Origin of the sequence: Maritimibacter harenae (genome assembly GCF_009882975.1) — a bacterium.
GTDB lineage: Bacteria > Pseudomonadota > Alphaproteobacteria > Rhodobacterales > Rhodobacteraceae > Maritimibacter > Maritimibacter harenae.
This window is the reverse complement of sequence record NZ_WTUX01000011.1, coordinates 109,506-166,332: the sequence shown is the minus strand read 5'-3', so window position 1 is coordinate 166,332 and position 56,827 is coordinate 109,506. Positions and strand designations below refer to the sequence as shown.

Below are 56,827 nucleotides of genomic sequence, written 5' to 3'. Positions count from 1 at the left end.
CGCCACCTGCACCGGGCGGCTTTCGGCGCAGATGGAATTCCAGTGGCTGCTGAGCGACACGGGCTCCGACCGGACGGAGGAAGAACGCGCCGCCATGATCTCGCTCCTCGAAGCGGTGGTCCGGCCCGAGGACCGGCGCAATGCGCTCGCGCTTCGGATCGAGGCGAAACAGGCGCATACCGCCCTGCTCACCCGCGCGCATTTCAACGACGACAAGGCGCAGGCCACCTGGGCCGCCAACCGTGCCGCGGTGGAAATCGGCCGCTGCCGGTCGCTCATCCTGGGCTGAAAGCGCGCACGAAAAAGGCCCGCCACCGGGGCGGGCCTTTCGTCTCTGCGCGAGATACGGGATCAGGCGGCTTTCGCCTGCTCTTCCTCGCGCGCCTGCATCGTGGCCTTCGCCCACCAGGCGAGGTCGTCGAACATCGCGGTGGCCGAGGGGGCGAGGATCGGGTCGACCTCGGACATCGGGCCGTCGCTGCCCATCGGGTGGACCTTCATCAGTTCGCCACCGGCTAGGTGGACGGCGTGACGGATCGGCACCATCTGGAGCTCGACCCCGATGCCGCGCAGGTGCTCGACCGCACGGCCCGCACCCAGGCCACCGTAGCCGAACGCGGCCATCGGCTTGTGCACCCATTCGACGTAAGCCTGGTCGAGCGCGTTCTTGAGCGCGCCGGTGATCGAGTGGTTGTACTCGGCCACGAGGAAGATGTAGCCGTCGTATTCGGCCACCTTGCGCTGCCATTCGATGGCCTTCGGGTCCTGCGACGGCACCCACATGTTCGAGGCGACCTCGTCGAAGAGCGGCAGGTCGAAGTCGCGCAGGTCGACGAGCTCGACCTCCATGTCGGTGCGCTCGGCGGCCTTCTCCATCAGCCAGGCGGCGGGTTTGTCGGCGAAACGCGCCTGGCGCGTGGAGCCGACGATGACGGCGATGCGGGGTTTGGACATATCCTGTCTCCTGTGTGTTCAAGCGTTCGTTGAGCCTTACATGGACGCACAAACCACCCGCATCAACGGCATGATATGTGCACAGCGGCGCAGACTTTGTGCAAGCACGCGGCGCGCTGCCGACGCACCGTGACCGCTTGCCCCTGCCTCGGCCCGGTGATTTAACTCACGCATGGCAAAAAGCTCCGACAACCCCGCCGATCCTTTCAAGAAGGCCCTGGCCGAAGCCACCAAGGTGATGGCCGACGACGGCGACCTGCAGGTCACCTACACGGTCGACCCGGCCGGCACGTCGGGCGACACCATGCGCCTGCCGCAGGTGACCCGGCGCATGAGCCGGGAGGAAGTCCTGCTCGCGCGCGGCACCGCCGATGCGCTCGCCATGCGTCACAAGTTCCACGACGCCAAGACCCATACGCGCTACGCCCCCTCGGGCGACATGGCGCGCGCGATCTACGAGGCGATGGAGACGGCCCGGTGCGAAGCGATGGGGGCGCGCGAGATGCCGGGCACCGCGTCCAACATCGACCACAAGATCGCGGAGGACGCGATGAAGCGCGGCTTCGCGGGGATCACCCAGCAGACCGACGCCCCCCTGCCCGACGCCGCCGGCTACTTCGTGCGCCAGGCCGCCACCGGGCGCGACCTGCCGGCAGGCGCGTCCAACGTGCTCGACCTGTGGCGCGACTTCATCGAGGGCCAGGCGGGCGACACGTTCGAGGATCTGCAGGACAAGCTCTCGGACCAGTCCACCTTCGCCAAGTTCGCCCGCCAGGTGATCGACGACCTGGGCTACGGCGACCAGTTGGGCGAAGACCCCGACGACAACATGGACGACGACAGCGAGGACGAGGCCGAGCAGGACGAAGAGGACCAGCAGCAGGAAGAGGGCCAGGAGGAGAGCGACGAGTCCGAAGACGAAAGCGGCGCCACCCCCGAACAGGACCAGGAACAGCAGCAGGACGAGAGCGAGGCCCAGGTCTCGATGGACGACCTGGCGGACGAGGAGATGGGCGACGAGGCCGAGATGCCCGAGGCCGACGCGCCCCACGAGCCGCCGCCCCCGCCGCCCGCGTCCGAGGCGGACCCGAACTACAAGGTCTACCGCGCCGACAACGATGAAGAGATCAAGGCCGAGGAGCTGGCGGAACCCGCCGAGCTGGAACGCCTGCGCGCCTATCTCGACCAGCAGCTCGAGCCGCTCAAGGGCGCCGTCGGGCGGCTGGCCAACAAGCTGCAGCGCCGCCTGCAGGCGCAGCAGAACCGCAGCTGGGAGTTCGACAAGGAAGAGGGCGTGCTCGATGCCGGGCGCCTGGCCCGCGTGGTGGCCAACCCGACGACCCCGCTGAGCTTCAAGGTCGAGAAGGACATGGAGTTCCGCGACACCGTCGTGACGCTGCTCCTCGACAATTCCGGCTCCATGCGCGGCCGCCCGATCTCGATCGCGGCGATCTGTGCCGACGTGCTCGCCCGCACGCTGGAGCGCTGCGACGTGAAGGTCGAGATCCTTGGCTTCACCACCCGGGCGTGGAAGGGCGGACAGGCGCGCGAGGCGTGGCTGGCCGATGGTCGCCCGCAGAGCCCCGGCCGCCTGAACGACCTGCGCCACATCATCTACAAGTCCGCCGACGCGCCGATGCGCCGGACCCGGTCCAACCTGGGCCTGATGATGAAGGAAGGGTTGCTCAAGGAGAACATCGACGGCGAGGCGCTGGAATGGGCGCACCGGCGGCTGATCGGCCGCCAGGAGGCGCGCAAGATCCTCATGGTGATCTCCGACGGGGCGCCGGTGGATGATTCCACGCTCTCGGTGAACCCGGCGAACTACCTCGAGAAGCACCTGCGCGACGTGATCGCGATGGTCGAGCGGCGCAAGACCGTCGAGCTTCTGGCGATCGGCATCGGCCACGACGTGACGCGGTATTACGACCGCGCCGTCACGATCACGGACGTCGAACAGCTCGCCGGTGCGATGACCGAGCAACTCGCCGCCCTCTTCGACGCGGATCCGCGGGCGCGCGCCCGGGTGATGGGCATACGGAAGGCCTCCTGATGTTCCAGAGCTTCGAGACGACGGCGGACCCGACCCACGGTGCGCCCCGGCTGGCCCGGCTGCGTGCGGCGATGGCCGACGAGGGGCTCGACGGGTTCTTCGTGCCCCGCGCCGACGCCTACCAGGGCGAATACGTGGCCGACGCGGATGCGCGTCTGGGCTGGCTCACCGGCTTCACCGGCTCGGCGGGCTTCTGCATCGCGCTGACGGACGAGGCCGGGGTCTTCGTCGACGGGCGCTACCGCGTGCAGGTGCGCGACCAGGTCGACCTGGACGCCTTCACCCCGGTCGACTGGCCCGAGGTGAAACCCGGCGACTGGCTGGCCGAACGGTTGTCGGCGGGCGCAAAGGTGGGGTTCGATGCCTGGCTGCATACGGCCGGCGAAATCGAGGCGATCGAGAAAGCACTCAAGGGCCGCGGGATCGAGATGGTCGCCTGCGACAACCTCGTGGACGCGGTCTGGACCGACCGCCCGGCCCCGCCGGCCGAGCCGGTCATCGCCCAGCCGCTGGAGTTCGCCGGTCAATCCACCGACGACAAGCTCGACGCGCTGGTCGAGACGCTCGAGGCCGATGAACAGCAGGCGGTGGTGCTCACCGCGCCGGATTCGATCTGCTGGCTTTTCAACATCCGCGGCAGCGATATCCCCCGTGTCCCGGTGATGCAGGGCTTCGCCATCGTGACCCGCGCGGGCAAGTGCCTCGTCTTCACCGAACCGGGCCGCGAGATGGACGAGGGAATCGCGGGCGAGCGGGTGGCTTTCGCTGATATCGCGGATTTCGCCGATGCGCTGGCCGAGCTCGAAGGCCCGGTGCGCGTGGACAAGGCGACCGCGCCGCTCGCCGTTTCGCGCATCCTCGAGGCCGAGGGCAGCACCGTGGCCTGGGGCCAGGACCCCTGCGCCCTGCCCAAGGCGCGCAAGAACGCCGCCGAGCTCGAGGGCGCGCGCAACGCCCATCTGCGCGACGCCGCCGCGATGGTCGAGTTCCTGACCTGGTACGATGCCACCGCCCCCGACGGCGGGCTGACCGAGATCGACCTCGTCACCGAACTGGAAAGCCAGCGCCGCGCGACGAACGACCTGCGCGACATCTCCTTCGACACGATCGCGGGCGCGGGCCCGCACGGCGCGATCATGCACTACCGCGTCACCCGCGACACCAACCGCACGCTGGAGCGCGGCAACCTCGTCGTGCTCGACAGCGGCGGCCAGTACGTGGACGGCACCACCGACATCACCCGCACCCTGCCCGTGGGCGAAGCGGGGGACGAGGAGCGCGCGGCCTTCACCCGCGTGCTCAAGGGCATGATCGCGATCTCGCGCGCCCGCTTCCCGCGTGGCGTCAGCGGCGCACACCTGGACGCGCTGGCGCGTTACCCGCTTTGGCTCGCCCACCAGGATTTCAACCACGGCACGGGGCACGGCGTGGGCTCCTACCTGTCCGTGCACGAGGGGCCGCAGCGCCTGTCGCGCGTGTCCGATGTCCCGCTGGAACCGGGCATGATCCTGTCGAACGAGCCGGGGTATTACCGCAACGGCGCCTTCGGCATCCGGATCGAGAACCTGATCGCCGTGACCGAGGCGGAGCGCCCCGCGATGGGCGACGACCGCGATTTCCTGTGCTTCGAGACGCTCACCTACGTGCCGATCGACCGGCGGCTGATCCTGACGGACATGCTGGATGCGGGCGAGCGGGAATGGCTCGACGCCTATCACCGGACGTGCCTCGAAAAATTGTCGGGCCGCGTCTCGGCCCCCGCGCACCTGTGGCTGACCCACGCCTGTGCGCCACTTTGACACAGAACAGATACGAAAAACCTGCTAGCATCCCCGCGCAGGGAACAGGGAGGGACCCGAATGGCTGACCATATCAAGATCCGCAAGGCGCCGGGCAAATGGGTCGTGCGCGCGGGCGGCGCGGTTCTGGGCGAAACCTCGAACGCGCTCGAACTGTCCGAGGGCGACATGAGCCCGGTGATCTACTTCCCCAAGGCCGATCTCGCCATGTCCTTCCTCGACGGGTCCGACACGACCTCGCACTGCCCGTGGAAGGGGGACGCGACCTATTACTCGATTCAGACGAAATCGACCGTGATCGAGGATGCCGGCTGGTCCTACGACAACCCGATCGACGAGGTGTCCCGCATCAAGGACCACATCGCCTTCTACACCGACAAGGTGACCGTCGAGGAGCTCTGAGCGCTCAGGAATGCTCCTCGCGCGCGGCCTCGGCCAGTTTCCGGTTGAAGGCCTTGAGCGCGTCCACATGGTGCAACGCCCCCCAAAGCTCCGGCCCCTCGCCCTCCCCGGCCAACGTCACGACCGGGATGAAGGGCGTGCCGGATTGTTCGAAGATCGGCATCGCGGCGTCCAGCGTCGCGTTGCCGTCGATGTAGACGCCATCCTGGATCAGCTCCCAGCATTGGTCCTCGCTCGCCGCGCGGGGGTCCTCCTTCTTGCGCATGACGCTTGCCACCCGGAGCGTCGCCAGCACCCAGGCCTGCGGCCCGGCGGCCAGTTTCACGCCGCGCCGGGCGAGCTGGGTGAGGAAGAAGGACATGTTGACGAGCCGGGTGGAGATCGCGGTCGAGATCGACACGCTCACCATCACCGCAAGCCCCGTCTGCCAGTCTCCGGTAAGCTCGAACACGATCATCGTGGTCGAGATCGGCGCGCCCAGCACGGCCGCCGCGACCGCCCCCATGCCCGCCAGCGCGTAGAGCGTTTCGCTGCCCGAGACGTTCGGGAACACCGCCGTGGCGATCAGTCCGAAGGCGAGCCCGGTGAGCGCGCCGACCATGAGCGCGGGTGAGAACACGCCGCCCCCCATGCGCCCGCCCATCGTGATCGACACCGCGATCACCTTCAGCACGGCGAAGACCATCGCCTCGTGCAGGATGAGTTCACCCGTGAGCGCACGGCTGGTGGTCTCGTAGCCGACCCCGATGATGTGCGGGAAATAGATCGCGAGCGCCCCCAGCATCAGCCCGGCCACCGCCGGACGCAGGACGCGCGGCAGGGGCGTCTTGCGCTGGATCCAGTTTCCCATGTCGTCGGCCAGGAAGATCGAGCGCATGAGCACCACCGCCACCACGCCCGCGACGAGCCCGAGGAGCAGGAAGGCCGGCAGCTCCACGTAGAAGGCCAGTCCCCCCTTCTGGGGCAGCACGAACTCGGTCACGCCGCCGAACTCCAGCCGGTTGATGACTGTGCCCGCGACGCTCGCGATGGCGATGGGGGCGAAGGCGCGCACGGCGAAGTGGCGCAGCACCACCTCGAGCGCGAAGAGCGCGCCGGCGATGGGGGCGTTGAAGCTTGCCGATACGGCCGCGGCCACGGCGCATCCCAGCAGGTCGCGCGCGGTCACGCCCGAGGCGTTGATCCGGTTCGACACCCATGTCGCCATGACCGCCGCCAAGTGCACGACCGGCCCCTCTCGCCCCGACGAGCCACCGGTCGACAGCGTGATGAGCGAGGCCAGCGCAGAGCCCAGCCCCGCGCGCCGTTCCACGCGCCCTTCCCACATCGCCGCGCCCTCGATCACGTCGGCCACGGCGCGCACGCGCCCGTCATGCGTCGTCCAGTTGAGGATGATGCCCACGACCAGCCCGCCCGCGACCGGGATGGCCAGGATCAGGTACCACGGCAGGCTGGCCGCGAAGGTGTGAAGATGGGCCACGTCCTCGGTGCCGTAGAGCAGCGACTGCAACGCATCGATGCCCTTGCGAAAGAAAAGCGCCGCGAAACCGGCCGCCACCCCGATCGCCAGCGCCATGAACCAGAACTGCGCCTGCCCCGGCCCCTTCTCGCGAATGACCGCCAGGGTACGGGCCCGGTGCGCGTTCGCGGCGGAAATCCACCTTTTGAGCGCAATTGTTCCTGAACGCGTCATAATCCCGTTGGACCCGGCCTTTTTTTCGCCTTTCCGACTCGATACTCAGTGCCGAACCGCATGGAGGGCAGGCATGCTTACCAAAGCTGCAACGTCAGAGCTTTCAAACCTTCTAGGAGATCGCCTGAGCGTCTCCAAGTCCGATCTGGACGCACATGGCGGCTCCGAGACCCACTTCGCCGCCGCGCCGCCGGACGCCGTCGCCTATCCGGAGACGACCGAAGAGGTGTCGCAGCTGATGAAGATCTGCCACGCCCACGGCGTTCCGGTGATCGGCTACGGTGCCGGCACGTCGCTGGAAGGACACACCAGCGCGATCCACGGCGGGTTGACGGTCGACTTCGCCCGCATGAACCGGGTGCTCGAGGTCAACCAGGGCGACATGGACGCGGTCGTGCAGCCAGGCATCACCCGCGAGGCGCTGAACCGCGACCTGCGGGCAACGGGCCTGTTCTTCTCGGTCGACCCGGGGGCCAACGCGAGTCTTGGCGGCATGGCGGCCACGCGCGCCTCCGGCACCACCACGGTGCGCTATGGCACGATGCGCGAGAACGTCCTGGGGCTCGAGGTCGTGATGGCCGATGGCCGGGTGATCCGCACCGGCACGCGAGCGCGCAAGAACTCGGCCGGCTACGACCTGACCAGCCTTTTCCTGGGGTCCGAGGGCACGCTTGGCCTGATCACCGAACTGTCGCTGCGCCTGCATGGCCAGCCCGAGGCGGTCTCGTCGGGAATCTGCGCCTTCGAACGGATGGAGGATGCGGTCGAGGCGGTCGTCGCGGTGATCCAGATGGGTCTGCCTATGGCGCGGATCGAGTTTCTGGATGCCGACGCCGTGCGCGCGGTGAACGCCTATTCCGGAACCGACGTGGTCGAGCAGCCGCATCTTTTCGTGGAATTCCACGGCTCCGACGCCAGTGTCGCCGAGGATGCCGCCCGTTTCGGCGAGATCGTCGCGGATTTCGGCGCCTCGGGGGTCGAGGTGGCCACGAAGCCCGAAGAGCGCACCGCCCTCTGGACCATGCGCCACCACGCCTACTGGGCCTGCCTGGGGCTCAAGAAGGGCGCCACGGCGGTGGTGACGGATGTCTGCGTCCCGATCTCGGCCCTCGCCCAGGCGGTCGAGGAGACGCGCGCCGACATCGCCGACTCGATCATCGAGGGGCCGATCCTCGGGCACGTGGGCGACGGGAACTTTCATGCTATCCTGCTCGTTGACCCCGGGCAGCCGGCCGAACTCGATGTCGCCAAGTCCCTGGCTGCCCGCATGAATGAACGGGCGTTGCGGCTTGGCGGAACCGTTACGGGCGAGCACGGGATCGGCATCGGCAAGCTCGCCTACATGGACGCACAACATGGACACGCATGGGACGTGATGAGCGACATCAAGATGGCCCTGGATCCGCAGGGGATCCTGAATCCCGGAAAGCTGACAAAGCCCCGGTGAGCGAACGGATTCGTGCCGCCTGGGACCGCACGATGTCTTTCGCCCAGCACAAGCTGCCGCCGGGCCTTCGCCTGGTCGTGGGGCTCTTCCTGATGGTGTTCGGCGTCTTCGGTTTCCTGCCCATCTTCGGCTTCTGGATGTTTCCGCTGGGCGTGGGCATCGCCGCGCTGGACATCAAGCCGATCTGGGAAAAGCTGCGCAACACGCGCCGCCAAGGGCAGTAGGGAAAACCGGCTTTCACGTTCCGAACCCGGCGCCTCCGGAGGGTGTCCGAACCCGGCGAGAGACCTGCCCGGAGCGAAGCGCTACCCCAGAAGACTGCGCGCCGCCGCCCGCGCTTCCTGCGTGATCACGTCGCCGGAGATCATGCGCGCGATCTCGTCGATCCGGTCCTCGTCGTCGAGCGAGGTCACCCGCGACAGCGTCACGTCGTCCTCGACCGCCTTGGCCACCCGCCAGTGATGTGCCCCGAGGGCCGCCACCTGGGGCGAGTGCGTGACGACAAGCACCTGTCCGCCCTCGTCCGCCAGCCGCTTCAGCCGCCGCCCGACCGCGTCGGCGGTCGCCCCGCCCACGCCCCGGTCGATCTCGTCGAAGATCATGGTCAGCCCGCGCGCGTCCTTGGTCAGGCACACCTTGAGCGCCAGCAGGAAACGACTCAGTTCCCCGCCCGAGGCGATCTTGTTCAGGGGGCCGGCCGGCGCGCCCGGGTTGGTCGCCACGGTGAAGGTCACCGCGTCATGCCCCTCGGGCCCCGGATCGGCCGCTTCGATCCCGGTGGTGAACACGGCGCGTTCCATCTTGAGCGGGGCGAGTTCCGCCGACATCGCCGCGTCGAGCCGCCCGGCGGCCTCCGCACGTGCGGCGCTCAACGCGTCGGCCTCGGTGTCGTAGACGCGGCGCGCCTCGGCCTCGGCCTTGCGCAGCGCTTCGATGTCGCCCTCCCCCTTGTCCAGCGCGGCGAGCTTTTCGCGAATGTCGGCAGCAAAAGCGCCCAGGTCGTCGGCCAGCACGCCGTGCTTGCGCGCGAGCCCCCGGATCGCGAAAAGCCGCTCCTCGACCCGCTCAAGCTCGCTCGGATCGAAGGACAGCGCATCGAGCGCGGACTCCACCCCCTGCGTCGCCTCGCCCAGCTCCACCAGCGCACGATTCAGCGCGTCGATCGCCGGGTCGAGCGCCTCGCCCGCCCTGTCGGCCACGCCTTCGAGCCAGCGCAGCGCATCGCCCATGCGCCCCTCTGCGCCCTCGCCGGGGCCGAGCGCCTGGGCGGCGCGGGTCACGTCCTCGCCGATCCGCTGGCCCGCCTGCATCATGCGGCGGCGTTCGTCGAGCTCGGCATCCTCGCCCGGCTGCGGATCGAGCGCTTCCAGCTCGCCGGCCGCGTGGCGCAGGAAGTCCTCTTCCTCGCGCGCGGCTGCCAGCCGTTCCTCGGCCGCGTGGAGCGCGTGGCCCGCCTCCGACAGCCGCCGCCACGCCGCGCGCACGTCGGCCACCTGGCCGTCGAGCCCGCCGAAGGCGTCGAGCAGCTTGCGGTGCGTGCGGGGGTTCAGAAGCCCCTTGTCGTCCTGCTGGCCGTGAAGTTCCACCAGCGTGTCCGACAGGGCGCGCAGCACTTCGCCGGAGGCGCGGCGGTCGTTGATCCACGCGCTCTTGGTGCCGTTGGATCGGTTCACGCGGCGCAGGATCAGTTCGTCCCCGCGCGGGATGCCCGCCTCGTCCAGCACCGCCATCGCCGCGTGGTCGTCGGGCAGCGCGAAGACCGCCGTCACCTCGCCCTCGTCCGCGCCCTGGCGCACGAGGTCCGCGCGGCCGCGCCAGCCCAGCACGAAGCCGAGCGAATCGAGCAGGATGGACTTGCCGGCCCCGGTTTCACCGGTAAGCACGTTCAGACCCGGCCGGAACTCGAGGTCCAGCCGGTCGATGATCAACATGTCCCGGATGTCGAGGCTTAACAGCATGGGCGTGGGGTCAGAGCCACTCGCCCTTGATCATCTGCCGGTAGATCGCGGAGAGCCAGTTGTTGCCCTTGGCCTCGGGCTTCAGCCCGTTCTTGGTCAGGAGCGCGTAGCTGTCCTCGTACCAAGGGGTGGACTGGAAGTTGTGACCAAGAATGGCACCGGCGGTCTGCGCCTCTTCCGTCAGGCCGAGCAGCAGGTAGCTCTCGACCAGGCGATGAAGCGCCTCGGGCGTCTGCGTCGTGGTCTGGAATTCCTCGACGACGACGCGGAAACGGTTGATCCCGGCGGCATAGTGCTGCCGCTTCAGGTAGTACCGCCCGATCTCCATCTCTTTCGCGGCAAGATGGTCGTAGGCCAGGTCGAATTTCAGGATCGCGGAGCGCGCGTATTCCGTTTCCGGGTAGCGTTCGATCACGTCGCGCAGCGCCTGGAGCGCCTGGTAGGTCAGGCCCTGGTCGCGGCCCACGTCCTCGATCTGGTCGTAATAGCTCAGCGCCAGGAGATAGGTCGCGTAAGCCGCGTCTTCGTCGCCCGGGTAGAAATCGATGAACCGCTGGGCCGAGGCGCGCGCCATCTCGTAATCCGCGGCCTTGTGGTAGGCATAGGCCTGCATCACCAGCGCGCGCTTGGCGAGTTCGGTGTAGGGATACACGCGCTCGACCTCGCCGAAATACTCGGCAGCGTCCTCGTAATCCCCGTTCTCGAGATCGTATTCCGCGCGGGTGAAGATCTGTTCGGCCGTGTAATCCTCGATCGGCTTGGATTCGCGACCGTCGCCGTCGAAGAGTCCGCCGAACCAGTCCCCGACACCGCCAAGACCGCCGCCGGAGCAACCGGAAAGGGCTGCCACCAGTGCCAGCGTCGCCGCCCCCTTCAGGGCCCTGGCCCTCATCGTGTCGCGCCGCTGATCAACCATGTCCCGCGCCTACCCCATCGCAAGTGATTCACCGGGTCCGTAATGCACCCGGACTGCGTTGGGATTTTTCCTAGCACATAAATTTTCCGGGCAAAATGGCCTTGGCGCCGAAAAACACCCGATGTGGTCAAAGTTATCCACAGGCCGTCCAGATATTGTGGCCCCTTCACGTGATGCGTGAAGAGGCCCCTGCAAGATGCTGTCGCCCCACGAAAAAGGCCGACCCGAAGGCCGGCCCTTTCGCGAGGTATGTCTGGATCAGTTCGCCTGGCGGCGCAGGAAGGCGGGAATTTCCACGCGCTCCTGGTCCGGGTCGTTCTGCGGCTCTTCCTGGGTCTGCGGGCGCGGCTGCGGCTCACGGCGCGGCTCGGCCTGGGCCTGTTCGGAACCCTGCCCGGTCATCCGGTTGATCAGCGAATTGATCCCGAAACGGGGACGTTCGCCGCCGCCCTGCTGCGGCTCGGCCTGGCGCGGCTGCTCGGCGCGCGAACGGCCGACAGCGGCTTCGAGCCGGGCCATCGCTTCGGGCGAAGGCTGGCCGGGTTGCGGGGCCTTGGGGGCCACGAACTGCGCAACGGGGGCGGCTTCCGGCTGCTGCTGGTGCTGCGGCTGCTGATACTGCGGTTCCTGGCGCGGGGCCGACTGGAACACCGGGGCCGGCACATCGTCACCCGCCTCTTCGGCCGGGAAGCCCTGGTCGTAGGAGCCTTCGGGGCGCTCTTCCTGGTCGAAGAAGGACGCCTGCGGTTCCTGCTGCTCGGGCTGCGCGTAGTGCTGCGGCTCGGCCGGCGGCTCGGTGTCGTAGCTCTGCTGCGCGACCGGCTCGCTCGCCGGCGAGAAGGTCGGCGCGCCGTGCTGGTGGCCGACCGACTGCTCGACCTCTTCCGGCGAATGCAGCGGTTCGGAGAGCTTGCGGCGCGGCAGCGGCACGTCGAGATGCGCCTCGGTCGCGTCGATGCCCGTGGCCACGACGGAGACGCGCATGGAACCGTCGATGTCTGTGTCCAGCGTCGAACCGACGATGATGTTCGCGTCCGGGTCCACCTCTTCGCGGATCCGGTTCGCGGCCTCGTCCAGCTCGAAGAGCGTGAGGTCGTAGCCGCCGGTGATGTTGATGAGAACGCCCCGGGCACCCTTGAGGCTGATCTCGTCCAGAAGCGGGTTCGCTATGGCCTTCTCGGCCGCCTGGATCGCGCGATCGTCGCCCTCGGCCTCGCCGGTGCCCATCATCGCCTTGCCCATCTCGTCCATGACCGAGCGCACGTCGGCGAAGTCGAGGTTGATGAGACCCGGGCGCACCATCAGGTCCGAGATGCCCTTGACGCCCTGGTAGAGCACGTCGTCGGCCATCGAGAACGCCTCGGTGAAGGTCGTCTTCTCGTTGGCGAGACGGAACAGGTTCTGGTTCGGGATGACGATCAGCGTGTCGACCATCTTCTGCAGCGCGTCGACGCCCTCGTCGGCCTGCCGCATGCGCTTGGCGCCCTCGAACTGGAAGGGCTTGGTCACGACGCCCACGGTCAGCACGCCCAGTTCACGGGCGGCCTGCGCGATGATCGGCGCGGCCCCGGTCCCGGTGCCGCCGCCCATCCCGGCGGTGATGAAGCACATGTGCGCCCCGGCCAGGTGATCGACGATCTGTTCGATCGACTCCTCGGCCGCGGCCGCACCGACCGAAGCCCGCGCCCCGGCGCCGAGCCCCTCGGTCACCTTGACGCCCATCTGGATGCGCGCCTGCGACTTGGACTGCGCCAGCGCCTGCGCATCGGTGTTCGCCACGACGAATTCGACGCCCTCGAGCGCCTTGTCGATCATGTTGTTGACCGCATTGCCGCCAGCGCCACCGACGCCAAACACGGTGATGCGGGGTTTGAGGTCATCCTGACCCGGCATGGTGAGGTTCAATGTCATGATCTTTCCGCCTGTCCTTTTGACTTGTCGTCCTTTGACCCGTCTCCGTGGTGCCAGTAATCCCTGGCATTGTCCCGATCTTCGCCGGTTGTCTGCCTATTTCCCCTCAGCTTAACCGTTACACGGGCGCAGGTCACGCAAAAAACACGAAAAAGCCCCTAAATCCGGTGGATTACCGGGCTTTCGACGGCGAGATTTGGCGTAGATGGGCATATCTTGTGTTTTCACACACGAAAGCCATGCCGGTCCGCGTCCCACCGCGATCCGACTGCACCACCTGTGGCCGCCGCTTTCAAGCGCTTTTCGCGCCCCCGGCGGTTCTACGCTTGCGCGGCCCGGCGCGCGCCTACCAGTTGTCGCGGAACCACTTCACCGCGCGGCGCAGGCTGCGCGCCGGGTAGGTCGCGGCGGGGATGTCGAAATCCCACCATTCGTCCTGCGGAGAGGCCGCGAAGAGGCACAGCCCCACGGCGCTGGCGAACGCCGCCCCCGTCGCCGCCTGCGGGAGCCCCTGGACGCGCAGGGGGCGCCCGATGCGCACCTGCTGGCCCAGGATGCGAGGCGCGAGGCTGTCGATGCCCGGGATCTGGCTGGCGCCGCCCGTAAGCACGATCTGCTGGCTCGGCAGGTGGTCGAACCCGGCCGCGTCCAGCACCTTGCGCACCTCCTCGAGGATCTCCTCGACGCGCGGGCGCATGATGCCGATGAGCTCGGACCGGCTCACGGTGCGCCGGTCGTGTTCCCAGTCGCCGGTGTCGCCCCCGATCTCGATCATCTCGCGGTCGTCCATGCCGGTGGCGAGGATGCCGCCGTAGAAGGTCTTGATCCGTTCGGCGGTGGCCATCGGGATCTGGAGCCCCTTGGAGATGTCCGAGGTGACGTGATCGCCGCCCAGCCGCACTGTATCGGCGAAGATCATGTGCTTCTTCATGAAGATCGACACGCCGGTCGCGCCGCCGCCCATGTCGATGCAGGCCGCCCCCAGCTCCTGCTCGTCCTCGACGAGGCTGGCGAGCGCCGCGGTGTAGGAGGACGAAGCGAGCCCCGCGAGCTCGAGGTCGCAGCGCTTGATGCAATAGGCGACGTTGCGGATCGTCGCCGCGTCCACGGTCAGAAGGTGCATGTCCACCGCGAGCCGTTTGCCGGTCTGGCCGCGCGGGTCGGACAGGCCCGAGCGGTGGTCGAGCGCGAAGTTCACCGGCTGGGCGTGCAGCACCTCGCGCCCCTCGCCGTAGTCGGGCACGTCGCACGACGCCATGACGCGCGCGATGTCGTCCTCGGTCACGGCGGAGCCCGCTACCTCGACCTCACCCGCCACGCCGTAGCTGCGCGGAGAGGCGCCGGAGAAGGTGGCGATCACGTGATCCACACGGATGTTCGCCATCTTCTGCGCCGCCTGGATCGCAGTCCGGATCGCACGTTCGGTTTCCTGCATCGCGTCGATCTCGCCGAAGCGCACGCCGCGCGAACGTGTCGTGGCCGCGCCGATCACCCGGAACCCGGACTGCCCCGCAAGCGAGCCGACCCCGTCGTTCGCCATGCTGCGGTCGACCCCGTCGAAGCGCAGCACCAGGCAGCCGATCTTCGACGTGCCGATGTCGAGCACCGCGATCACGCCACGTTGCATGGCCGCCTTCCGCATGGCGCGCATGGCGCGTTGCTGTTCGTAGAGCTCCGTCATTGTGTATCTCCGCTCTCATAGCTCCGGATGCGCCTCAGCTCGGTGACCGCGGGTTCGGTCATGCGCAGCGTGGGGCGCGCGGGGTTGCGCATGTCGATATGGGTGAGGTCGCGCGCCAGAAGGTCCTGCGCCTCGTCGAGCGCGAGCACCTGCTCGAGCGCGGCGACGGGCGCGGTTTCGGGCAGCATGATGCGCTGGTCGCGGTCGAGCACCAGGTCCCAGCGCCGTTCGCCGACGCGCACGAGCCCGCGCAGGCGCGGCGCGACGGGACCGGCCGCATCGATCAGCGCCAGTGCCTGGGTGACGGCGTCGGAGGCGCCCTCGCCCACGATGAGCGGCAGGTCGGCCCGGTCGGCACGCGCCTTGAGCGAGGCGACGCGGTGCCCGGTGTCATCCAGCAGGTCGATGCCCCCGGCCCGGCGCCACAGGACGACCGGCTCGCGCTCGGTGATCGTCACTTCCATCACGCCGCCGGGACGGATGCGCAGCGACACGCTTTCGGTCACGTCGAGCGCCGCGATCTCGGCCTTGATCGCCTCGAGGTCGAGATCGAAGGACGAAGCGGGGAATTCGACCGGCACCATGTCGCGGATCGCGCGGTCGACGACCGGCGAGGCCCCCTCGATCGCCATCAGCTTCACGGTGAACTCGGGGCGCGTCTCGATCGAGCGGCGGATCTCGCCCACCTTCTCGACGATCGCGTAGCGGTTGGTCGGGTTGGAGATGTACCAGCCCGCCACGAACAGGAGCACGAAGACCGGCAGGCCGACGCGCAGCATGGCCCGGTAGAACGGCGTCAGCCACATCCGGTGGACGCGGTAGGCCCAACGTGAGGGGGCCGGATCGCGGCGGGGGGTGCGGCTGGCGTTCAACGATTGCACGAGGCGTCCTCCACCATCCAGCGACACAGCGCGCCGAACTCGATGCCTTGAAGCGCCGCCTGTTCGGGGACGAGCGACGTGGGCGTCATGCCCGGCTGGGTGTTCTGCTCGAGCAGGATCAGGCCATCGAGGCCCTTGCTGTCGTCCCAGCGGAAATCCGACCGCGAAACGCCCCGGCAGCCCAACGCGTCATGCGCCCGGCGCGCGATGTCGAGGCAGGCCTCGGTGATCTCGGCGGGGATGTTCGCGGGCACCTCGTGGCGCGAGCCGCCCTCGGCATACTTCGCGTCGTAGTCGTACCAGCCGTCCGCGATGATCTCGGTCACGCCCAGCGCGCGGTCGCCCATCACGGTCGTGGTGAGCTCGCGGCCGGGCACGTAGGCCTCGACCATCAGCGTGTCGGGCAGGTCGTCGGCAAGCTTCGGCGGCGTGTTGGCGCCTTCGGCGACGATGTAGACGCCGACCGAAGACCCCTCGTTGAAGGGCTTCACCACGTAGGGCGGCGCCATGGCGTGGCGTGCCTCGATCTCTGCCCTGTCGGCCAGCAGGCTCTCGGCGACCGGCAGGCCCGCGACGCGGAACGCTTCTTTCGCGCGCTCCTTGTCCATCGCGAGCGCGGAGGCCAGCACGCCGGAATGGGTGTAGGGCAGACGCATCCATTCCAGGAGCCCCTGCACGCAGCCATCCTCGCCCCAGCGGCCGTGGAGCGCGTTGAAGACGATGTCGGGGGAAATCTCGGTCAGGCGTGCGGCAAGGTCGAGGCCCGCGTCCAGCTCGACCACCTCGTACCCTTCACCCCGCAGTGCGGCGGCACATTCACGCCCTGAGACAAGCGAAACCTCCCGTTCAGCGGAAGGTCCACCCATCAGTACCGCGACCTTGGGGACATGCCTGCTCGCATTGCCCAAAATCTGCCTCTCGTGCCCGGCCGTTTGCGGCCGTGATCGTTGATTTTTCGCGATTGTTTCGCGTGGTTATTCCGGCGCGGGTTCACCCACGCGCATGATTTCCCATTCTAGCGTCAGGCCACTGGTTTCGTAAACCTTTTTCCGAACCTCTTCGCCGAGTGTTTCGAGGTCGCGGGCGGTGGCGCCCCCGGTATTGGTCAGGAAATTCGAGTGCTTGGGATTCATCTGCGCCGCCCCCACCGTGGCCCCGCGCATTCCGGCGTCGTCGATCACCTTCCAGGCCTTGAGCTCGTGGCTGTCGTCGGCCCGCCCGGTCGAGGAGAACCCGGCCGGGTTGCGGAAGGTCGAGCCCGCCGTGCGGTCCTTGGTGGGCTGGGTTTCGTCGCGCTTGGCGAGCTGGGCCTCCATCTGCGCGGCGAGCGCGTCGGGATCGCCGGGCGTGCCCTCGAACACCGCCTCCATCAACACGCAGCCGTCCGGCACGTCGCTCTGGCGGTAGCGGAAGTTCATGTCCTCGGGGCCAAGCGTGATCACCTCCCCTGCCCGCGTCACCGCCCGGGCCTCGCGGAACACGTCGGCCACGTAGCTGCCGTAACATCCCGCGTTCATCCGCAGCGCGCCGCCGATGGCGCCCGGGATCGTGCGCAGGAAGGTCAGGTCGACGCCCTCGGCCGCCGCCTTGCGCGCCACGTGCGCATCGAGCGCGGCAGCGCCCGCCGTGACGGTGGTGCCCTCGATCCGGATGCTGTTGAAGCCGCGTCCCAACCGGATGACCACGCCCCGGATGCCCCCGTCCCGCACGATGAGGTTGGACCCCACGCCCATCGGAAACACGGGCACGGAGGGGTCCAGGTCGCGCAGGAAATCCGCGAGGTCCTCGACATCGGCGGGCAGGAACAGCCAGTCGGCCGGTCCGCCCACGCGCATCCACGTGAGGCCCGACAGCTCCTTGTTCTCGGTCAGGGTGCCGCGCACCGGGGGAAGCGTGATCGTCATGCAGACGGGGTAGACCGGGGGGCCGGTCTTCGCAAGGTGCGCCGCGCGCGGCGGCGGCTCAGTGCTCGGGAATGTCGAGCTTCTCGCCCCGGATCATCATCGGGATCGCGCGGAAGCCGTTGCGAAACAGCGATACGAAGGCAAAGACGCCCACGGCCGTCCAGATCCAGCCGTTCTGGTAGCCGATCCAGCCCAGGAGCGCGAAGGCCGACAGGCCCAGGATCGTACCCGGCACGATCTGCTTGCGGATCGGCAGGAAGGCGATGAGCGAAGCGGCCAGCACCCAGATGCAGCCGACGATCAGAGAAGTAGGCATGGCGAAATTTCCGTCGTTGCGTCCCGAACATGGTCTACCGCCAAAACCGGGCGGAATTTGGGCGCTCAACCATAGAGTGTCACGAGGTTCGCGGCGAGCAGGCCCAGCGACCCGACGATGCCCAGCCAGGGCATGAGCGCAGGCACCCGGAACGGTCCGCCGGGGTGCTTGCGCTTCACCCCGATGAGGGCGGCGTTGACGATGGTGAAGACCACGAGCAGCGCCAGCGTCGTGTATTCGGCCAGCACCACCACCGGCAGGGCGAGAGCGGCGGCGATGGTGAACGCCGCGACGAGGATCGTGGCCAGGACCGGCGTGCCGAAACGCGGATGCGCGTGATGGAAGGGCCCGAGCCAGGGCGAGCGGCGGCCCAGCCCGAAGAGCACGCGGGCCGACATGACCATCTGTGCCAGCACGCCGTTGAGCGCGGCGGCCACGGCGATGGCCGACAGGAACGCCCCTGCCCCGCCGGTGGCGGCCGACCACACGAGCACGAGCGGGCGCTCGGAGACGCCGAGTTCGGCCAACGGCACGGCACGCACGGCAGCGAGCGACACCAGCGCGTAGAGGCCCGCGGTCATCGCCAGCGACCACAGGATCGCGCGCGGCATCTGCCGGGCGGGATGGCGTGCCTCTTCGGCCATGTTCACGAGATCGTCGAACCCGAGGAAGGCGAAAAAGGCGAAGATCGTCGCGCCCACGACCCCGGGGAGGTGAAATTCGGCGGGCTGGACCCAGTCCGGACTGGGCGGCGCGCTGAACCCGGCCCAGACGACCAGCAGCAGCCCGCCCACCTCGATCGCGGTCAAAATCGCCACGAAGGCGAGGCTCTCGACCGCGCCGATCAAGGCGATGCCGGCCAGGACCACGCCGAGCCCGATCATGGCGAGCCCCGGGTCCACGGCCACCAGCGCGCCGAGGTAGCCGACACCCCCGCGCAGAACCGCGGCACCACCGATCACGCCCGCGGCGATGTTGACGAAGCCGACCAGCACCGCCAGGGCGTGGCGGTTCAGCCCGACCTCGACATAGGCGCTGTCGCCCGCGGCCTCGGGGATGCGGGCGCTCAGTTCGGCGAAGGAGAGCGCCGTGGGGAACGCGACAAGCCCGGACAGCAGGAACGCGAGCGGCGCCCAGACCCCTGCCGCACCGGCGGCATAGCCCACGAGCACGTAGATACCCGCGCCCACCATGATGCCAACGCCGTAGGCGGTGAGCAGCCCGGTTCCCAGCCGTTTCGGTAGTGTTTCACCCATAATCGCCCTTTCCCGCGCAGCATGGCGCGCGGGTGGGCGCCGGACAAGGTCAGCCGATGGACAGGTGCAGCCCGATCGTATCGTCCTGAAAGCCCAGCTTGCGGTAGAAGCCTTCCGCGTTCAGCGACTTGGGCGAGAGCAGCGAAATATCCGCGCAGTTCTTCGACTTCGCGCGCTCTATGGCGCTGTGCATCACGGCGGCGGCAAAGCCCCTGCCACGGTATTCGGGCAGGGTCACGACGTTCTCGATCCGCGCAAGCGGCCGGCCGCCCCAGGTCAGGTTGGGCAGGATCGACAGCATCGCGGTCGACACGATCTTGCCCTCGCACTCGGCCCCGAAAAGCGATGTGCCCGGCATGGCGAGGATCTCGTAGAGGATCGCCTCGCCCTCGGCCCCGTCCGGCACGGGATGCTCGCTCAGGTGGCTGAGAAGCGCGTGCAGGTCGGGAAAATCGTAACGAGACAGGTCGCGCACGCGGGGCATGGCCTCGGTTAACATGACATCCTCCCTGATGTGGCGCACAGCGTCCGCCCTTCTCGGCGTGAGGTCAAGGGCGGGGTTCCCCGCTCAATGTCCGAAAGTATCGGCGTCGAGCGCGTCCGGATCTGGGCGATCCAGCGCGTCCAGCGCCCGCATTTCGGCCGCGGTGAGTTCGAAATCGAACACATCGAGGTTCTCGGCCTGCCGGGTCGGGTCGGAGGATTTCGGCACCGGGACATGGCCCGATTGCACGTGCCAGCGCAGCACGACCTGCGCCGGTGTCTTGCCGTGCGCCACGGCGGCGGCCGTGATGGCCGGTTCGGACAGCAGGTCGCCCCCGCGCCCGATCGGGCTCCACGCCTCGGTCAGGATGCCGTGCTCCCGGTGCAGCGCCACTTCTTCAGGGCGCAGGTGGTAAGGATCGAGCTGGATCTGGTTCACCGCCGGGGTGAACCCCGCCTCAAGGAGGTCGGCCATGTGGTGCGGCTTGAAGTTCGACACGCCGGCCGCGCGCACGAGCCCCGCCTCGACCAGCCGGGTGATGCCGTCGAAAGCCTCGACATAGGTGCCCTGGTCCGGGTTCGGCCAGTGGATGAGCAGAAGGTCGATGTAATCGAGCCCCAGCCGCTTCAGGCTGGCTTCGCAGGCTTTGCGCGCCCCGTCCACGCTGTGCCAGTCCTTGTTGAACTTCGTCGTGACGAAAAGCTGGTCGCGCGGCACGCCGGAGGCCTTGATCCCCTCGCCCACGCCGACCTCGTTGCCGTAGTTCTCGGCCGTGTCCACCAGCCGGTAGCCCAGCTTCAGGGCTGAGGCGACGGCACGCGCGGCCTCGTCATCCGTCATCGGCCAGGTGCCGAGACCCAGCCGGGGCATCGCCACGCCGTTGTTGAGCATGGTGGTCGGGACGAGATGGGGGGCGTCGGGCATGGGGGCCTCCGGGTTCACTGGTGACTTTACCATCACCGACCTATGCCCCCTGCCGCCCGGATCAACCCGTGTGCCTATCAGGCGTTGAGTTTTTCCTCGAGCTCGCGCGCCCAGGTCGAGATCGTGCCGGCCCCCAGGCAGACGACGATGTCGCCCTCCCGCGCCTCGGCCTTCACGAGGTCCACGAGGTCGGACTGCGTGCCGATCGCGTGGGCGTGCCGGTGGCCGTGGTTGGTGAGACCGGCGACCAGGTCGTCGCGCGTCGCACCCGGGATCGGGTCCTCGCCTGCGGCATAGACATCGGCGATGCCCACGACGTCGGCCTCGTTGAAACAGGTGCAGAAATCTTCGAACAACGTATGCAGACGCGTGTAGCGGTGCGGCTGGTGCACCGCGATCACCCGGCCCTTAACCGCCTGGCGCGCGGCCTTGAGTACCGCCGCGATCTCGACCGGGTGGTGGCCGTAATCGTCGATGATCGGCACGCCGTTCCACAGCCCCACGCGGGTGAAGCGGCGGTTCACGCCCCCGAAGGCGGCGAGCGCGTCGCGGATCTCGGCCCCCTTCATGCCCAGGTGGCGGGCCACCGCCACGGCGGCCAGCGCGTTGGACACGTTGTGGTCGCCCGGCATGGGCAGCGTGCAGCCCTCGATCCGGGTGTCGGGAAGCACGATGTCGAAATGCGCGACGCCCGCGTCGTAGTGCAGGTTCACCGCGCGCACGTCGGCCTGGGCGTTGAAACCGAAGGTCATCACGCGACGGTCGGTGATCTTGCCCACCAGCGTCTGCACGTCCGGGTCGTCGGTGCAGCAGACCGCGAGGCCGTAGAAGGGGATGTTCGACACGAAGTCGTAGAACCCCTGGTGCAGCGCTTCTTCGGTGCCCCAGTGGTCCATGTGCTCGGGGTCGATGTTGGTCACGATCGCCACGGTCGCGGGCAGGCGGTTGAAGGTGCCGTCGCTTTCGTCGGCTTCGACCACCATCCATTCGCCCTGACCCATGCGGGCGTTCGAGCCGTAGGCGTGGATGATGCCGCCGTTGATCACGGTCGGGTCGATCCCGCCGGAGACGAGAAGCTCGGCGACCAGCGTGGTGGTCGTCGTCTTGCCGTGCGTGCCGGCCACGGCGATGTTCGACTTCAGCCGCATGAGCTCGGCCAGCATCTCGGCGCGGCGCACTACCGGCAGACCGCGGGCGCGCGCGGCGTCGAGCTCGGGGTTGCCGGGCTTGATCGCGGACGAGATCACAACGACCTCCGCGCTCTCGAGGTTCTCGGCCGTCTGGCCGATGAAGATCTCGGCACCCAGCCCCGCAAGCCGCTGGGTGATCGGCGAGGTCTTCAGGTCGGAGCCCTGCACCCGATAGCCGTGGTTGAGAAGCACCTCGGCGATCCCCGACATGCCGATGCCGCCGATCCCCACGAAGTGGATCGCCCCCATTTCGGTGGGGAGTTTCGTCGCCGCTGCGTTCATCGCCTGTCCCTTTGTTCTTGCGTGTCGTCGTCAGGCCAGCGTGTGACCGTAGGCCAGCGCCTCGACCATGTCGGCCAGTGTCTGCGCCGCCTCGGGCTTGCCCGTCGACAGGCTGGCGCGGGCCATCTGCAGGGCGCCGTCCGGATTGTCCAGCACGCTGGCGACGTGTTCGGCCAGCATGGCGGGATTCAGCTGGCGCTCCGGGATGCGGATCGCCCCGCCCGCGTCGACCAGCGCCTGCGCGTTCGCGGCCTGGTGGTCGGCGGTGGCGTAGGGGTACGGGATCAGGATCGCAGGGCGTCCCACGACCGAGAGATCCGCGACCGACGAGGCGCCCGAGCGGCTGATCACCAGCTGCGCCTCGGCCATGCGGCGCGGCACGTCGCTGAAGAACGGCTCCACCTCGGCACGGATACCGTGTTCGTCGTAGAAGGCGCGCACCCGCTCGCCATCCTCGTCGCGCGCCTGGTGCGCGACCGTGATGTGGCGGCGCAGCCCGTCGGGCAGCGCGGCGAGCGCCGGGGGCACGTTGTCGGACAGCGCACGCGCGCCCTGCGACCCGCCGATCACCAGCACGTTCATCGGGTAGTCGCCCGGCGGGATGTATGCCGCCCCGGCCCGTTCGAGTACCGCACCACGCACGGGATTGCCGACGTGAAGCGCCTGCACCCCCTCCGGGATCGGCCGCGTGGGCCAGGTGCCGCAGGCCAGCGCGGTCACGCGCTTGGCGAAGAGCTTGTTCACCGTGCCCAGCACGCCGTTCTGTTCATGGATCATGCGCGGGATGCGCAGGAGCGTGGCCGCCGTGAGCGCCGGGATCGACGGGTAGCCGCCGAAACCAACCACGGCCTTCGGCCGGTCGCCCAGCATCCGAAGCGTCGCACCGATCACGCCGCCAAGCACCCGGAACGGGACCACCGCCCTGGCCAGCGGTCCGCCTCGCGCGAAGGTCGCCGAGGCGCGCTGTTCGATCTCGACGGCGTTCGGGAAGCCGCCCGCGTAGCGCGCGCCGCGCGCATCCGTCGACAGCTTCACGCGCCAGCCGCGTGCCAGAAGGGTTTCGGCAAGCGCCTGCGCCGGGAACATGTGGCCCCCGGTGCCGCCCGCCGCGATCACCGCGAGCGGTGCCTCGTTCGTCATCAATGGCCTCTTGCTCTGAGGAAGTCCTCGATCCGTCCCTGGGGCCGGTAGCGGGTGAACGCGATCAGCATCCCCGCCGCGATGCCGGTCGCGATCAGCGACGAGCCCCCGTAGCTCACGAAAGGTAGCGTCATCCCCTTGGCGGGCAAGAGGCGCACCGCCACGCCCATGTTGATGAGCGCTTGCACGCCGAACATGGCCGCAAGCCCCGTGCCGGCGAGCCGGATGAACGGGTCACGCTCGTTGATGAGGCGGAGGAACGAGCGCACGACGACGGTTGCGTAGAGCGCGATGATCAGGAGGACGAGGATGAGGCCGTATTCCTCGGCCGCGACCGCGATGATGAAATCGGTATGCGCGTCGGGCAGCGACCACTTCACCTGACCCTCGCCCACGCCGACGCCGAAGAACCCGCCCTCGCGGATCGCGTTGGTGGCGAAGCCCAGCTGCGTGTTGGGGTCGACCTGCGGGTTCAGGAAGCCGTCGATGCGGCGCGCGAAGTGCTCGGAGTTCTGGTAGAAGGCGAAACCCGAAGCCACGACCACCGCCGCCGCCCCCACGATCAGGATGTAGGGTGCGCCCGCGAGGAAATACATCACGCCCCAGGCGAAGAGGATCAGCGCGGATTGCCCGAAATCGGGCTGCACGGCGAGAAAGCCCACCAGCACCAGCGTGAGGATCAGCGACATCGACTTGCCCGGCGGGCCTTGGATCTCCTGGCTCGCCGCCATCAGCCAGGCGACCATCACCACGTAGAAGGGCTTCATGAACTCGGAGGGCTGGAACGAGGCGAAGCCGAGCGAATACCACCGCACCGCCCCCTTGCCGAAGTCCGTGCCCAATGCGGGCAGAAGCGCGATCGCCACGAAGGCGCCGATGAAGCCCAGCACCGCAAGGCGACGCACCATCACCGGCGACATCATCGTCGTGGCGAACATGGCGATGAAGGCCACCACCCCGAACATGACCTGCCGCTCCACGTAGTAGAACGGCTCGAGCCCGTTGCGCTGCGCCAGCGGCGGCGAGGCCGCCAGCCCCAGGAGGATGCCGATCGCGAAGAGCAAAAGGATGCAGGAAACCGACCACTTGTCGATCGTGCGCCACCAGCGGGGAAGGATCGGATCCTTCGCCTGCCGCGGCGCCGCGCCATAAACCATTTCGGTCATGAGAAACCGCCCGATACTGCCTCAAAACGCCCGGTTTGTCCGGGTCTGCGCTCACTCTAACGCGAAACGCTCGCCCTGAGAAGGTGCGATCACGTCACGGGCCGACGCGGATTACCGGCAGGTGCGCGGGCGCACCTGACCTGCCTCTTTCAGCTTGCCGATGCCGGCGGGTACATGCGGATAGAGCGCCGTATGGGGCGGATCACGACGCGGCAGGATACCCGGGAGCCTGCACAGGTGGTTCCAGTAGATGTCCTGCACCTTTACGTAATCCGGGTGGTGATCGGGCCGCGCTGGCGTGTATTGCGGCCTCAGGGTGTAGTCCCCGTTCGCGATGTCGCTCAGCTCTTCGAACACGTCGATCACCGGCATGTGGCGCGCCGTCCGTTTCACGAGGGCATGGTAGAGGCGTCCCATCTCCTGGTCGGGAAGCTGGGGCGCATCGGAAAACCGCGACCAGTACGAGGCAGGCAGCTTCGGAAGAGGTCCCACGAAAACCACGTGTATCCGGCGAAACCCCTGCTGTTCCAGAACCCGGCGCGCATTGCGCAATCCGGCCACGGCGGGCCGGATGATGCGTTCGTCGCGCATGAGGCGAAATCCGCGGCGGAAATGGCGCGCGATGAAGTAGGCATCCACGCCGCCGAAGGTGAGAAACACGGTGGCATTGCGCGGCAAGGTCCGCGTGGCCATCGCAAGGTAGCCGTCATGGTCCTCGTGGCGAAGCCCCCGCGCGCTCCACCCTCCAGCCCAGACCGGATGGTAGTCGGGGTTGTCTCCGAAGATGTAGTCGAAGAGCTCGGCCCCGCTCGAGCCGATGGCGATCACGGGGCGTGGCGTGGTGGGAGATGAATCTGAAATCGAAACAATAGGCATGGAAATGCAGGGACTAGATAATCGGCCCAGTATGGCCGCCGTCAGCCGGCTTGGGAAGCGGCTTGACCCGTGAACGATCGGCGTTCGCCGATGCGACGGCGCAGCGCAGTTAGCGGCAGGTGCGCGGCCGCACCTGCCCTGCCTCTTTCAGATTCCGGATCGCGCTTGGCGTGCGAGGGTAAAGCGCCGTATGGGGCGGGTCGCGGCGCGGCAGGATCCCCGGGAGCGTCTTGATGCGGTCCCAGACGATGTCCTGCGTCGCGATGTAGTCCGGGTGGTGGTCCGGCTCAGTACGCGCGTATTCCGGGCGCAACTGGTAATCGCCACTCCGGGCATCGCTCAAGTCATCGAGCAGGTCGATGACCGGCATATGCTCCGCCGCACGTTTCGCGATCCGGTAATACAGATGCGCCCGCTGCTCGTCCGGAAGCTGGGGTGCAGCCGATCGATCAGCCCAATAAGCGGGTGGCAAACGCGGCACCGGACTCGCAAACACGGCGTGGACGTGGCGAAACCCCTTCTTCCGAAGGAAGCGGCGCGCCTGCCGTAGGCCCTCGACCGCCGGACCGATGATGTCTTCTTCACCAATCCAGGGCCTTGCGCGGCGCTGGTGGCGGAAGACGAAATTCGCGTCAACGCTTCCGAAGACCAGGAATACGGTCGATCGTTTCGGCAAATCCCGCGTGATCTTGTCCAGGTATCCGCCCTTTTCCTCGCGCCTCAGCCCCCGCGCGCTCCATCCACCGGCCCACAGCGGGTGATATTCCGGATTGTCCCCGAAGATGTAGTCGAAGAGCTCGGTCTGGCTGGAACCGATGGCGATCACCGGGCGGGGCCGCGTGCGGTGTCCCAGGAGGGACGGCAAATTCGGAAAAAGGGTCATCGTGAAACGAATACAGCGCAATCAGGGAAGACGAGGTCAAAACGGCGTTTGTCGCGCCCGTTTGGATGCGGCGCGGTCCATGCCCAGCCGGCGCTCACGCCAGATGATGAGGATGCCCGCGGCGATCACGATGGCCGCGCCGAGAAGCGTGGTGCGCGTCGGCACCTCGTCGAAGAACGCCATGCCCAGGGCCGTCGCGAAGAAGAGCGAGGCGTAGTCGAAGGGGGCCACCACCGAAGCCGGGGCAAAGCGGTAGGCGGAGGAGAGCATCCCCTGCCCCGCGCCCCCGATCAGCCCGCATGCGACGAGCAGGACCAGGTCCTGGCCGCCCGGGATCACCCAGCCGAAGGGCAACGTGGCGAGCGAGATGAGCGTCGAGGAGAACGAGAAGTAGAGCGCCACCGTCGCGGGCCGCTCCGTCGCCACCAGCCGGCGCACCTGCACCTGGGCAAGTGCTGCGGCCAGCGCGGAGGCGATCATGATCGCCGCCCCCAGCGCCTCGGTCGCCCCGGCATCATTCAGCGACGTGAGCCGAGGGTAGAGCACCACGAGCACGCCGATCAGCCCCAGCACGACCGCCGACAGGCGAAAGAGCCTCAGCCGCTCGCCCAGGATGATCGCCGCGAGGATCGTGATGAAGAGGGGCGTCGCGTATTGCAGCGTCGTCACCTCCGGCAGCGGCAGGAGCGTGAGCGCGGTGAACATCAGCCCCATCGCCGTGGTCCCGATCACGCCGCGCCACAGGTGGCCGAAGGGGCGCGATGTGCGCACGCCTTCGCTGAGCTGACCCACGAAGGCGAGCCAGCCGATCATGATCGGCACGGCGAAGAGCGAGCGGAAAAAGACGATTTCGCCGGTCGGCACGCGCCCGTCCGTGCCCTTGATGAGCGCGCCCATGACGGTGAAGCACAGCACCGCGCCGATCTTGAGCGAGATGCCCAGGCCGATACGGTTGGGACTATGCGCCAAGGGCGGCCCGGACCCGCGCGACGAAATCGTCGCCGCGCTGCTCGAAGTTGTCGTACTGGTCGAAGCTCGCCGCGGCCGGGGCGAGGAGCACCGTGTCGCCCGGCGCGGCCTCGGACATGGCGGCGGCCACGGCGACCTGCATCTCGGTGCAGACCTCGGCCTCGACATCGCCCAGGTCGCGCGCGAACGCCTCGGCCTCGCGCCCGATGACATAGGCTTTCGTCACGTTGGCGAGCCCGGGGGCCAGCGCGGCAAGCCCGCCCTCCTTCTGAAGCCCGCCCACGATCCAGCGGATGTTGTCGAAGGCCATCAGCGCCTTCAGCGCGGCGTCCACGTTGGTGGCCTTGCTGTCGTTCACGTAGCGCACGCCATTGGCCTCGGCCACGATCTGCGAGCGGTGCGGCAGGCCCGCGAAGCTCGCGAAGCCCTGCTCGACCACCTTGGGAGACAGCCCCAGCGTGCGGCAGGCGGCGTAGGCCGCGCAGGCGTTCTGGTGATTGTGGGTGCCCGGAAGCGCCGGGACCGCGCGCAGGTCGATCGCGCCCACCTGCTTGCCCTTGCGCGTCTCGGACAGGAACCCCTTGCGGGCGTGGACCAGCCAGCCGGGGCCTGTGAGCTTTTCGTTGACCGAAACGCGGATCACCCGGTCGTCGCCAGGCCCCATCGCGAGTTGCCCGGCGAGGAACAGCCCCTCGGGCTCATCCACGCCGATCACCGCGCGGTCCGGCCCACCCTCGGCGAAGAGCCTCCGCTTGGCGGCGAAATAGCCCCCCAGCCCGCCGTGCCGGTCGAGATGATCGGGCGTCAGGTTGGTGAAGACGGCCACGTCGGGCGTCAGAGCGCGGGCGAGTTCGGTCTGGTAGCTCGACAACTCCAGCACGATCAGCTCGCCGTCGCGCGGCGGGTCGAGGTCGAGCACCCCGCGCCCGATGTTGCCGGCAAGCTGCGTGGGGCGCCCGGCGGCCTCCAGCACGTGATGGATGAGCGCGGCCGTGGTCGACTTGCCGTTCGAGCCGGTCACGGCGATCACGCGCGGCGGCTGGTCCATCTCGTCCCATTCGCCGGAGCCCAGAGAGCGGAAGAACAGCCCGATGTCGTTGTCGACCGGGATGCCCGCGTGCAGGGCCCGCAGGATGTGGCGGTTGGGCTCGGGGTAGAGGTGCGGGATACCGGGGCTGGTGATCAGCGCTGCGACGCCGTCGAAGGCCTCGCGCCGGGTGAGATCGTGGAGCGTGAGCCCGGCCGCCTCGGCCCGGGCGCGCGCCTCGGCGCCGTCGTCCCAGCACAGGGGCGTCGCCCCGCCGGCCGCCAGCGCATGCGCCGTGGCAAGCCCGGACCGGCCCAGGCCAAGAACGGCGACCCTTTCGCCTTCGTATCCGCGCACCGGGATCATGGCACCCTCATGTTGGTTCGCGAGATTGGTATCTCGCGGTGTCGCGATTGGCCAGAGGCGGCGAGGTCCCACACGGACATCGCGGTGACATCATTCGAAGATTTCCCCGGCCCCCGCCCCGGCGCCGCAAGCCGAATTCGTGGCGCGAATCCGGGGCGATTTCCGCGTCGTTCAGCGCAGTTTCAGCGTGGCGAGCCCGATCAGCGCGAGGATCAGGGAGATGATCCAGAACCGGATCACGATCTGCGGCTCGGCCCAGCCCCGTTTCTCGAAATGGTGGTGGATCGGGGCCATCAGGAACACCCGTTTGCCGGTGCGCCGGAAATAGAGCACCTGGATGATGACCGACAGCGCCTCCACGACGAAAAGCCCGCCGACGATGCCAAGCACCAGTTCGTGCTTCATCGCCACCGCCATGGCGCCCAGCGCGCCGCCCAGGGCGAGAGACCCGGTGTCGCCCATGAAGACCGCGGCCGGCGGCGCGTTGTACCACAGGAAGCCCAGCCCCCCGCCGACGAGCCCGGCGACGAAGATCAGAAGCTCACCGGTGCCCGGGACGTAGTGCACTTCGAGGTATTCCGTGAAGTCGACCCGGCCCACGGCATAGGCGATCACGCCCAGCGTCGCGGCGGCGATCATGACCGGCATGATGGCGAGCCCGTCGAGCCCGTCGGTGAGGTTCACCGCATTGGCCGCGCCCACCATGATGAACATCCCCACCGGGAGGAAGAAGAGCCCGAGATTGAGAAGCAGGTCCTTGAGCACCGGGAAGGCGAGCCGTCCGCTCAGCGGGTCGGGGTGCAGCGACATCAGCACCCAGGACGCGGCGAGCGCGATGATCCCCTCGAGGAGCAGGCGCATCTTGCCGGACAGCCCCGCGTAATTGTCGTTCTTGGCGATCTTGTTGTAATCGTCGGCGAAGCCGATCATCCCGTAGCTCAGCGTCACGCCGAGCACGACCCAGACGAAGCCGTTGTCGAGCCGCGCCCACAGGAGCGTCGACACCGTGATCGCCCCCAGGATCAACGCCCCGCCCATCGTCGGCGTGCCCGCCTTCGACTGAAGGTGCCCTTCGGGGCCGTCGGCACGGATCGGCTGGCCATTTCTTTGCCTGTTTTTCAACAGGTTGATCAGCGGCCGTCCGAACAGGAAGCCGAAGATGAGGGCCGTGAAAAAGGCGCCGCCGGCGCGGAAGGTGATGTAGCGAAACAGGTTGAAGATGTCGCCGCCATCTGACAATTCGGCCAGCCAATAAAGCATCGGATGCGTCCCTCGTAATCAGGTTGCCTGCGGATGGCCCAGTTTTCTGACCGCGTCAACCACGCGCGAAACCCGGCTTCCCTTGGACCCTTTCACCAGCAGCACGTCGCCGGCATCGATCAGGTGATGCGCCTCGGCGCAGAGCGCGTCGGCGGTTTCGGACCAGCGGCCCTGCTTCTGGGCCGGAAGCGAGTCCCAAAGGTGCTTCATCAGCGGGCCCACGCAATGGACCAGGTCGACCTGGGCCATCGCGGACAACCCCGCGAGCTCTTCGTGGAGGGCGACCTCCTTCGGCCCGAGTTCCAGCATGTCACCCAGCACCGCCACCCGCCGGCCACGCGAAATCCGCCCCACGCCGTCGTCGGGCCGCGTGGCGACCAACACCTCGAGCGCGGCGGCGATCGAGGTCGGGTTGGCGTTGAAGGCGTCGTCGATCAGCACCACGTGCTCCTGCTCGACGGGGTCGAGCCAGACCGTCTCGCGCGTGCCGCGACCGGTGGGCGGCTCCCAGGTGGACAGGTCGCGCGCGGCCAGGGTGACGTCCGCGCCGAGCGCGCCCACCGCGCCCAGAACCGCGACGGCGTTCATCGCGAAATGGCGGCCGGGCGAGCCGAGGCGCACCAGGTGCGACATCTCTCCGGCATCGATACGTGCCACGGTCGCCGCGTCGGTGAGCTCGAGATGGGCAAGCCGGATCGCGTCGCCCGGTTCGGTGCCGAAGGTTTCGACCCGTTCGGCACGCGCCTCGGCCTCGGCCATCAGGATCGGGGTCGTGTCGAGCCCGGCGGGCACCAGCGCGATGCCCCCCGGCTCGAGCCCCTGGTAGATCGCGGCCTTCTCCTGCGCGATGCCCGCCACGTTGTCGAACGCTTCCAGGTGGACGGCCGCGACGGTGGTGACCAGCGCCACGTGCGGGCGGGCCAGCCGGGTGAGCGGGGCGATTTCGCCGGGATGGTTCATGCCGATCTCGATCACCGCGAACTCGGTGTCGCGGGGCATCCGCGCCAGCGTGAGCGGCACGCCCCAGTGGTTGTTGTAACTTGCCTCGGCCGCGTGGCAGCGTCCTTGCCGGTCCAGCACGGTGGCGAGCATTTCCTTGGTCGACGTCTTGCCGACGGACCCGGTGACGGCCACCACGCGGGCATCGGTGCGCGCGCGGCCGGCGGCTCCGAGCCGTTCGAGGGCTGTGAGCACGTCGTCGACAACCAGAAGCGGGGCATTTTCGGGAATACCCTCGGGGATGCGCGAGACCATCGCGGCCCCTGCCCCCTTGGCCAGCGCGTCCGCGACGAAATCGTGACCGTCGCGCTCGGCCTTCAGCGCCACGAAGAGGTCGCCGGGGGCCAGCGTGCGCGTGTCGATCGATACGCCGCGGGCCGACCAGTCGCCCCTGGCGTTGCCGCCAGTGGCCTCGGCCGCCTCGGCGGCAGTCCACAAGCTCATGCCAACCGGCCCTCGAGCGCTGCGACCGCGACCGAGGCCTGCTCGGCATCGTCGAAAGGCAGCACGTCCTCGCCCACGATCTGGCCGGTCTCGTGGCCCTTGCCCGCGATCAGGAGCGCGTCGCCCGGCTCGAGCATGTCGACACCGCGCAGGATCGCCTCGGCCCGGTCGCCGTATTCGTTGGCGTCGGGGCAGCCTTCCATCACCATCGCGCGGATGGCGGCGGGGTCCTCGGTGCGCGGGTTGTCGTCGGTGACGATCACCACGTCGGCGTAGTCGGCGGCCGCCTTGCCCATGAGCTTGCGCTTGCCGGTGTCACGGTCGCCGCCGGCGCCGAAGACGACGACGAGCTTGCCCATCGCGTGCGGGCGCAGCGCCTCGAGCGCGGTGGCCAGCGCGTCGGGCGTGTGGGCATAATCCACGAAGACCGCCGCCCCGTTGTCACGGCGCGCGGCCAGTTGCATGCGCCCGCGCACGGTGGTGAGCGACGGGAAGGTGGAGAACACCTCTTCCGGCGTCGACCCCGACGCGATGGCGAGCCCGGCGGCGACCAGCACGTTCTCCGCCTGGAACCCGCCGATGAGGTCGAGCTGCGTGGTCTGCGGTCGACCGTTGTAGAGAAAGCGGATCTGCTGGCCGGTGGTGTGGTAGCGCTGCGAGGTGAGTTGCAGGGTGCAATCCTCGGTGCGCCCGATCGAGATCACCTCCTGCCCGCGGGCGACCGCGATCTCTTCCATCTCGCGCCCGCGCGGATCGTCGACGTTGATCACCGCGACCCCGTCGTCGGGCAGGACGCGGTTGAAGAGCCGCGCCTTGGCGTTGAAGTATTCCTCGAAGCTCGCGTGGTAGTCGAGGTGATCCTGCGAGAAGTTTGTGAAGCCCGCCGCGGCCAGGTGCACACCCTCGAGCCGGCGCTGGTCCAGCCCGTGGGACGAGGCTTCCATCGCCACGTGCGTGACGCCCGCCTCGGCCATGTCGGCCAGCAGGCGGTGCAGCGTGATCGGCTCCGGCGTCGTGTGGGCCGAGGGTGCGGAATAGGCCCCTTCCACCCCGGTGGTGCCGAGGTTCGCGGCCTGCAGGCCGAGCTCGGTCCAGATCTGGCGCGTGAAGGTGGCGACCGAGGTCTTCCCGTTCGTGCCGGTCACCGCGACGATGGTTTCGGGTTGCACGCCGAACCAGAGCGCGGCGGCAAAGGCCAGGGCCGCGCGCGGATCCTGGGTGACCACGAGGGCCGCGTCCGACTCGGCCAGCACATCGGCGGCAATCCGCGCGCCCTCGGGATCGGTGAGGATCGCGGCGGCGTCCATGCGCAGCGCGTACTGGATGAATTCCGCGCCATGCATCTTCGCGCCGGGAAGGGCCGCGAACAGGTGGCCCGGCTCGACGTTGCGGCTGTCGACGGAAAGTCCCGTGATTTCAACATCCCGGCCACCCTGCGCCTGAAGGCCCAGCGCGGTGAGAGAAAGCGTGTTCTGCGTCGGCATGATCCCCCCGGGGACAAGCTCAGTTAGATGTGAGTGTTACACCCATCTGCGCGTCGGGTTCAATCTCCGGGCGGAGCCCGAGAAGGGGGGCGGTGCGGCGGATGATCTCGGCCGCGACGGGAACGGCGGTGTAGCCGGCCGTGCGCCGCGCCTCGTTCAGGATCGAGACGACGGGCTCGTCGAGCGTCACGACGAGGATGTATTTCGGATCATGCGCCGGGAAGACGCTGGCGAAGGTGGCGATCACCTTCTCGTCGTAGTAACCGCCCTGCGGCTTGGGCTTGTCGGCGGTGCCGGTCTTGCCGCCCACCGCGTAGCCCTCGACCTCGGCGAAGGAAGCCGTGCCGTCGTCATCCGACACCACGAGGCGCAGCATCTGGCGCGCGATGTCCGACGTGTCCTTGCGCACCACGCGCGGCCCCGGCTGCACGGGCCCCGTGCGCACCAGCGTCGGCTTGACCATCGTGCCACCGTTGAGGAGCGAGGCATAGGCGGTCGCCAGGTGCAGCGGGCTGGCTGAGATGCCGTGGCCGTAGGAGATCGTCATCGTCGACAGCTCGGACCAGTTCGACGGCAGGAGCGGCTTGATGCCGGAGGCCTCGGACAGCTCGATGTCGGTGGGCCGCGTCAGCCCGAGCCGTTCGAGGAAGGCGCGCTGGCGATCGGCCCCGATCTGCTGGGCGATGCGCGCGGTCCCGATGTTGGAGCTGCGCACGATCACGTCGGTCACCGACAGTTCGGGTCCGTAGTCGTGGAAGTCGCGGATGCGGAACTTGCCCCAACGGATCGGCCCCTGCGTGTCGACCATCGTGTCGGGGGCCACGAGCCCCAGTTCGAGCGCCTGGGCGGCGGCGAAGATCTTGTAGGTCGAGCCCAACTCGTAGACCCCCTGCACCGCGCGGTTGAAGAGCGGGCTGTCGGACGGGTCGCCCTTGACCAACGGGTTGGGCCGGTCATTCGGGTCGAAATCGGGGAGCGAGGCCATCGAGACGATCTCGCCGGTGCGCGCGTCCATCATGATCGCGGTCGCGCCCTTGGCGTTCATCACCTGCATGCCGCCGGCCAGCACCCGCTCGACGGCGGCCTGCACGGAAAGGTCGAGGGTGAGCATCAACGGCTCGCTCGCGCGCGCCGGGTCGCTCAGCCGATCCTCGAAGAAGAGCTCGATGCCCGCGACGCCCTTGAGCTCGGCCGCGCGCACCGCCTGTTCGCCGAAGCGTGCGCCGCCCAGGATATGCGAGGCGACGGGGCCGTTGGGGTAGAGCCGCATCTCGCGCGGCCCGAACAGAAGGCCGGGCTCGCCGATGTCGTGCACGGCCTGCTTCTGCTCCGGGCTGATGCGCGGCTTGATCCACAGGAACGTGCGCTTGCCGGTGAACTGCTTGCGCAGCTTCTCGGCATCGAGATCGGGAAAGATGCGCGCAAGCTCGGTCGCCGCGCGCTCGGGCTCGATCATGTTGCGCGGCTCGGCGTAGAGCGAATGGGTGACCAGGTTGGTGGCCAGCAGCCGCCCCTTGCGGTCGACGATGTCGGCGCGCGTGGCGGTGATCTCCGCGCCCGAAACTTCGGCACGCGGCTCGGTCGGGACCGAGGTGGACAGGGACCCCATCCGGACGCCCACGACGATGAAGGCGCAGAAGAACATCGCGGCCAGCACCACGAGCCGCCCCTCGGCACGAAGGCGCGCGGTGTCGCGCATATCCTCGTGCCGGCGCTGGCGGTTGGCGCGTTCGATCGCGTCCGGGTCGCCCCCCTTCTCGCGGGCCTCGAGGATACGGGCAAGCGGGCGCAGGGGCACACGGGTCATGGCCGGGTCTCCACGTCTTGGATGTCGGACAGTTCGTTGTCGAGCCGGGCCTGCACGTCGATGCCTTCGTCCTCGGGCAGAAGCGGCAGGGTGTCGGGCGGCTCCGGGTAGGCCACCTGGTCGACGCGGCCGAACTGCTCGGGCGCCAGCGGCAGGAGGCCCAGGCGGTCGAAATTCAGCTCGGCCAGGTCGCGCAGGCGGTCGGGGCGGTTGAGATAGGCCCATTCGGCGCGCAGCACGACGAGCCTTTCGCGCATGTGGGCGATGTCGCGTTGCAGGTCCTCGACGTCATCGAGCGCCGCCTGTGTCTTGTAGTTCTCGACGTAGGCCCAATAGCCCAGTGCCATCACCGCCAGCGTCGCAAGGATCTGGAGGGCCGATCTCAGCATCACTCACCCCCTGAATGCCGGGGCCGGAAGGCCCAGTTTGGAACGATCGGTGCGCTCTGCAGGCGCATCGGTGCGGGTCGCGACGCGCAGGCGCGCCGAGCGCGCGCGCGGGTTCTCCTTCAGCTCGTCCTCGTCCGGGCCGATGGCGCGCTTGGGCGTCAGGGTGAAGCGCGGATCGTGCGCCTCGAGCGCGGGCGCATGGCGCGAGCCGCCGCCGCCGGTCGAAGCCGCCAGTTGCAGGAACCGCTTCACCACCCGATCCTCGAGCGAATGGAAGGTCACCACCGCGAGCTTGCCACAGGGCTTCAGCGCGCGCTCGGCGGCCTCCAGCCCCTCGGCCAACTGGGCGAATTCGTCGTTCACGGCGATGCGGATCGCCTGGAAGCTGCGGGTCGCCGGATGGCTTTGCCCCGGCTTCGGGCGCGGCAGGCATTTCTCAATGACTTCAGCAAGTTGCGCGGTTGTCTTGAACGGCTCTGCCGCCCGCGTGCGCACGATCTGGCGCGCGATGCGGCGCGCCGCGCGCTCTTCGCCGTAATGGTAGAGAATGTCGGCCAGCTCTTCCTCGCCGGCCTCGTTCACGAGATCGGCGGCCGACGGCCCCTCCTGGCTCATGCGCATGTCGAGCGGGCCCTCGCGGGTGAAGGAAAACCCGCGTTCGGCCAGGTCGAGCTGCATGGAGGAGACGCCGAGGTCGAGCACCACGCCGTCGACCGGCGCGCCCGCGATCTCGTCCATCTCGGAAAAGGTGCCCAGGCGCAGGTCGATCTTGCCGTCGAAATCGCCGATCCAGCCTGACGCCATTTCGTGTGCGAGCGGGTCGCGGTCGATGCCGATGACCTTGTCCGCCCCCGCCTCGACCAGCCCGCGGGCATAGCCGCCCGCCCCGAAGGTGCCGTCGATCCAGGTGCCCGTGACCGGGGCCACTGCGCTCAGAAGCGGGCGCAGCAGGACCGGGATATGCGGAGCGTTTGCGGCGGCGGCAGCGGCCATCATTCTTCGTCGTCCATATCAAGCAGTTCGGCGATATCCATGTCGGGATCGAGATCCGCGAACATCTCTTCGTGGCTCTTCTCGACTTCGCCGTAGGTGTCGGGGTGCCAGATCTGGAACGTGTCGCCCGCGCCCACGAACTGCGCCTCGCCGTCGAGGCCGATCTTGGCGCGCAGGTCGGCGGGGAGCACGATGCGGCCGGTGTCGTCCACCGACATCGTCTGCGACCCGTCGTAGTAGACCCGCTCCAGCATGCGGCGGCGCGGCGAACCGCGCTTGAGTCTGGAAATCTTCTCGTTCACTTCCGCGATCGCGTCCATCGAGTAGCACTCGAGGAATTCGCGGCGGGGGTCGCCGAAGACGATCACGAAACGGGGGGCTTCACCTGCGGGGCGCTCGGGGTCACGCTGGGCGATCACGGAACGGAAACCGGACGGGATCGAGACCCGCCCTTTCGCGTCAACCTTGTGACGCCCGCCCTTTCTGAACACCTCGGCCACGTCGCGCGGCTCCTATCTGTCCCTTGCCTTCACCGTCATCCCGGCCCCGGAACGAAAACGACGGATCGAGCTGCTGCCACTGCTCAATCCGCCGCCCTCGTCCCATCTCTGGGTTCGTCCGATCACGTGCGCCACCTGGGGGGATGTCTGCTCGCGAACGCGTCGGATCTCTTTATTCCGATGAAGCGGGGTGCCTGTATGAAACCTGACTTGGGAGTTGTTTCTGGGGTTCTTTTCGCCCCGTTTGTTCCCGTCTCATCGTGTGATTAATGATTGCCATGGGAATTCGTGGGAAACAACCCCTTTCTATGGGAATTGCCTACCAGATGTTGTTCCCGACCCCCTTGGAAATCAAGGTTTTGACGGATCAAAACGGGAACGAACCGGCCGATATTGCGCGCCCTATAATTCCCATCACTAGATATAGTGAGATGAATTTTTTCGCGGGTCGGGAAGATTTTTTCCGGGAATATCCGGGAACCGGCGGCCAGATGCCGGAAAATCAGGTGCGATTCAACCGATTTCCAGCGGATTCCCGCGAAAATCGCTGATTTGATTCGTGTGATTTGGCGTGAGTTCCATGAAATCCCATGCGCGAGCCGCGATCAGGCAGCGGTGGGGCGGTTTCCCATGCCGTCCCGGACAAAAGAGAGGCCGGGCGCGGAGTGCACTCCGGCCCGGCCCTGTCCGTATCGTTGTCCCGGGGCAGGCCGCCCTGCCCCGGTCAGCCGATGCCGCGCGCCACCAGGTCGGCCGCAAGTGCACGGTAGCCTTCGCCCACGGCCCCTTCCGTCAGCGCCACGGGGATGCCCTTGTCGCCGGCCATCCGCACATCGAGCGACAGCGGCAGCTGCGCCAGGAGCGGCGCGCCGATCTTCTCGGCCTCGCGGGCCACGCCGCCTTCCCCGAAGAGATGCGCCTCGTGCCCGCAGTTGGGGCAGATGTAGGAGGACATGTTCTCGATCAGGCCCAGCACGGGCACGCTGACCTTGCCGAACATGTCGATCGCCTTGTGCGCGTCGAGCAGCGCCACGTCCTGCGGCGTCGACACCACCAGCGCGCCGGTCATCTCGACCTTCTGGCTGAGCGTCAGCTGCACATCGCCGGTGCCCGGCGGCAGGTCCACGATCAGCACGTCGAGATCACCCCAGTTCACCTGGAACGCAAACTGCTGCACCGTGCCCATGAGCATCGGGCCGCGCCAGACGACCGCCTGGTCCTGGTCGACGATGGCGCCGACCGACATGACCTTGACCCCGTGTGCCTCGAGCGGCTCGAGCGTCTTGCCATCGGCCGAGGCCGGCTTGTCCTTCACGCCCATCATGTGCGCCTGGCTGGGACCCAGGATGTCGGCATCGAGCAGGCCCACCTTGCGCCCCGCGGCGGCCAGCGCCACGGCGAGGTTCGAGGACACGGTGGACTTGCCCACTCCGCCCTTGCCGGAGGCGACCGCGATCACCCGGTCGACGCCCGGGATCGCCTGCGGTCCGGCCTGCGGCTTCGGATGGCCGCCCACGCGAAGGCTGGGGGCCTCCTGCTGTTGCTGCTGCTTGGGCGCGGGCTTGCCGCCGCCGTGGGCGGTGAGGATGGCCGTCACCCGCTCAACCCCGTCCAACGCGCTCACCGCCGCCTCGGCGGCGCGGCGCTGCGGTTCCATCTGCGACGCGATGTCGGGGTCCGGTGCCTCGATCACGAAGCTGACGTGCCCGCCGTCTATGTTGAGCGCGCGCACCACGTCGCGCGAAGCAAGGTCGCCTTTGTCCGGCATGGCCACCTCGGCCAGTACCGACATGATCCGTTCGCGTGTGAGCGCCATCATTCCCTCCTTCACCAGTCGCGCCATAGATGCGCCTTTCCCCCGATTTCTCAAGGGTCTGCGGGCTTTCGGGGCGATATTCCCCAATGTTTACCCTGCGTTAACAAAGTAGGTCAGCCTTACGTATGCATTTTCCGCATAGCGGCATTGACCTTTCTCAGGATTGTGCACCTGCAGCAAATCGACCATTTTCATCTCAACCGGCGGGGCACAGTGCTTCGCACGACAGAGCGCCCACCGACGGGCGACAGAGACGAAAGAGAGAGACGACATGGCATACGCAACCGACATCCGCCACGCCGACCACGGCCTTTTCGACCGCGTGTCCACCCTGCTGAAATCCTTCGGCGAAGCCCGCGCCAAGCGCAAGGTCTACCGCACCACCCGCGACGAGCTGCAATCGCTCGACGCCCGTGACCTGGCCGACCTGGGCATCAGCCGCGCCGAGATCCCGTTCCTCGCCCGCGAGGCGGCCTACGGCAAAAAATAAGAGAGTTTCGGGAACCTCTTCCTCCTCCCTGAGGTTTCTCGATGACCCGGTCAGCGTCTCCCTCCTCCCTGACGCCTACCCGGGTCGACAATACGGGGCCTTCCTCCTCCTCCCTGAAGGTCCCGGTCCTGTCGGCGGCGGCTCACCTCCTCCCGAGCCGCCGCTGACAGCAACAGATCGGAAGCCCCTCTCCTCCTCCCTGGGGTAACCGTAGCCCGAATGCTCCTTCCTCCTCCCTGGAGCGGACGGGCAAACATACCGGGGGCAACCCCGACCGAAGCAATGGCGTCTTCCTCCTCCCTGACGCCGATTGCCGAAAAGAACGGTGGCGCCCACCTCCTCCCGGGCGTCACCGTTTTTTTATGGCCGGAGGCATGCGGATCGCGCCGCAGGCCTGGTCAGAATGGGATATCGTCGCCGGCCCGGTCCGCAGGCACGATGAACTTCGCCACGACCTTCTTGGACCCGGCGTGCTCGAACTCGATATCGAGCTTGTCGCCCTCGATCCCCATTACGTAGCCGTAGCCGAACTTCTGGTGGAACACCCGGTCGCCCTGGGTGAAGGCCGAGACGGCAGTGGAATCGATGGTCAGATTGCGCGACTCGTTGGGGCTGTGCATCGAACGCGCCGTGTTCTGCTGCATCCGGCGCCAGCCCGGCGAGTTGTAGGCATCCGCGCGCGCCGCCTTTTCCTCGAGCGAGGAACCAGAGCCGAAGCTGCCCGCCGCGCCGTAGCCGCCGCCGTAGAGCCCCGGCGGGGTGAGCACGTCGACGTTTTCCTCCGGCAGTTCGTCGATGAAGCGCGAGGGCATCTGGCTCTGCCACTGGCCGTAGACACGCCGGTTGGCGGCGAAGGAGATCGTGCAGAGCTCCTCGGCCCGGGTGATTCCGACATAGGCCAGCCGGCGCTCTTCCTCGAGCCCCTTGAGCCCGCTTTCGTCCATCGAGCGCTGCGACGGGAAAAGCCCGTCCTCCCAGCCCGGCAGGAACACGGCGGGGTATTCGAGCCCCTTGGCGGCGTGAAGCGTCATGATGGTGACCTTCTCTTCCGCCTCGTCGCTTTCATTGTCCATGATCAGCGCGACATGTTCGAGGAAGCCCTGAAGGTTGTCGAATTCCTCGAGCGCCTTGACCAGTTCCTTGAGGTTCTCGAGCCGCCCCGGCGCCTCCGGCGTCTTGTCGTTCTGCCACATCTCCGTGTAGCCGGATTCCTCGAGGATCATCTCGGCAAGCTCGACATGGGTGTCGGCCTCGTCGCGGACCTGGCTATGCCAGCGGAAGATGTTGGTGACGAGCTGGGCCAGGCTCTTGCCGCCCTTGCCCTTGATCTCGGCCTGCTCGACGCATTTGCCGGCGGCGTCCACAAGCGGGATCGCGTGGGCGCGCGCCATGCGCTGGATCGTCTGCACCGCCTTGTCGCCCAGGCCCCGGCGCGGCGTGTTCACGATACGCTCGAAGGCGAGGTCGTCGTCGGGCGACACGGCGAGCCGGAAATAGGCCATCGCGTCGCGGATCTCCATCCGCTCGTAGAAGCGCGGGCCGCCAATCACGCGGTACGGCAGGCCGATGGTCAGGAACCGGTCCTCGAAGGCGCGCATCTGGTGCGAGGCGCGCACGAGAATCGCCATGTCGTCGAGGCTCATGGGGTTCATCCCGCGCGAGCCCGATTGCATCGCCTCGATCTCGTCCCCGATCCAGCGCGCTTCTTCCTCGCCGTCCCAGTGGCCGATGAGGCGGACCCGCTCGCCTTCTTCGGCCTCGGTCCAGAGCTCCTTGCCCAGCCGGTCTTCGTTCCCGCGGATCACCCCGCCGGCCGCGGCGAGGATATGGGGCGTCGAGCGATAGTTCTGCTCAAGCCGCACCACCTTGGCGCCCGGGAAATCCTTCTCGAAGCGCAGGATGTTGCCCACCTCGGCCCCGCGCCAGCCATAGATCGACTGGTCATCGTCGCCCACGCAGCAGATGTTCTTGTGCGCCCCCGCAAGAAGCCGCAGCCACAGGTACTGCGCGACGTTGGTGTCCTGGTACTCGTCCACGAGGATATACCGGAACCATCGCTGGTACTGCGCCAGCACGTCCTCGTGCTCGCGGAAGATCGTGACCATGTGCAAAAGCAGGTCGCCGAAATCCACCGCGTTCAGCGTCTTCAGCCGCTCCTGGTAGGCCGCGTAGAGTTCGGTCCCGCGGTTATTGAATGCCGCCGCCTCAGCCGCCGGCACTTTCTCGGGCGTCCAGGCGCGGTTCTTCCAGCCGTCGATGATCCCGGCAAGCTGGCGCGCGGGCCAGCGCTTCTCGTCGATGTTCTCGGCCACGATGAGCTGCTTCATCAGCCGGATCTGGTCGTCGGTGTCAAGGATGGTGAAATTCGACTTGAGCCCGGCAAGCTCCGCATGGCGGCGCAGGAGCTTGACGCAGATCGCGTGGAAGGTGCCCAGCCACGGCATCCCTTCAGCGGGCTGGCCCAGAAGCTGGCCCACGCGGTTCTTCATCTCCCGCGCGGCCTTGTTGGTGAAGGTGACCGACAGGATCTCGTTCGGGCGCGCCCGGCCGGTGTTCAAGAGGTGGGCGATACGCGCGGTCAGCGCCTTGGTCTTGCCGGTGCCCGCCCCGGCGAGCATCAGGACGGGACCGTCCAGCGCCTCGACCGCCGCGCGCTGCGCGGGGTTCAGATCGTCCAGATACGGCGCGGGCCGGGCCGCCATCGCCATCTGGCTCAGGCTCGGGCGGGTGTCGGCGGACATGGGGGAGTCGTCGAAACTGCTCATGGCGCGAGCCTACACGCCAGCGACTGCGAGGAAAAGGTGTTCGGGTTCTGTTCCGTGCCCGCGCGCGCTCAGAAGCGCATCGAGAACTGCGCGCCGACCCCGCGCGACGACACCACCGGCGTGAAGCTCATGTCGAGCCCCTTGCGCTCGGTGTAGTTGTCCAGGATCGACTGGCCGATCACCGTCCCGATCACCGCGCCCGCCACCATGTCGGAGACCCAGTGGTTGTGGCCGCGGATGTTGGACACGGAGAGGAGCCCGGCCGCGACGTAGGGCAGGATCGCGTTGTCGTACATGCCCGAATAGACCCGCGCGACGGAGAAATAGAGCGTGTAGTGGAAGCTCGGCATCGCGGTGCCGTAGGCGGTCGGGCGCAGGTTGATCCCTGGGAAATTCCCGAATTTGTAAGGGTTCGGCGTGAAACCCTGGGCGTCCACCGTGTCGACCGGCCCGCCGTAGGACGACAGGTCGTTCGCGGGGCGCAGCCGGCCGAACACCGGCTTCAACAGCACGTGCGAGATCACGTAGGAATAGGCCACCGCCTTCGAGGCGAGGATCGCGGTCGCCTGCGCGCGCTCGTCATTCGCCGCGAAGCCGTAGGCATAGGTCAGGCCGATCCCGGCGAGGAGGTATTCGTCCTCGCGGGAGATATAGCGCAGGACCGTGTTTCGCTTCAGGTTCGACGGCACGAAGGACGGCAGCGAAAACCCGTCGAAGGCGCTTTCGATCTTGTCCTGGTAGAACGCCGTGACTTGGTAGTCCGTCGCCACCAGCGCGCCGATCCCGGCCACGGCGACGCCGAAGAGGATCGGCTCGCGCGCCGGGAAGGCCGCGATGTCGAAGAAGTCGTCCGCGATCCCGCGCACGCCGCCGATGGTTTCGCCGAAGACGCGCCCCGCCTTTTCGAACCGGTTCTCTCCGGTGTCGATGAAGGCCGAGGTCGGCACGCCCTTAAGGTAGCTGCCGCCGCTGAAGCTGGGCACGGAATCGCCGAAGCTGAACATCGGCGTGGATTGCGCGCGGACCGGCTGGGCGGCCCAGAGGACCACGACGGCCACGAAAAAAAGCGCCTTCGGCAGGCAGATCCCGGAAAAACGCGCAACGATACCCGACATGTTTGTCCCCGATTGTGTCCGACAACCCCAAACTGTCGAATCCGGGCGGCATTGCAATCAGCGCGATAAATTGCGCGCTCAGGTGTTGTCGATTGGCCGCTTGTTGCCCTCGAAATCGAGCGCCACGAAGGTGAAGACGCCTTCGGTCACCTTCTCGCTTCGCGCTTGCAGGCCCCGCAGCGCCCAGGCATCGAGCCGCACCGCGACCGAGGTCGTGCCGACGCGCTCCACCGTGCCGTAGATGCACAGGATGTCGCCGACCTTCACGGGCCGGATGAATTTCATCGCCTCCACGGCCACCGTGGCGACGCGGCTCTGCGCGCGCTCGGCCGCGACGATGCCGCCGGCGATGTCCATCTGGCTCAGGACCCAGCCGCCGAAGATGTCGCCCGCGCTGTTCACGTCCGCCGGCATCGCGACGGTGCGCAGGACCGCGTGGCCCTCGGGCATGGTTTCGGTCATCGGCGTCTCCTTCCTTGCAGGTCCAGCCTAGCGAGCCCTGCCCGCGCGGCAAGTCGTCCATTTACAACCCCCTGCCCCACCCCTATCGTTTTTTTGATCAAATAGACAAAGTCCAGGAGGTTTGCGTGGACGGCTATACCGACAACGATATCTCGCACGTGGTCGAGGCGGACAAGGCCCATGTCTGGCACCATCTCGTCCAGCACAAACCTTTCGAGACCGGCGAGCCCCGCATCATCGTCGAGGGCAAGGGCATGCGCGTATGGGACCAGAACGGGCGCGAGTTCATCGACGCGGTCTCGGGCGCGGTCTGGACCGTGAACGTGGGCTACGGGCGCGAAAGCATCGCGGACGCGGTGCGTGAGCAGCTCGTGAAGATGAACTACTTCGCCGGTGCAGCGGGCACGATCCCCGGCGCAGTCTTCGCCGAGAAGCTGATCGAGAAGATGCCGGGGATGAGCCGGGTGTACTATTGCAATTCGGGGTCCGAGGCGAACGAGAAGGCCTTCAAGATGGTGCGCCAGATCGCGCACAAGCGCTACGGCGGCAAGAAGACCAAGATCCTCTACCGCGACCGCGACTACCACGGTGGCACCATCGGCACGATGAGCGCGGGCGGGCAGGATGAACGCGTCATGCAGTACGGCCCACTCGCCCCGGATTTCGTGCGCGTGCCCCATTGCATGGAATACCGCGCCCAGTGGGATGCGTCCGGCGCGGAATACGGACGCAAGGCCGCCGACGCGATCGAGGAGGTGATCCTCGCCGAAGGGCCCGAAACGGTGGGCGCGCTCTGCCTCGAACCCATCACCGCCGGCGGCGGCGTCATCACGCCCCCGCCCGGCTACTGGGAGCGTGTGCAGGAGATCTGCCGCAAGTACGACATTCTGCTCCACATCGACGAGGTGGTCTGCGGCATGGGCCGCACCGGCAAGTGGTTCGGCTACCAGCATTACGGGATCGAGCCGGATTTCGTCACGCTCGCCAAGGGCGTGGCCTCGGGTTATGCCGCGATCGCCTGCTGCGTGACGACCGAGAAGGTGTTCGAGCTGTTCAAGTCCGACCCGGGCGATCCGCTCGACCATTTCCGCGACATCTCGACCTTCGGGGGCTGCACAGCCGGCCCCGCCGCCGCGCTCGAGAACATGCGCATCATCGAGGACGAGGGGCTGGTCGAGAACGCCGCGAAGATGGGCGAACGGCTGATGGCCAACCTCGAGGCACTGGAAGAGAAGCACGAGGTGATCGGGGACGTGCGCGGGCTCGGCCTGTTCCAGGGGCTGGAGCTGGTGAAGGACCGCGCCACAAAGGAGCCGGTGGCCGAGAGCGACATCGCCGCGGTCGTCGCGGGCTGCGCCGAGCGCGGCGTCATCATCGGGGCGTCGAACCGCTCCGTGCCGGGGCTCAACAACGTGCTGTGCTTCTCGCCCGCCCTGATCGCGACCGAGGCCGACATCGACGCGATCACCGATGCGGTCGACGGGGCGCTCGGCGCCGTGTTCGGCTAGGTGGAGGCGGCGCGCAATCCGCATCGCGGCCGGGGGCTGGATCACCCGGACCTCGCCGCGATGCCCTACCCCGCGCATGACGCGCAGGCCGCCGTGGCCCGCGTCATCCACTGCCCGCGCCATCATGTGACACCGCTTCTGACGGCCCCCGACCTGGCCGACGCGGCGGGGGTCGGGGGCGTCTTCGTCAAGGACGAGCGGGAACGGATGGGCCTGGGCAGTTTCAAGGCGCTCGGGGCGGCCCATGTCATCGCGGTCGATGCCGCGGAGGGCCGCGCGAAAGGGCGCACCTACGTGGCGGCGAGCGCGGGCAACCACGGGCTTTCCGTCGCCGCGGGCGCGGCCGCCTTCGGCGCCACGGCGCGCATCTACCTTGCCGACACCGTGCCCGAGAGTTTCGCGGAGCGCCTGCAGGCCGAAGGGGCCGACGTGCGGCGCGCCGGCGCGACCTACGAAGAGAGCATGGCCGCCGCCGAGGCGGACGCGGAGGCCGAAGGGCTGACGCTCCTGTCGGATTCCTCCTGGCCCGGCTACGCCACGATCCCGCACGTCCTGATGGAGGGCTACCTCATCCTGATGGAGGAGATCGCCGAACAGATGGAGGCCCCGCCCACCCACATCGTCGTGCAGGCGGGTGTCGGCGGGCTCGCGGGTGCCGTCGCGGCCTACGCGCGCGCCACCTGGGGCGACGACCCCGAGATCATCGTGGTCGAACCGGACGCGGCCCCGGCGCTTGCGGGTTCGATCGCCGCGGGCGCGCCGGCGGAAAGCGCGGGTCCGGTTTCGGCGATGGGGCGGCTCGACTGCAAGATGCCCTCTCTCATCGCGCTCAAGGGCCTTGCGCGCGACGCCGACTGGTTCGTGACGATCACGGAGGACGAGGCGCGCGCCGGCACGGATTTCGCCACCGGCGTCGACCTGGAGACCACGCCCTCGGGCGGGGCCGGCATCGCCGCGCTCCTCGCCGGATTACCGGACGCCATCGGCGCCGGAGCCGATGCCCGCGTGCTTACCTTCCTCACGGAAGCGTCATGAAGCCCGCGCGCGGTTTCCCCGACAGCACCTTCGCCACGCGTGTCGCGCTTGCACAGGAGCGGATGGAGACCGCCGGGATCGAAGCCCTGCTTCTCACGACTCCGGCCGACGTCGCCTATGTCACCGGCTTCCTCACGCGGTTCTGGGAAAGCCCGACGCGGCCCTGGTACGTGGTCGTCCCCGCGACCGGCGCGCCCATCGCCGTCATCCCGGAGATCGGCGTGCCGCTCATGGCCCGCACCTGGATCGAGGATATCCGCAGCTGGCCCTCCCCCGACTACACCGACGACGGGGTCACGCGCCTGGCCGGGACGCTGGCCGAGGTCGTGCGCGCGGGCGGCACGATCGGTGTGCCATCTGGGCACGAGACGCATCTGCGCATGCCGCTGGCCGACTGGCGGATGCTGCGCGACCGGCTCTCGGACCGCGTGTTCTCGGACGACGCGGGCATCCTGCGCGCGCTCCGGATGGTGAAGTCGGACGCCGAGATCGACAAGATCCGCTGGGCCGCAGGCCTGCCCGCCGGGACCTTCGACCGGATGGACGAGATCGCCGCGCCCGGCGTGGCGCTGTCCGAGGTGTTCCGTTCCTTCGAGATCGCCTGCCTGCGCGATGGTGCTGACCGTGTGCCCTACCTCGCGGGCGGCGCGGGGCCGGACGGCTACGAGGACGTGATCTCGCCAGCCACCGACGCGGCTTTGGCGGCGGGCGACGTGCTGATGCTCGACACCGGCGCGGTCTGGGACGGGTATTTCTGCGACTACGACCGCAACTACGTGCTGGGCACGCCGTCACGCCGCGTGGCGGACGCGCACCGGCGCCTGATCGACGCTACCCAGGCCGGGTTCGACGCCGCCCGCCCCGGCGCGACGCCGGCCGAGCTCTTCGCCGCGATGGATTTCGTGCTGACCGGCGGGCACGGCACGGGCGCCGGGCGGCTGGGCCACGGCGTCGGGCTGAGCCTGACCGAGCCGCCCTCGATCCTGCCCGCGGATCACACGCCGCTGGTGCCCGGCATGGTCCTTTCGCTGGAACCCGTGATCGAGACGGTCCCGGGCCGGATCATGGTCCACGAGGAGATGATCGTCATCACCCCGGACGGCGCCGACTGGATCACCGCCCCCATCGGCCACGACCTCCTGCGCCTGGACGGATGAGCGACCGGGGCGCCCCGGATCTGCCGATCTTGTGCCTCTGAAACCCAAAAACACCACATGGTGTGCAACCTCACCGCGTCGTGACGCGTTCCCTCTATGCAGACGCGCAAACATGTTCTATGTTTGTTCCATGCTTGGGAGAACGAACCATGTATGAGACCAATCCCCTACCCCCCACCGACAAGCAGTTGAACTATGCCCGGGTGATCGCGCGCAAGCTGGATACCGCGATCCCGCGCACGAGTTTGGAGAGCCGGCAGGCGCTGTCGAGCTGGATCGACCGGCACAAGCCGCGGCATGCGACGCACGGGGTCGCCACCTCGCGACAGGTCGCCTTCGCCGAGAAGATCGCGCGCATCAAACGCCGGGCGATCCCCGACGAATGTTTCCGGGATGCAGGCCTGATGAGCCGCTGGATCGACGCGAACAAGTGAGCGGGATCAGATCCAGCCCAGGCGGCGAACGATCCCCAGTTCGAACACGGTGGCGAGGATGCGCACCAGGTGATGCAGCGTCACGAATGTGGGGCTGATGGCGAGCGAGAGCGCCACAAGGCTCATCTCGGTCACGCCGCCGGGGGCGAAGCAGATGATGAGCGTCTCGATGTCGAAGCCGGTCAGGCGCGCCACGCCCACCGACAACGCGGCCCCGAGGCCCAGCATCATCGCGCCGGACAGGACGGCGAGCCCCAGGCCCGACATCAGCATGCGCCGGGTGATGCCGGAAAAGCGCAAACCGAGGCTGATGCCCACCACGATCTGCGCCAGGCCAATGAGCCAGGGCGGAATCGCCAGGTCGATCAGGCCGAAGGCGCTGCCCAGCCCCACGACGAAGAGCGGCCCGACGAGCTGCGCCGCGGGCACGCGGGCCAGCGTACCGAGCCGGACGCCGACCACGGAAAAGAGCAGGACGAGCCCCACGTCGAGTATCCCGGCGCTCCCCCCCACGACAGCGAGCCCGGCGGCCGAGCCGACCGGCGTACCTTCGTAGATTGAAATCGCGAAGGGAAGGATCGCCACGACCACGATGATGCGCAGGAACTGCATGATGGTCAGAAGCCGGATGTCGGCTCCCGCCTCTTCCCCGAAGGCGATCGCCTCGAGCAGCCCACCCGGGGAGCCGGCGTAGAACGCCGTGGCCCGGTCGAAGCGGCCGAGGCGGCGAAACAGCAGGAAATTCAGCCCGTGGGCCAGCACGACGAAGAGAAGCACCGCCGGGATGCTGATCCAGAGCGTCGGGATCAGCGACAGAAGCTCCGGCGACACCTGCGCGCCGATCATCACGCCGATCACGCCCACGAAAAGCTGCCGGAACGGGAGCGGATAGGTGTAGCCCGCCGGGAAGTGCCGCGAAAACCCCATCGCCGCGACAGCGGAGACGGCGAGTGCGCCCAGCATGAAGGGCAGCGGCGTGCCGATCCAGCTGAAGAGGAACCCCGCGCCTGCGCCGAGCGCGAGCAGCAAGAGCGTGAACAGGTTGAAGCGGAGCGGTGGGAACTTCATCCCGCCGGTATAGGCCATCGGTCGGCGAGCGCAACGTGGGCCGACCCCGCCCACGCGCTCAGTCCGTGATGAAACGCTTGAGCGAGAACGCCTCCTGGCCCTCCATCATCGGGCCTGCGGTCTGCATGTGCGCGGTCATGATCGCGCGCGCCGCGCCGCTGTCGCCGGCCTCCAGCGCGTCGAGCAGGCGTCGCTGGTAGTCGCGCCCCTTGGCCCAGAGGTCGTGGTTGATGGGTGTGTAGAGCTCCCGGTAGACGGTGATGTCGGTCAGGATCGTCAGCATGAAGCCGATCAGGAAGGACAGGAGCGGGTTGGCGCTCTGGTCGGCGAGCCGCTTGTGGAATCGCAAGGTCGCCACGTGTTGGTCGCGCTCTTCCTCGTCGGTCTGGGCGGGCTCTTCGTAGAGCGCCAGGATCTCGCGCAGCTCGGTCAGCACGCGCGGCGACAGGGAGCCCGCGAGATCGGCCACCAGCTCGGGTTCGAGCACGCGGCGGATCTGGTAGATGTCCGAGATCGTCAGATCCTTGAAGTAGAAGTAGTTGGCCAGCAGCGCCTCGGCACGTTCCTGGCTCACCTCGTGGACGAAGGTGCCCCCGCCCGGCCCCGTGCGCGACTTCACCAGCCCTTGCGCGTCCAGAAGACGAAGCGCCTCGCGGATCGTGCCCTTGGCCATCGCGAAGCGTTCGATCAGCTCGGGTTCGGACGGAAGCCGGTCGCCCGGCTGCAGGCCCTCGCGCACGATGAAATCCTTGATCGCCTCGGCGACCTGCGCGGGACGGCTGAGTTTCGGCGCGTCAGTCTTCAAGCGGGTGGAAACACGCGGCAAACTGATCTCCTCCTACACGTTCGAGCGCCGGGTCGCTCTCGCGGCAGATGTCGGTGGCGCGCGGGCAGCGCGTCGCGAAAGCGCAGCCCGGCGGCGGGTTGAGCGGGTCCGGCAACTCGCTGTCCTTCTGTTCGGGCGCCTTCAGGGGGCGCCCGACAACGGGGGCCGAGTCCGCGAGGAGCTTGGTATACGGGTGTTTCGGGTTCGAGAAAACCTCCTCGGCCTTCCCGATCTCGACCACCGCCCCGAAATAGAGCACCACGATCCGGTCCGACACCGCCTCGACCACCGCCAGGTCGTGGGAAATGAAAAGGTAGGTGAGGTTGAACTCGTCCTTGAGACGCCGGAGCAGGTTCAACACCTGCGCCTGCACCGACACGTCGAGCGCGGAGACGGGTTCGTCGAGGATGATGATGCGCGGCGCGGCGGCCAGTGCGCGGGCCACGCCGATGCGCTGCGCCTGACCGCCGGAGAACTCGTGCGGGTAGCGCTCGAGGAACTCGGAGCGCAGGTTCACGCTGTCGAAGATCTCGGCGATCCGCTTGTCGCGCTCGGCCCGGTTCATGCCGTGGAGGCGCTTGAGCGGCGCTTCCATGATCTGTTTGATCGTCTTGCGCGGGTTGAGCGAGGACACCGGGTCCTGGAACATGTACTGGATCAGCCGGCCGAAGGCCTTGGGGTCGGCGTTGTCGAGCGCCTTGCCCTCGATCTCGATCGTGCCCTCGGTGGGTTCGAGAAGCCCCACCAGCATGCGCGCCAGCGTGGACTTGCCGCAGCCCGACTCCCCGACGATGCCCAGCGTTTCGCCGGTCTCGACCCCGAAGGACATCGGGCGGACCGCGCGTACGCCCGCCTTCTGGCCGCGAAACAGGCCGCCGGAGATGGCGAAGGTCTTGGCGAGGTTTTCGACCTTGAGTGCGACGCTCATGCGACCTCCTCCTCGGGATGAATGCAGCGCACGGCGTGGCGCCCGCCCTCGAGCGCGATCTCGCCTTGCCGGCAGGCTTCGGTGGCCTTGTCGCAGCGTGGCGCGAAGGCGCAGCCGGGCGGCAGGTCGGACACGATGGGCGGCAGGCCGGGGATCGCGGCCAGTTCGCGCTTGCCCGCGCCCAGCTCCGGCACGCAGGCCATGAGCCGCTTGGTGTAGGGATGGGCGGGGTGGTCGAGGATGTCGGTGGTGGTCCCCTCCTCCACGATCTTGCCGCCGTACATCACCGCCACGCGGTCGCACAGCTGCGCCACGACGCCGAAGTCGTGGGTGATGAAGATGATCGCGAGCCCGTGTTCGCGCCGCAGGTCGTCGAGCAGAGACAGGATCTGCGCCTGGACGGTCACGTCGAGCGCCGTGGTGGGTTCGTCCGCGATGATCACGTCGGGGTCGTTGGCCAGCGCCATCGCGATGCCCACGCGCTGACGCATGCCGCCCGACATCTCGTGCGGGTAGTTGCGGATCCGGTCGGCGGCGTTGGGAATGCGCACGGACCTGAGCAGATCGATCGCCCGTTGCTCCAGCTCCTTGTCCGGCACCTTGTGGTGGACGCTGATCGCCTCCTTCAGCTGGTCGCCCACGCGGTAGAGCGGGTGCAGCGTCGAAAGCGGGTCCTGGAAGATGTAGGCCACCTTGTCGCCTCGGCGCTGGCGCAGCTTCTCGAACGGCATGTCGAGCAGGTCGTCGCCCTCGTAGCGCACCGCCCCGCTCGTCACCACGCCCGGCGGAGAAGGCACCAACCCCATGACGGAGAGCGCGGTGACGGATTTGCCCGACCCGGATTCCCCGATCACGCCCAGGCATTCGCCGGGCTTCACGTGGAGCGACACGTCGTTGACCGCCTTGTAGACGCGCCCGCCCACGTGGAACTGCGTCGACAGCGCCTGCAGGTTCAAGAGCCCCTTGCCGTCGTCGGCCGGGACCGGGCCCTCGCGCTCCACCATCGTCTGGGCGCGCGGCCGGGTGAGCGCGCCGGAGCGCAGGCGCGGGTCGAGCGCGTCGCGCACCCCGTCGCCCAGCAGGTTGATCGACATGACGATGAGGAAGATCATGATGCCCGGTATGATCGAGGTGTGCGGATCGGTGATCAGTTGCGCGCGCGCCTCGCCCAGCATGGAGCCGAGGTCGGCCTGCGGCGGCTGGCTGCCGAGGCCGAGGAAGGACAGCCCCGCGGTCTCGAGGATCATCCAGCCCACGGTCGTGGACATGGCGATGACGATGGTCGAGAGCACGTTGGGCAGAAGCTCGGTCAGGATGATCCGGGTATGTCCCATCCCTGACAGGCGTGCGGCGTCGATGAACTCGCGGCCCGCGAGGCTCACGGTCACGCCCCGGATGTTGCGCGCGAAGAACGGGATGTTGACGGCCGCGACCGCGATCAGCGCGTTGAAGAGCCCGGGACCGAGGGCCGCCACGATGGCCAGCGCCAGCAGGATGTAGGGAAAGGCCATCAGCATGTCGACGCCGCGCATGATGACGTTGTCGGTGCGCCCGCCGAAATAGCCCGCCACGATCCCGATCGCGGACCCGATGGTGCCCGCGATCAGCGCGGCGAAGATGCCCACGGCGAGCGACACCCGCGTGCCGTAGAGCAGCCGCGAGAGCAGATCGCGACCCAGGTGATCGGTGCCCAGCAGGTGGCCCTCGGAGAACGGGGTGAGGAAGCGGTTCGACGTGTTCGTCACGTCCGGGTCCTGCAGCGGCAGGAGCGGCGTGATCAGCACGATGAGCAGGATCAGGCCCAGCACCACCGCGCCCAGCGCGGCCAGCCGGTTGCGGAACAGGAGTTTTAGAAACTTCATGTCTTGATCCTCGGGTCGAGGAGCGACTGGGCCACGTCCACGCAGATGTTGAAGAAGACGTAACAGGCCGCGACGAAGACCACGCCGCCCTGCACGAGCAGGATGTCACGGGTCAGAATCGCGTCGACCAGCATCCGGCCCACGCCGGGCCACTGGAACACGATCTCGATGAAGACGGAGCCGGAGAGCACGAAGCCCGCCTGGATGCCGAGCACGGGGATGATCGACACCATCGCGGCGCGCAGCGCGTGACCGTAGAGCACGCGCCGCTCGCCCACCCCCTTGGCGCGGGCGGTGCGGATGTAGTCCTGCCGGAGCACCTCGAGCATCGCCGAACGGCTGAGGCGCGCGACCACGCCGGTGGCCACGACGGCGAGCGCGACGGCGGGCATCGCGAGGTGCCGCAGGAGGTCGGGCAGGTCACCGCCCCCGTAGATCGCGAACATGCCGCTCGCGGGAAGCCAGCGCAGGTTCACCGCGAAGAGCAGGATCATCATCATGCCGAGGAAGAAAGAGGGCACCGAGATGCCGATGAGGACCACGAAGGTGATCGCCTTGTCGGCGAAGCCGTACTGGCGCGAGGCCGAGATGACGCCGGCGAGGATGCCGAAGATCGCGCAGAGCAGCCAGGATGTGCCCGCGAGGATCAGAGTGGCGTTGAAGCGTTCCAGGATCTCGTCGATCACCGGGCGGTTCAACGAGAACGAGCGCCCGAAATCGCCGGTGAGCATGTTGCCGAGCCAGATGAAGTAACGCGTGACCAGCGGCTTATCGAGCCCGAGGTCGCGGTTGAGCTTCTCGACGTTCTCGGGCGTCGCGTAACTGCCCAGGATCGCCGTGGCCGGGTCGCCGGGGATCATCGCCATGATCAGGAACACGATGATCGTGATGCCCAGCAGCACCGGGATCGCCGAGATCAGTCGCTTGAGGATGTAGTTGCCCATTGCGGCCTCCGGACGGCCCCGGCGCGGGGGTGAGTGTGAGGAATGGGCCGGGCGGGGCGCGCGAGAGGAGCACGACCCGCCCGGGATCGGGTGAAGATCAGTTCTTCACCACGTCTTCGAGCTGCAGCAGGAAGGAGGGCTCGAGCACCAGGTTCTCGACCCGGTCCGAGGTCACCGCGTTCTGCTTCCAGTTCGCGACGAAGACCCAGGGTGCATCTTCCTGCACGATCTCCTGCATTTCCTTGTAGAGCTTCGCACGCTCTTCCTGGTCGGTTTCCACGCGGGCCTTGTCGAGCAGCGCGTCCACCTCCGGGTTGGAGTAGTAGCCGGAGTTGAAGCCGCCCTCCGAGGGGAAGGCCGCCGTGCGCAGCGCGAGGAAGGGCAGCGTGTCCGGATCGTTGGTCATCCAGGCCATCTCGGCCATGTCGGCCTTGCCCTCGAGCCCCGGGTTCACTTCACCCAGGAACGTGTTCCACTCGTAGGTCTCGATCTTCACGTCGAGCCCGACGGCGTTCAGGTCCGCCTGGATCGCCGTGCCCATCGGGATCGGGTCGAGCATGCCGGAACCGCCCTCGGTCACGTAGAAGGTCAGCTCCGCGCCCTCGGCGCCGGCTTCCTCGATCAGCTCGCGGGCCTTCTCCGGGTCGTAGGGATAGGGATCGAGCTCTTCGTTGTAGGCCCAGGCGAAGGCGGGCGGGATCGGGCCCGCGGCGACTTCGGCGGTGCCCTCGAGCACGTCGTTGACCAGCGCTTCCTTGTTGATCGCGTAGTTCGCCGCCTGGCGCACGCGCTTGTCTGCGAAGGGGCCTTCCTTGGCGTTCAGGATCAGGAACCAGACGTGCGGGCCTGCCTGCTCGACGATGTTGTAGTCTTCGCCCTGGAATTCCGACAGCGCGGTGGGCGGCACTTCGACCATCACGTCGATGCCCCCCGACAGCATCTCGGCCACGCGGGTGTTGGCATCCGTGATCGGGCGGAAGACGACCGCCTCGGCCTCGGCCGGCTCACCCCAATAGTCGGCGTAGCGCTCCACCACCACACGCTCGTTCGAACGCCATTCGGCGAACTGGAACGGGCCTGTGCCGACCGGGTTGCGCCCGTAATCCTCGCCGTATTCGGCCACGGCCGTCGGCGACACGAGAAGACCCGTGGGATAGGCCAGGTTGGACAGGAGCGGCGCGTAGGGCTCGTTCAGGACGAGCTTCACGGTGTACTCGTCGACCACCTGCGTCTCGGTGATGGCCGAGAAGAAGAAGGCCAGCGGGAACGGGCCGGTGTTGTGATACGGGTGCTCTTCGTCGAGCATCCGGTCGAAGTTGAATTTCACGGCTTCCGCGTTGAAGGGCGTGCCGTCATGGAAGGTCACGCCTTCGCGCAGCTTGAAGGTGTACTCGGTGCCGTCCTCGGACACGTCCCAGCTTTCGGCCAGCGAGGGCTCGACCTCGAGCGTGCCGGATTTGTACTGCACGAGCCCTTCGTACATGTTCACAACGATCCGGAAATCGTTCTGCGCGGTGACGGCGGCCGGGTCGAGCGACTTGGGCTCGGCGATCTGGCCGACGATGAGCACGCCCGGCGGCGTCTGGGCCAAAGCGGTGCCCGGTGTCAGCGCAAGCCCCGTGGCCAGCGCCGCGCCCGCGGCAGCCGCGAACAGCCCGCGGCGTGTCCATGAAAGTACGTTCATTGGATGGCTCCCTTGTTGGATCTGTCGAGAATTTTCGTTCGTTATTGCGACTCAAATTATCATGATTAATTGCACCGGTCAATTTTTCATGATAATTGTCGGGTCATGCTGGAGACTTCATGACCTTTTCCATACTCGCACGCGATCCCGCAACGGGGCTCATGGGCGGCGCGGCGGCCACGGGGTCGCTCTGCGTCGGCGGCTGGGTGCTGCGCGGACGCGCTGACGCGGGGCTTTCGGCCAGCCAGGGCGCTTCGCCCTCGACCCTTTGGGGCGAGGCCGCGATCACCGCACTGGCGGAGGGCGAAAGCGCGACGGATGCCGTGACCCGGATCACGGGGGCCGATCGCGGGCGCGACGCGCGCCAGCTCTCGGCGCTCGGACTCTCCGGGCCGGGCGCGGCCTTTTCGGGCTCCGCCAACGGACCCGAGATCGCGGACATGCTCTTCGACGGCGGCGTGGCGGCGGGCAACCTGCTCTCGTCCGTCGACGTAATCCCCGCGCTCGTCGACGGTTTCCTCGGCGCCTCGGGCGACCTGCCCCACCGCCTGCTCGAAGGGTTGATCGCCGCGCAGGCGGCGGGCAGCGATTCCCGGGGGCTCTTCTCGGCCGCGCTCCTGGTCGTCGGGCGCGACCGCGCGCCGCTGACCTTGCGGATCGATTATTCCGAAGACCCGCTCACCGACCTTGCCGACCTGCTGGAGCGCGCCACCTCGGGCGAATACCAGTTCTGGGCGCACCAGGTGCCGACACTGGACAACCCGGAGCGCACCCTTGACTGACTGGGGAACGCGCGCCGCCGACCGACTGACCCGGATCGCCGCCTGTTCCGAGCCGGGACCGGGCGTGACCCGCCTGCCCTTCACCGACGAACACCGCGCGGCCCTTGCCGAGATCAGGGGCTGGATGGAGGCCGCCGGGCTGTCCCCCACCCTCGACGCCGCAGGCACGCTCGTCGGGCGCAAGGAGGGCACCGGGCCCGGCACGTTCTACCTTGGCTCGCACCAGGACAGCGTGCGCGAAGGCGGCGGGTTCGACGGGATCATGGGCGTCGTGCTGGCCTGTCTCGCGGTCGAGAAGCTGTCACAGGACGGCGTCACCCTGCCCTTCGCGGTCGAGGTTCTGGCCTTCGCCGACGAGGAAGGCGTGCGCTTTCCGACGGCGCTCATGGGGCCGCGGGCGCTGGCAGGCACGTTCGATCCGGCCGTGCTGGAGCTGGCCGACCGCGACGGCACCACGCTGCGCGAGGCCATGACCGGCTTCGGTCTGACCCCGGACGACATCCCAGCCCTCGCACGCGACCCGTCCGAGGCGATCGGTTACCTCGAGGCGCATATCGAACAGGGCCCCGTCCTGGAACAGTGCGAGCAGGCGCTTGGCGTCGTGACGGCGATCTGCGGGATCGAGCGTCATTCGGTCACCTTCACCGGCGAGACCGGCCATGCCGGCACCCTTCCGATGCGGGCGCGTGCGGATGCGCTGGTGGGGGCGAGCGAGCTCGTGACCCTCGCCCATCACACCGGGCGCGAAGAAGGCGAACTGCGCGTCACCGTGGGACAGCTCGACATTTCGCCCAACGTCGTCAACGCCGTCCCGCGCGAGGCGCGCCTCACGCTCGAGATCCGGTCTCCCGACGACCGCCAACGCGAAGCGGCGGGCTCGATGCTGGCCAACAAGGCGAAGCGGATCGCGGACCGTTGGGGCTTGTCGCTCGAGATGACGCGCACCTATCACCAGCCCGCCCAGCCCTGCGACGCGGGCCTGCGTGCCGCGCTCGTGGAGGCGGCGACAGGGACCGGAGAGGCGGGCGTCGAACTTGCCTCGGGCGCCACGCACGACGCCTCGGCGATGGCGGACCTCTGCCCCATCGCGATGCTTTTCCTGCGCTGCGACGGCGGGGTGAGCCATGTGCCGGAGGAACATGCGAGCGCGGCGGACATGGGTCGCGCGGTCGACGCGATGGCCCGGTTCCTCGCCGCCCTGCCCGGCCGCTGACCCCGCGCCGGCCACCAAACGTTACAGGATTTCGGAAACACGCATCCGTGCGTAACATTTCCCTTGCGTCGAATCACGGCAGGGCTTATCTCGACCATGCGGTCGGGAATAGACCGTGACGAAACGGGAGGTACCATGTCCGACGCCTTTATCTGTGACGCGCAGCGCACGCCGATCGGCCGCTACGGCGGCGCGCTTTCGTCGGTTCGCACCGACGACCTGGCCGCGATCCCGATTGCTGCGCTGATGGCGCGCAACGCCGGCGTGGACTGGACCAAGGTCGATGACGTGATCTTCGGCGACGCGAACCAGGCGGGCGAGGACAACCGCAACGTGGCGCGCATGGCGTCGCTGCTCGCAGGTCTGCCCACCGAGGTGCCCGGC

The 56,827-nt window shown here is 68.0% G+C and carries 51 protein-coding genes and 1 pseudogene (2 of these 52 only partly in view); 15 read left to right on the top strand and 37 right to left on the bottom strand.

The genetic code is table 11. The features are described 5' to 3' along the window. Window positions 1–289: the 3' portion of a hypothetical protein gene (locus GQE99_RS07475; RefSeq protein ID WP_161350979.1), read on the top strand. The gene continues 95 nt to the left of window position 1, outside the view; only the last 289 of its 384 coding nucleotides appear in the window; its start codon lies beyond the left edge, outside the window; the stop codon is at window positions 287–289. Window positions 290–351: 62 nt separating this feature from the next. Here the strand turns inward: GQE99_RS07475 and GQE99_RS07470 are convergent, their stop codons facing one another. Next, on the bottom strand, window positions 352–954 hold the full coding sequence (locus GQE99_RS07470; protein WP_161350978.1) for an NADPH-dependent FMN reductase: 603 nt from the start codon (window positions 952–954) through the stop codon (window positions 352–354). A 172-nt stretch (window positions 955–1,126) separates the two neighbouring features. Here GQE99_RS07470 and cobT point away from each other — a divergent pair, with 172 nt between their 5' ends. Genes cobT through GQE99_RS07455 form a run of 3 tightly spaced genes read left to right on the top strand, consistent with a single transcriptional unit; the run spans window position 1,127 to window position 5,208 of the window. Then, complete coding sequence (gene cobT, locus GQE99_RS07465) at window positions 1,127–3,007, top strand: cobaltochelatase subunit CobT (RefSeq protein WP_161350977.1); 1,881 nt, start codon at window positions 1,127–1,129, stop codon at window positions 3,005–3,007. Continuing rightward, complete coding sequence (locus tag GQE99_RS07460) at window positions 3,007–4,806, top strand: aminopeptidase P family protein (protein WP_161350976.1); 1,800 nt, start codon at window positions 3,007–3,009, stop codon at window positions 4,804–4,806. The genes cobT and GQE99_RS07460 overlap by 1 nt, the downstream gene beginning before the upstream one ends. A 60-nt stretch (window positions 4,807–4,866) precedes the next feature. Further along, the gene (locus tag GQE99_RS07455) at window positions 4,867–5,208 is read left to right on the top strand and encodes a DUF427 domain-containing protein (RefSeq protein ID WP_161350975.1); all 342 of its coding nucleotides are present in this window, start codon (window positions 4,867–4,869) and stop codon (window positions 5,206–5,208) included. Between the two features lie 4 nt (window positions 5,209–5,212). On the opposite strand, the gene GQE99_RS07450 is transcribed toward GQE99_RS07455, so the two are convergent. After that, window positions 5,213–6,901, bottom strand: coding sequence for a chloride channel protein (locus GQE99_RS07450; RefSeq protein WP_161350974.1), 1,689 nt, complete (start codon window positions 6,899–6,901; stop codon window positions 5,213–5,215). A 73-nt stretch (window positions 6,902–6,974) separates the two neighbouring features. Here GQE99_RS07450 and GQE99_RS07445 point away from each other — a divergent pair, with 73 nt between their 5' ends. After that, complete coding sequence (locus GQE99_RS07445; RefSeq protein WP_161350973.1) at window positions 6,975–8,348, top strand: FAD-binding oxidoreductase; 1,374 nt, start codon at window positions 6,975–6,977, stop codon at window positions 8,346–8,348. Next, window positions 8,345–8,572, top strand: a complete 228-nt coding sequence (locus tag GQE99_RS07440) for a hypothetical protein (RefSeq protein WP_328794071.1) — start codon at window positions 8,345–8,347, stop codon at window positions 8,570–8,572. The genes GQE99_RS07445 and GQE99_RS07440 overlap by 4 nt, the downstream gene beginning before the upstream one ends. Before the next feature lie 81 nt (window positions 8,573–8,653). Here the strand turns inward: GQE99_RS07440 and recN are convergent, their stop codons facing one another. The 25 genes and pseudogenes from recN to mraZ form a co-directional block, all read right to left on the bottom strand. Then, a complete protein-coding gene (gene recN, locus GQE99_RS07435) occupies window positions 8,654–10,306 on the bottom strand; it encodes a DNA repair protein RecN (protein ID WP_161350972.1) in 1,653 nt (550 codons plus the stop codon). Between the two features lie 10 nt (window positions 10,307–10,316). Next, entirely contained in the window at window positions 10,317–11,222 is a 906-nt protein-coding gene (locus GQE99_RS07430; protein WP_202530612.1) for an outer membrane protein assembly factor BamD, read from the bottom strand. A gap of 258 nt (window positions 11,223–11,480) precedes the next feature. Beyond that, window positions 11,481–13,133 (bottom strand): cell division protein FtsZ, encoded by a 1,653-nt coding sequence (gene ftsZ, locus GQE99_RS07425; protein ID WP_161350971.1) that lies wholly within the window; start codon window positions 13,131–13,133, stop codon window positions 11,481–11,483. Window positions 13,134–13,479: 346 nt separating this feature from the next. Further along, on the bottom strand, window positions 13,480–14,814 hold the full coding sequence (ftsA, locus tag GQE99_RS07420) for a cell division protein FtsA (RefSeq protein ID WP_161350970.1): 1,335 nt from the start codon (window positions 14,812–14,814) through the stop codon (window positions 13,480–13,482). After that, a complete protein-coding gene (locus GQE99_RS07415) occupies window positions 14,811–15,695 on the bottom strand; it encodes a cell division protein FtsQ/DivIB (RefSeq protein ID WP_161350969.1) in 885 nt (294 codons plus the stop codon). Before GQE99_RS07415 ends, ftsA begins: the two co-directional genes overlap by 4 nt. Continuing rightward, window positions 15,683–16,561: a D-alanine--D-alanine ligase gene (locus tag GQE99_RS07410; RefSeq protein WP_235917155.1), complete on the bottom strand. Its 879-nt coding sequence runs from the start codon at window positions 16,559–16,561 to the stop codon at window positions 15,683–15,685. Before GQE99_RS07410 ends, GQE99_RS07415 begins: the two co-directional genes overlap by 13 nt. Window positions 16,562–16,669: 108 nt before the next feature. After that, window positions 16,670–17,599, bottom strand: coding sequence for a UDP-N-acetylmuramate dehydrogenase (gene murB, locus GQE99_RS07405; RefSeq protein ID WP_161350967.1), 930 nt, complete (start codon window positions 17,597–17,599; stop codon window positions 16,670–16,672). A gap of 58 nt (window positions 17,600–17,657) precedes the next feature. Beyond that, window positions 17,658–17,915, bottom strand: a complete 258-nt coding sequence (locus GQE99_RS07400) for a DUF2484 family protein (RefSeq protein WP_161350966.1) — start codon at window positions 17,913–17,915, stop codon at window positions 17,658–17,660. A 65-nt stretch (window positions 17,916–17,980) separates the two neighbouring features. Next, window positions 17,981–19,171, bottom strand: coding sequence for an APC family permease (locus GQE99_RS07395; protein ID WP_161350965.1), 1,191 nt, complete (start codon window positions 19,169–19,171; stop codon window positions 17,981–17,983). Between the two features lie 49 nt (window positions 19,172–19,220). Further along, window positions 19,221–19,670 (bottom strand): GNAT family N-acetyltransferase, encoded by a 450-nt coding sequence (locus GQE99_RS07390; RefSeq protein ID WP_161350964.1) that lies wholly within the window; start codon window positions 19,668–19,670, stop codon window positions 19,221–19,223. A 69-nt stretch (window positions 19,671–19,739) separates the two neighbouring features. Next, window positions 19,740–20,558: pseudogene (locus tag GQE99_RS07385) on the bottom strand (aldo/keto reductase); the annotation flags it as partial. Window positions 20,559–20,656: 98 nt separating this feature from the next. Then, window positions 20,657–22,051 (bottom strand): UDP-N-acetylmuramate--L-alanine ligase, encoded by a 1,395-nt coding sequence (gene murC, locus GQE99_RS07380; protein WP_161350962.1) that lies wholly within the window; start codon window positions 22,049–22,051, stop codon window positions 20,657–20,659. A 30-nt stretch (window positions 22,052–22,081) separates the two neighbouring features. Next, window positions 22,082–23,191, bottom strand: a complete 1,110-nt coding sequence (locus GQE99_RS07375; protein WP_161350961.1) for a UDP-N-acetylglucosamine--N-acetylmuramyl-(pentapeptide) pyrophosphoryl-undecaprenol N-acetylglucosamine transferase — start codon at window positions 23,189–23,191, stop codon at window positions 22,082–22,084. Continuing rightward, window positions 23,191–24,357 (bottom strand): putative lipid II flippase FtsW, encoded by a 1,167-nt coding sequence (ftsW, locus tag GQE99_RS07370; RefSeq protein WP_161350960.1) that lies wholly within the window; start codon window positions 24,355–24,357, stop codon window positions 23,191–23,193. Before ftsW ends, GQE99_RS07375 begins: the two co-directional genes overlap by 1 nt. Before the next feature lie 111 nt (window positions 24,358–24,468). Then, a complete protein-coding gene (locus GQE99_RS07365; protein WP_161350959.1) occupies window positions 24,469–25,185 on the bottom strand; it encodes a hypothetical protein in 717 nt (238 codons plus the stop codon). 157 nt (window positions 25,186–25,342) lie between these two features. Then, window positions 25,343–26,116: a hypothetical protein gene (locus tag GQE99_RS07360; RefSeq protein WP_161350958.1), complete on the bottom strand. Its 774-nt coding sequence runs from the start codon at window positions 26,114–26,116 to the stop codon at window positions 25,343–25,345. Window positions 26,117–26,152: 36 nt separating this feature from the next. Continuing rightward, window positions 26,153–27,085: a DMT family transporter gene (locus GQE99_RS07355; RefSeq protein ID WP_268892730.1), complete on the bottom strand. Its 933-nt coding sequence runs from the start codon at window positions 27,083–27,085 to the stop codon at window positions 26,153–26,155. Then, complete coding sequence (gene murD / locus GQE99_RS07350; RefSeq protein ID WP_161350957.1) at window positions 27,075–28,478, bottom strand: UDP-N-acetylmuramoyl-L-alanine--D-glutamate ligase; 1,404 nt, start codon at window positions 28,476–28,478, stop codon at window positions 27,075–27,077. The genes GQE99_RS07355 and murD overlap by 11 nt, the downstream gene beginning before the upstream one ends. A 171-nt stretch (window positions 28,479–28,649) precedes the next feature. Further along, window positions 28,650–29,738: a phospho-N-acetylmuramoyl-pentapeptide-transferase gene (gene mraY, locus GQE99_RS07345; RefSeq protein ID WP_161350956.1), complete on the bottom strand. Its 1,089-nt coding sequence runs from the start codon at window positions 29,736–29,738 to the stop codon at window positions 28,650–28,652. Between the two features lie 18 nt (window positions 29,739–29,756). Next, the gene (locus GQE99_RS07340; protein ID WP_161350955.1) at window positions 29,757–31,181 is read right to left on the bottom strand and encodes a UDP-N-acetylmuramoyl-tripeptide--D-alanyl-D-alanine ligase; all 1,425 of its coding nucleotides are present in this window, start codon (window positions 31,179–31,181) and stop codon (window positions 29,757–29,759) included. Continuing rightward, complete coding sequence (locus GQE99_RS07335) at window positions 31,178–32,665, bottom strand: UDP-N-acetylmuramoyl-L-alanyl-D-glutamate--2,6-diaminopimelate ligase (RefSeq protein ID WP_161350954.1); 1,488 nt, start codon at window positions 32,663–32,665, stop codon at window positions 31,178–31,180. Before GQE99_RS07335 ends, GQE99_RS07340 begins: the two co-directional genes overlap by 4 nt. A gap of 19 nt (window positions 32,666–32,684) precedes the next feature. Continuing rightward, entirely contained in the window at window positions 32,685–34,472 is a 1,788-nt protein-coding gene (locus GQE99_RS07330) for a peptidoglycan D,D-transpeptidase FtsI family protein (protein WP_161350953.1), read from the bottom strand. Then, window positions 34,469–34,858 (bottom strand): cell division protein FtsL, encoded by a 390-nt coding sequence (ftsL, locus tag GQE99_RS07325; RefSeq protein ID WP_161351496.1) that lies wholly within the window; start codon window positions 34,856–34,858, stop codon window positions 34,469–34,471. Before ftsL ends, GQE99_RS07330 begins: the two co-directional genes overlap by 4 nt. 6 nt (window positions 34,859–34,864) lie before the next feature. Then, entirely contained in the window at window positions 34,865–35,854 is a 990-nt protein-coding gene (gene rsmH, locus GQE99_RS07320) for a 16S rRNA (cytosine(1402)-N(4))-methyltransferase RsmH (RefSeq protein WP_235917174.1), read from the bottom strand. After that, the gene (gene mraZ, locus GQE99_RS07315) at window positions 35,854–36,354 is read right to left on the bottom strand and encodes a division/cell wall cluster transcriptional repressor MraZ (protein ID WP_161350951.1); all 501 of its coding nucleotides are present in this window, start codon (window positions 36,352–36,354) and stop codon (window positions 35,854–35,856) included. The genes rsmH and mraZ overlap by 1 nt, the downstream gene beginning before the upstream one ends. A 308-nt stretch (window positions 36,355–36,662) precedes the next feature. On the opposite strand from mraZ, the gene GQE99_RS07310 reads away from it, so the two are divergent. Continuing rightward, window positions 36,663–36,905 carry a hypothetical protein gene (locus GQE99_RS07310; protein ID WP_161350950.1) on the top strand — a complete coding sequence of 81 codons (243 nt, stop codon included), beginning with the start codon at window positions 36,663–36,665 and terminating at the stop codon, window positions 36,903–36,905. A 173-nt stretch (window positions 36,906–37,078) separates the two neighbouring features. Here the strand turns inward: GQE99_RS07310 and GQE99_RS07305 are convergent, their stop codons facing one another. Continuing rightward, on the bottom strand, window positions 37,079–38,170 hold the full coding sequence (locus GQE99_RS07305; RefSeq protein ID WP_161350949.1) for an Mrp/NBP35 family ATP-binding protein: 1,092 nt from the start codon (window positions 38,168–38,170) through the stop codon (window positions 37,079–37,081). Window positions 38,171–38,441: 271 nt separating this feature from the next. On the opposite strand from GQE99_RS07305, the gene GQE99_RS07300 reads away from it, so the two are divergent. Further along, window positions 38,442–38,660 (top strand): DUF1127 domain-containing protein, encoded by a 219-nt coding sequence (locus GQE99_RS07300; RefSeq protein ID WP_161350948.1) that lies wholly within the window; start codon window positions 38,442–38,444, stop codon window positions 38,658–38,660. A 398-nt stretch (window positions 38,661–39,058) separates the two neighbouring features. Here GQE99_RS07300 and GQE99_RS07295 read toward each other — a convergent pair whose 3' ends face one another. The 3 genes from GQE99_RS07295 to GQE99_RS07285 all read right to left on the bottom strand — a co-directional run bounded on the left by GQE99_RS07295 (window position 39,059) and on the right by GQE99_RS07285 (window position 43,002). Then, the gene (locus GQE99_RS07295; protein ID WP_161350947.1) at window positions 39,059–41,425 is read right to left on the bottom strand and encodes an ATP-dependent helicase; all 2,367 of its coding nucleotides are present in this window, start codon (window positions 41,423–41,425) and stop codon (window positions 39,059–39,061) included. Window positions 41,426–41,493: 68 nt separating this feature from the next. Further along, on the bottom strand, window positions 41,494–42,540 hold the full coding sequence (locus GQE99_RS07290) for a phosphatase PAP2 family protein (protein WP_161350946.1): 1,047 nt from the start codon (window positions 42,538–42,540) through the stop codon (window positions 41,494–41,496). Window positions 42,541–42,618: 78 nt separating this feature from the next. Continuing rightward, on the bottom strand, window positions 42,619–43,002 hold the full coding sequence (locus tag GQE99_RS07285; protein WP_161350945.1) for an acyl-CoA thioesterase: 384 nt from the start codon (window positions 43,000–43,002) through the stop codon (window positions 42,619–42,621). A 125-nt stretch (window positions 43,003–43,127) separates the two neighbouring features. On the opposite strand from GQE99_RS07285, the gene GQE99_RS07280 reads away from it, so the two are divergent. The 4 genes from GQE99_RS07280 (at window position 43,128) to GQE99_RS07265 (ending at window position 47,136) form a co-directional block, all read left to right on the top strand. Beyond that, on the top strand, window positions 43,128–44,510 hold the full coding sequence (locus tag GQE99_RS07280) for an aminotransferase family protein (protein ID WP_161350944.1): 1,383 nt from the start codon (window positions 43,128–43,130) through the stop codon (window positions 44,508–44,510). Next, window positions 44,511–45,545 carry a pyridoxal-phosphate dependent enzyme gene (locus GQE99_RS07275; RefSeq protein WP_328794069.1) on the top strand — a complete coding sequence of 345 codons (1,035 nt, stop codon included), beginning with the start codon at window positions 44,511–44,513 and terminating at the stop codon, window positions 45,543–45,545. Further along, window positions 45,542–46,702: a M24 family metallopeptidase gene (locus tag GQE99_RS07270; protein WP_161350943.1), complete on the top strand. Its 1,161-nt coding sequence runs from the start codon at window positions 45,542–45,544 to the stop codon at window positions 46,700–46,702. Before GQE99_RS07275 ends, GQE99_RS07270 begins: the two co-directional genes overlap by 4 nt. A gap of 149 nt (window positions 46,703–46,851) precedes the next feature. Continuing rightward, window positions 46,852–47,136, top strand: coding sequence for a hypothetical protein (locus GQE99_RS07265; RefSeq protein WP_161350942.1), 285 nt, complete (start codon window positions 46,852–46,854; stop codon window positions 47,134–47,136). Window positions 47,137–47,142: 6 nt separating this feature from the next. On the opposite strand, the gene GQE99_RS07260 is transcribed toward GQE99_RS07265, so the two are convergent. The 6 genes from GQE99_RS07260 to GQE99_RS07235 all read right to left on the bottom strand — a co-directional run bounded on the left by GQE99_RS07260 (window position 47,143) and on the right by GQE99_RS07235 (window position 54,448). Beyond that, window positions 47,143–48,204: an AbrB family transcriptional regulator gene (locus GQE99_RS07260; RefSeq protein WP_161350941.1), complete on the bottom strand. Its 1,062-nt coding sequence runs from the start codon at window positions 48,202–48,204 to the stop codon at window positions 47,143–47,145. Between the two features lie 58 nt (window positions 48,205–48,262). After that, a complete protein-coding gene (locus GQE99_RS07255; protein ID WP_161350940.1) occupies window positions 48,263–49,009 on the bottom strand; it encodes a FadR/GntR family transcriptional regulator in 747 nt (248 codons plus the stop codon). Then, on the bottom strand, window positions 48,999–49,958 hold the full coding sequence (locus GQE99_RS07250) for an ABC transporter ATP-binding protein (RefSeq protein ID WP_161350939.1): 960 nt from the start codon (window positions 49,956–49,958) through the stop codon (window positions 48,999–49,001). Before GQE99_RS07250 ends, GQE99_RS07255 begins: the two co-directional genes overlap by 11 nt. Then, window positions 49,955–51,820: a dipeptide/oligopeptide/nickel ABC transporter permease/ATP-binding protein gene (locus GQE99_RS07245; RefSeq protein ID WP_161350938.1), complete on the bottom strand. Its 1,866-nt coding sequence runs from the start codon at window positions 51,818–51,820 to the stop codon at window positions 49,955–49,957. Before GQE99_RS07245 ends, GQE99_RS07250 begins: the two co-directional genes overlap by 4 nt. Next, a complete protein-coding gene (locus tag GQE99_RS07240; RefSeq protein WP_161350937.1) occupies window positions 51,817–52,764 on the bottom strand; it encodes an ABC transporter permease in 948 nt (315 codons plus the stop codon). The genes GQE99_RS07245 and GQE99_RS07240 overlap by 4 nt, the downstream gene beginning before the upstream one ends. A 97-nt stretch (window positions 52,765–52,861) precedes the next feature. Further along, window positions 52,862–54,448 (bottom strand): ABC transporter substrate-binding protein, encoded by a 1,587-nt coding sequence (locus tag GQE99_RS07235; RefSeq protein ID WP_161350936.1) that lies wholly within the window; start codon window positions 54,446–54,448, stop codon window positions 52,862–52,864. Between the two features lie 119 nt (window positions 54,449–54,567). On the opposite strand from GQE99_RS07235, the gene GQE99_RS07230 reads away from it, so the two are divergent. The 3 genes from GQE99_RS07230 to pcaF all read left to right on the top strand — a co-directional run. After that, entirely contained in the window at window positions 54,568–55,230 is a 663-nt protein-coding gene (locus GQE99_RS07230; protein ID WP_161350935.1) for a DUF1028 domain-containing protein, read from the top strand. Continuing rightward, a complete protein-coding gene (locus GQE99_RS07225) occupies window positions 55,223–56,443 on the top strand; it encodes a Zn-dependent hydrolase (protein WP_161350934.1) in 1,221 nt (406 codons plus the stop codon). The genes GQE99_RS07230 and GQE99_RS07225 overlap by 8 nt, the downstream gene beginning before the upstream one ends. Before the next feature lie 135 nt (window positions 56,444–56,578). After that, a protein-coding gene (pcaF, locus tag GQE99_RS07220) for a 3-oxoadipyl-CoA thiolase (protein ID WP_161350933.1) crosses the window boundary here: on the top strand, window positions 56,579–56,827 show its 5' portion. The gene runs 957 nt beyond the window's last position; only the first 249 of its 1,206 coding nucleotides appear in the window; its start codon is at window positions 56,579–56,581; the stop codon falls past the right edge of the window.

Bases quoted from the DNA above. Each gene is read 5' to 3' on its own strand.
- GQE99_RS07470 (WP_161350978.1), bottom strand. From the start codon at position 954: ATGTCCAAACCCCGCATCGCCGTCATCGTCGGCTCCACGCGCCAGGCG.
- cobT (WP_161350977.1), top strand. From the start codon at position 1,127: ATGGCAAAAAGCTCCGACAACCCCGCCGATCCTTTCAAGAAGGCCCTG.
- GQE99_RS07460 (WP_161350976.1), top strand. From the start codon at position 3,007: ATGTTCCAGAGCTTCGAGACGACGGCGGACCCGACCCACGGTGCGCCC.
- GQE99_RS07455 (WP_161350975.1), top strand. From the start codon at position 4,867: ATGGCTGACCATATCAAGATCCGCAAGGCGCCGGGCAAATGGGTCGTG.
- GQE99_RS07450 (WP_161350974.1), bottom strand. From the start codon at position 6,901: ATGACGCGTTCAGGAACAATTGCGCTCAAAAGGTGGATTTCCGCCGCG.
- GQE99_RS07445 (WP_161350973.1), top strand. From the start codon at position 6,975: ATGCTTACCAAAGCTGCAACGTCAGAGCTTTCAAACCTTCTAGGAGAT.
- recN (WP_161350972.1), bottom strand. From the start codon at position 10,306: ATGCTGTTAAGCCTCGACATCCGGGACATGTTGATCATCGACCGGCTG.
- GQE99_RS07430 (WP_202530612.1), bottom strand. From the start codon at position 11,222: ATGGTTGATCAGCGGCGCGACACGATGAGGGCCAGGGCCCTGAAGGGG.
- ftsZ (WP_161350971.1), bottom strand. From the start codon at position 13,133: ATGACATTGAACCTCACCATGCCGGGTCAGGATGACCTCAAACCCCGC.
- ftsA (WP_161350970.1), bottom strand. From the start codon at position 14,814: ATGACGGAGCTCTACGAACAGCAACGCGCCATGCGCGCCATGCGGAAG.
- GQE99_RS07410 (WP_235917155.1), bottom strand. From the start codon at position 16,561: ATGGGTGGACCTTCCGCTGAACGGGAGGTTTCGCTTGTCTCAGGGCGT.
- murB (WP_161350967.1), bottom strand. From the start codon at position 17,599: ATGACGATCACGCTTCCCCCGGTGCGCGGCACCCTGACCGAGAACAAG.
- GQE99_RS07400 (WP_161350966.1), bottom strand. From the start codon at position 17,915: ATGCCTACTTCTCTGATCGTCGGCTGCATCTGGGTGCTGGCCGCTTCG.
- GQE99_RS07395 (WP_161350965.1), bottom strand. From the start codon at position 19,171: ATGGGTGAAACACTACCGAAACGGCTGGGAACCGGGCTGCTCACCGCC.
- GQE99_RS07390 (WP_161350964.1), bottom strand. From the start codon at position 19,670: ATGTTAACCGAGGCCATGCCCCGCGTGCGCGACCTGTCTCGTTACGAT.
- murC (WP_161350962.1), bottom strand. From the start codon at position 22,051: ATGAACGCAGCGGCGACGAAACTCCCCACCGAAATGGGGGCGATCCAC.
- GQE99_RS07375 (WP_161350961.1), bottom strand. From the start codon at position 23,191: ATGACGAACGAGGCACCGCTCGCGGTGATCGCGGCGGGCGGCACCGGG.
- ftsW (WP_161350960.1), bottom strand. From the start codon at position 24,357: ATGACCGAAATGGTTTATGGCGCGGCGCCGCGGCAGGCGAAGGATCCG.
- GQE99_RS07360 (WP_161350958.1), bottom strand. From the start codon at position 26,116: ATGACCCTTTTTCCGAATTTGCCGTCCCTCCTGGGACACCGCACGCGG.
- murD (WP_161350957.1), bottom strand. From the start codon at position 28,478: ATGATCCCGGTGCGCGGATACGAAGGCGAAAGGGTCGCCGTTCTTGGC.
- mraY (WP_161350956.1), bottom strand. From the start codon at position 29,738: ATGCTTTATTGGCTGGCCGAATTGTCAGATGGCGGCGACATCTTCAAC.
- GQE99_RS07340 (WP_161350955.1), bottom strand. From the start codon at position 31,181: ATGAGCTTGTGGACTGCCGCCGAGGCGGCCGAGGCCACTGGCGGCAAC.
- GQE99_RS07335 (WP_161350954.1), bottom strand. From the start codon at position 32,665: ATGCCGACGCAGAACACGCTTTCTCTCACCGCGCTGGGCCTTCAGGCG.
- GQE99_RS07330 (WP_161350953.1), bottom strand. From the start codon at position 34,472: ATGACCCGTGTGCCCCTGCGCCCGCTTGCCCGTATCCTCGAGGCCCGC.
- rsmH (WP_235917174.1), bottom strand. From the start codon at position 35,854: ATGGCCGCTGCCGCCGCCGCAAACGCTCCGCATATCCCGGTCCTGCTG.
- GQE99_RS07310 (WP_161350950.1), top strand. From the start codon at position 36,663: ATGGGAATTGCCTACCAGATGTTGTTCCCGACCCCCTTGGAAATCAAG.
- GQE99_RS07305 (WP_161350949.1), bottom strand. From the start codon at position 38,170: ATGGCGCTCACACGCGAACGGATCATGTCGGTACTGGCCGAGGTGGCC.
- GQE99_RS07300 (WP_161350948.1), top strand. From the start codon at position 38,442: ATGGCATACGCAACCGACATCCGCCACGCCGACCACGGCCTTTTCGAC.
- GQE99_RS07295 (WP_161350947.1), bottom strand. From the start codon at position 41,425: ATGAGCAGTTTCGACGACTCCCCCATGTCCGCCGACACCCGCCCGAGC.
- GQE99_RS07290 (WP_161350946.1), bottom strand. From the start codon at position 42,540: ATGTCGGGTATCGTTGCGCGTTTTTCCGGGATCTGCCTGCCGAAGGCG.
- GQE99_RS07285 (WP_161350945.1), bottom strand. From the start codon at position 43,002: ATGACCGAAACCATGCCCGAGGGCCACGCGGTCCTGCGCACCGTCGCG.
- GQE99_RS07270 (WP_161350943.1), top strand. From the start codon at position 45,542: ATGAAGCCCGCGCGCGGTTTCCCCGACAGCACCTTCGCCACGCGTGTC.
- GQE99_RS07265 (WP_161350942.1), top strand. From the start codon at position 46,852: ATGTATGAGACCAATCCCCTACCCCCCACCGACAAGCAGTTGAACTAT.
- GQE99_RS07260 (WP_161350941.1), bottom strand. From the start codon at position 48,204: ATGAAGTTCCCACCGCTCCGCTTCAACCTGTTCACGCTCTTGCTGCTC.
- GQE99_RS07250 (WP_161350939.1), bottom strand. From the start codon at position 49,958: ATGAGCGTCGCACTCAAGGTCGAAAACCTCGCCAAGACCTTCGCCATC.
- GQE99_RS07245 (WP_161350938.1), bottom strand. From the start codon at position 51,820: ATGAAGTTTCTAAAACTCCTGTTCCGCAACCGGCTGGCCGCGCTGGGC.
- GQE99_RS07240 (WP_161350937.1), bottom strand. From the start codon at position 52,764: ATGGGCAACTACATCCTCAAGCGACTGATCTCGGCGATCCCGGTGCTG.
- GQE99_RS07235 (WP_161350936.1), bottom strand. From the start codon at position 54,448: ATGAACGTACTTTCATGGACACGCCGCGGGCTGTTCGCGGCTGCCGCG.
- GQE99_RS07230 (WP_161350935.1), top strand. From the start codon at position 54,568: ATGACCTTTTCCATACTCGCACGCGATCCCGCAACGGGGCTCATGGGC.